Below are 45,628 nucleotides of genomic sequence, written 5' to 3' on the forward strand. Positions count from 1 at the left end.
GCCGCTGCTACGCGGCATTTCGCGATGCCGTTGCCGGCACCGGCGCGCCGCCGGCCACCACCGCGCAGGCGCTGGAACTGATGGCGCTGTTGGAACTGGCCGTCGACGCCGCCGCGCGCGGCCAGGTGCTCCCGCTGGACTGAGCCTCAGTCCGGCTTGCCGGTCGGCGGCGGCGCGGCGTGCAGCGCGTGGCCGCCGAATTCGTTGCGCATCGTGGCCAGCAGCTTGTCGGTGAACGAATCCTTGTCGCGCGAGCGCAGGCGTTCGAGCAGCGAGAGCGTGATGACCGGCGCGGAAACATCCAGGTCGATGGCCTCGGCCACTGTCCAGCGGCCCTCGCCGGAGTCCTCCACGAACGGTGCCACGCTCGCCAGGCGCGCATCGCGCCCCAGCGCATCGGCGGTGAGGTCCAGCAGCCACGAACGCACCACGCTGCCGTCGCGCCAGATCTCGGCGACCTGGTGCAGGTCCAGCGCGAACTCTTCCTTGCGCTCCATCAGCGCGAAGCCTTCGGCGTAGGCCTGCATCATGCCGTACTCGATGCCGTTGTGGACCATCTTGGCGAAGTGGCCGGCGCCGCTCGGGCCCACCCGGCCCCAGCCGCGGTCCGGCGCGGGGGCCAGCGCGGTGAACACCGGCCCGAGGCGCGCCACGGCGGCCTCGTCGCCGCCGATCATCAGGCTGTAGCCCTCCTTCAGGCCCCACACGCCGCCACTGGTGCCGCAGTCGATGTAGGCGATGCCGTGCCCGGCCAGTTCGCGGCTGCGGCGCTGGGAATCCTTGTAGTACGAGTTGCCGCCATCCACGACCAGGTCGCCCGGCGAAAGCAGCGGCAGCAGCTGTGCCAGCGTGTCGTCGACCACCTTGCCGGCCGGCACCATCAACCAGACGGCGCGCGGCACCGGCAGCGCGGCCACCAGTTCGGCGAGCGAGGCGGCCGGCGCGACGCCCTTGGCCTGCGCGGCCTGGCGCGCGGCGGCGCCGGGGTCGAAGCCGATCACGTGGTGGCCGCCGCGGATGATCCGCTCGGCCATGTTGGCGCCCATCCGTCCCAGGCCGACCATTCCCAGTTCCATAGCGCGATCCTCGTGTGCGAAAGAGGGGTGCAGATTGGCATGAACCGGCGCGGTCGGCATCGCCCGGCCGGTCAACGATATGTTGCGCCGGCGCACTGCCGCAGGCGCTCATCGATCCAGCGCCGGTACAGCGTGGTGTGCAGGTTGTGCAGCGCCAGGTCGATCGTGTAAGGCGTGCGCGGGTTGCGGTCGAGCAGGCGCGCGATGTGGTAGCCGATCGGCTGCACCCCGCGCGGATGCACGTAGACCACGAAGCCGCGGTAGAACGGGTCGTCGAGGATGGCGTCCATGCGCGCGACCACCTGGCGCTCGTACGGATCGAGCCGCGCGCGCAGCGCCGAGTCGCGCTCGTGGAGCAGGCGTTCGAATCCGCGGCGGCCCAGCCCGTCCACTTGCTGCGACAGCTGCCACAGCTGGCGGTTGAGCCCGTCGTAGTACGCCAAGCCGCCGTGCGCGGCCAGCGCCTGCGCCGCTTGCTCGCTGACATCGACGACGATGAAGTTCTCAGCCTGGTTGCTGATGTCGTCGAGGAAGCGCTTGGAGAACGCGTGCTCGATGAAGCCCGGCACGCCCATGAACGCCTGGCGCCCCATCGCGCTGGTGCGCACCGCCTTGCCGTCGGCGAGGAATTCGCCGGCATGCGCGCCGAGCAGGATGCTGTCGGTATCGTGCAGGGTGACGAACGTGCCGATGGACAGCTCGCCCGGCGTGAAGGCGGCATCGAAGGCGGCATCGCCATAGAGTTCGCGCTGCGTGGCCAGCTGGGCGACCTGCCGGCCGACGCCGCATTCGGTACGCACGTGCCCACGGTAGAAGGCCTCCAGCGCGGTGCTGTTCGCGGCGGCCGGCGCGTAGCCGCGGCCGAAGCTGCGGAAGCGCTGCCAGCCTTGGGCCTGCGCGCCCTCCGCGCCGAAACCGATCCAGCCGGTTTGCAGGCCGAAGAAGCGGTAGCCCTCGTTGGCCGCCAGTTGCGCGCTGGCCCGCCGGGCGGCATCGCCCAGGCGGAAGGCGTAGGCGCACACGGTGGCCGGGTCGTCGAACATCGCCTGCAGCGCGGCCTGCGCGCGCGCCGGCGCCTGTGGCAGTACCGCGCGCAGGTCGCCTGCGGCTTGCGCCTGCGCAAGCGAGGCGCGCTGGCAGGGGGTGCCACCGGCGATGCGCGGGGTATCGATGGCGGCATGCTCGATGTGCCAGCCCAGTTCGCGCAGCAGGTCTTCGGCGCATGGGGAGGCGATGGCCGGGCCTGCCAACAGCGCGCCCAGCAGCGCCACGCGACGCGCCAACGAACGCGCACAAGAGAAAGCCCCGGCTCGACCGGGGCTTTGGTGTTGCGCGCGAAGGTGGCTCAGCGAGTGCGTTCGCACACCGTCTGCACCACGCGGTCGCCGTTGTTCTGCTGGTGCTGGCCCTGCACGTAGCGGCCAGTGGCGCCACCGGCCACGGCACCGCCCACGGTGGCCAGCTTCTTGCCGTTGCCGCCGCCGATCTGGTTGCCGAGCAGGCCGCCCACCACGGCGCCGGCCACGGTGCCGGTCACGCGGTTGGGGTCCTTGCTGTTCTTGTGCACTTCCACCTTGTGGCAACGCACCACGCTGCCGTCGTTGAAGCGGCGGCCTTCGTCCTGCGGGCCGTACGTCTGCGCCTGGGCTACGAAGCTCAGGCCCACGAGCGCCAGGCCGGTCAGGTATCCACGAGCATTCATGGCGATTCTCCGGTCAGGGGCGACGACGGGATTGCCATCGCATGGAGCGCACTGTGTCGGCGCGGCGCACAACGCGCCGTGAAATCCACCGACAGCGTTCAGCAGGCAGCCACGCCGATGACGATCATGGCAAGGGCGTGTCCTGCGGCTTGGGCTCGGTCGGCGCCGGCGGCGCGGACGCGGGCGCCGGGGCGGTGGGTTCCGCGGCGGGGACCGGCGGGTCTACCGGTGCGGGTGCAGGTTCCGGCGCGGGAGCGGACGGTGGCGGCGGCGGCGGCGGTGGCGTCGAAGCGGCGGTCGACTTGCCGGTGGGCTTGGGCAGGTACATGCCCAGGCGCTCGAAGAAGCGCTTGTAGAAGTCGGCGTCCTGCACGGTCACGCTGGCCACGCGCACCATCGAGTCGTTGCTGCTACCCACCGGCAGCGACACCGAACCCAGCACGCCCACGCCCACGCTGGCCGAGGTCGCGCTCTTCTTCAGTGCGTAGCGATCCTGCACCGCGCTGACGAATACCCAGGCGTGGTCCTCGCCCTGCGGCACGCAGGAAATACGCAGGTCCAGTTGCTCGTGCGATTCCTCGGTGGGCTGGAAGTTCTTGCTGCCCTCCACGGCCAAGGCATCGGCGCGCGCCACGATGTAGCCCTGGCTCAGCAGCGCGCGGCGCGCGGCCTCGCACGCGGCGGCGGGCGTGACTTCGACGTTGCGCGAGTAGGTGTTGTCGGAATTGAAGGACTCGCGCACCAGCACGTGGTCGGCCTTGCTGCGACCGCAGGCGGTCAACGAGACGGCGATGCCCAGGCAGGCCAGTGCGGGCGCGAGGCGGCGTGAAGGGATCATGAGGAAAGCCCGATGGAATCCGGGCGAAGGATATCCCTGCCGCCGTGAGCGATGGACGAAGGCACGCGGCACGGCGAACCAGGGTTCATGCTCGGAAACGAGACCCCGGCGGCGGACAGGCCGCCGTCCGGATGACAAGCTGCCCCTCCCGTCCGAGGCGTTTGCATGATGTATCTGCGTAACCTGATGTGCCTGTTGTGCCTGTGCCTGCACCTCTCCGCGTCGGCGGCAACCGCGGCCACTTCCTCGACCTTGCGGGTGATGTCCTTCAACGTGCGCACGCCGGCGGACACCGAGCCCGGCCGGCGCTGGGAAGACCGCCGCGACGCGATGGTGTCGGTGATCCGGCAGGCGCAGCCGGCGGTCATCGGCACGCAGGAGTTGACCCCGGTGCAGGCAAGCTACCTCCGCGCGCAACTGCCCGCGTATCGCATGTTCGGGCAGGGCCGCCGCGGCGGCGCGGAAGACGAGCACATGGGCGTGTTCTACGACGCGCGCGTGCTGGCGCTGGTCGAGTCCGGCGACTTCTGGCTCTCGCCCACCCCCGAGGTGCCGGGCAGCATGGGCTGGGGCGATCCGTATCCGCGCATGGTGACCTGGGGCCTGTTCGAGCGCCGCGCCGACGGCCGCCGCTTCTACCTGTTCAACACCCACCTGCCCTATCGCGAGCAGGACGAACCGGCCCGCGTGCGCAGCGCGCAGTTGTTGCTTTCGCGCATCGACGCACTGCCGAAGGAGGTTCCCGTCGTGGTGACCGGCGATTTCAACAGCGAGCCCGGCAGCGATACCTGGCGCACGCTCACCGCCGTGCTGCGCGCCGCGCGCGACACCGCGCCGCAGGTGGATGGCCCCAGGCTCACGTTCCAGGACTTCGGCGGCAGCGACCGGCGCCAGCTGGACTGGATCCTGCTGCGCGGCTTCGAGGCGACGCACTTCAGCACCCTCGATGACCGCCCGGGCGGCCTCTATCCCTCCGACCACTATCCGGTCCTGGCCGAGCTGCGCTTCCCCGCGCCGGTCACGCCGCGCCCGCGCGCGGGGCGCTAGGCTGGCGCTTTCGCGTCGGGAGGAAGGTCATGGCACATCGCAGTCGGCTCGCCGGTTTCATCATCGATTGCCAGGAGCACCCCGCCGACGAAGGCGCGCGCTTCTGGGCCGCCGCGCTGGGGTTGTCGGCGCGCGCCCCCTACCAGGAAGGCGAGGCGGAGTACGCCGAGCTGGACGGCGCGCCCGGCGGCCTGCACGTGGAAGTGCAGCGCGTCGCCCACGCCTCGCGCGTGCACCTGGACATCGAGAGCGACGACATCGATGCCGAGGCCGACCGGCTGGAGAAGCTCGGCGCCAAGCGCATCGGTTTCGTCAAACGCTGGTGGGTGATGGAAGCGCCGACCGGGCACCGCTTCTGCATCGTGCGGATGCGCGATGAAAAGGGCAAGGCGCCGGCGCACACGTGGGAATGACCGGCATGGCCTAGACCGGGCCAAAAAAAAGCCCCGCTTGCGCGGGGCTTTCCTGTCCAGCCGCGGCCAGGCCTCAGTCGGCCCAGCGGCCCGGCGCGCTCGACTGCGGCAGCACCTGCGCCGACAGCGGGCGATCGTGCTCCAGCAGGTTCACCGCATCGGCCAGGATGGCGGCCGACTCGTGCAGCAGCGGGTCCGGACGCTTCTCGGCGGCCTTCTCGCGTGCGGTGTCCTTGGCGATGTCGCGCTCGTTGCCGGTCAGGCCGTCGTCGCTGTCCTCGGCGAGCGGGTCCAGCGGCATGCCGAGCTGCTTGCGGACGGCCTGGCGCTCCTTGCGCTGGTTGTCCTGCTTCTCGCGTTCCGCGCGGCGCTCGCCTTCGTTGAGCGAGACGTACTTCTTCGCCTTCTCCTCGCGGAACTGCTGCACGTCCTGCTCCCACCACTGGAATTCCTTGTCCTGCGCGATGCGCGAGGCATGCAGGCCTTCCAGCTTCGGCAGCAGCGGACCGAAGTTGCCGTACTGGGTGTGCGGCACCGAGGCGATGCGCGTCCACGGCAGCGCGTTGTCGTAGGTGCTCTCGCCAAACTCGGTGGCGTCCACGCTCGCCGGGAAGGCGATGTCCGGCACCACGCCCTTGTGCTGCGTGCTGCTGCCGCTGACGCGGAAGAACTGCGCGATGGTCAGCTTCACCTGGCCGAAGCGCTGTTCCTCGCTGGCGGGCCAGCGGTCGAGGTCGACGATGTTCTGCACCGTGCCCTTGCCGAAGGTGGTCTCGCCGATGACCAGGCCGCGGCCATAGTCCTGGATGGCGCCGGCGAAGATTTCCGACGCAGAGGCCGAGCCACGGTTGATCAGCACGGCCAGCGGGCCGTCCCATGCCACCTTCTCGCTACGATCGCCGTTGACGGTGACGCGCCCGCCGGATTCGCGCACCTGCACCACCGGGCCCTGCTCGATGAACAGGCCGGTCAATTCGACCGCCTCATCCAGCGAACCGCCGCCGTTGTTGCGCAGGTCGAGCACGACGCCGTCGAGCTTGTCGTTCTTGAAGCCGGCCAGCAGCTTGGCGACGTCGCGCGTGGCCGAGGCGTAGTCGGCGGCGTTGCGGCGGCGGCCTTCGAAATCCTGGTAGAAGCCCGGCAGCTTGATGATGCCGATGCGGCGCTGCGGCTCGCCGTCCTTCGCCGGCAGGGTGATGGTTTCGCCCTTGGCGGCCTGTTCGGCCAGGCGCACCTTCTGCCGGGTGAGGGTCACGGTGCGGTGCGTGCCGTCGATGCCGGATTCGGCGGGGATGTACTCGATGCGGACCTGGGTGTCCTTCTTGCCGCGGATCTTGGCCACGACATCGTCGATGCGCCAGCCGATCACGTCCTCCATCGGGCCGGAACGGTCCTGCCCGACGCCGACGATGCGGTCGCCCGGCTTGAGCGTGGCGTCGATGGCGGCCGGGCCGCCGGCGATGATCTCGCGGATCACCACCATGTCGTCCTGCTTCTGCAGCTGCGCGCCGATGCCTTCCAGCGACAGCGACATCTGCTGGTTGAAGTTCTCGGCCGTGCGCGGGGTGAAGTAGTCGGTGTGCGGGTCCACCGCGTTGGTGTAGGCGCTCAGGAACACCTGGAAGATGTCCTCGCCCTTGAGTTCGTTCACCGACTTGGCGAGGTTGGCGTAGCGCTTGTCCAGCGTCTTGCGGATGTCGGCCGGCTGCTTGCCGGCCAGCTTCAGCCGCAGCCAGTCGTTCATCACCTGCTGGCGCCAGAGCTTGTCCAGCTCGGCGTCATTGGCGGCCCACGGCGACTTCTCGCGGTCGTACTCGAATTTCTCGTCGGTGCTGAAATCGAAGTTCTGGTTCAGCAGCTTGCGCGCGTAGCTCACGCGCTGGCCGACGCGCTGCTTGTAGACGGCGAACACGTCGAAGGCCGGGTCGAGCTGGCCGCCGCGGATCGCGTCGCCCACCTTGGCCTGCAGCGGCGCGAAGCCGTCCACGTCGGCCTGGGTGAAGTACATCTTGCTGCCGTCGAGCGACTCCAGGTAGCGCTTGAACACGTCCTTGGACATCGCTTCGTCGAGCACCCGCGGGCGATATGCGTACCGGCTGTCGGAGAGCAGGCCGTAGACCAGCTTGGTGGCGGTGGCCTGGTCGGCCGTGGCGGCCGGCGGCAGCGCGGTATCGGCGCGCGCCATCAGCGCCAGCGGCGCGGTCAGCGCCAGGGCCAGCAGGCCGGCGGAGATCTTCGCGGGGGCTTTGAATTTCATGGGCTTACTCTCGGCGCGATGGCCGTCATGGGGCTGCAGAGAATCATCGGACAGCACGACAGTGCCCAAAGTTGCAGCGCTTGTCATCTGTGCGCCCAGCCTAAGCGGCTATCCGGGGGCAAGCCGTGAACGACGCCTGAGGGCGTCGTCGCGGAGGCAGGCGGTTCAGCAGGCAGCGCGGGCTCAGGCGTGCACGCCAGCGCCGGCGGCCTGGCGGTCAGCATGGTAGGAGGAACGCACCATCGGGCCGGAGGCGACGTGGGCGAAGCCCAGGGCGTAGCCGTAGTCTTCCAGCGCCTTGTATTCCTCCGGCGTCCAGTAGCGCATCACCGGGTGGTGGTGCGGGGTCGGCTGCAGGTACTGGCCGATGGTCACCATGTCCACGTCGTGGGCGCGCAGGTCGCGCAAGGTGGCGTGCACCTGCTCCAGGGTCTCGCCCAGGCCCAGCATGATGCCGGACTTGGTGCTGACCTCCGGGTGCTGGGCCTTGAACTTCTGCAGCAGCGTCAGCGACCACTGGTAGTCGGCGCCGGGGCGGACGTTGGGGTACAGGTCCGGCACGGTCTCGATGTTGTGGTTGAACACGTCCGGCGGGTTGGCGGCCAGGATCTCCAGCGCGCGGTCCATGCGGCCCTTGCCGCGGAAATCCGGGGTGAGGATCTCGATGCGGGTCTTGGGCGCATGCGTGCGGATGGCGGCGATGCAGTCGACGAAGTGCTGGGCACCGCCGTCGCGCAGGTCGTCGCGGTCCACGCTGGTCACCACCACGTACTTCAGGCCCATGTCGGCCACGGTGGTGGCCAGGCTGAGCGGTTCGTTCGGGTCCGGCGGCTTGGGCCGGCCATGGGCGACGTCGCAGAACGAGCAGCGGCGCGTGCAGACCTCGCCGAGGATCATGAAGGTCGCCGTGCCGTGGCCGAAGCACTCGTGGATGTTCGGGCAGCTGGCCTCTTCGCACACCGTGACCAGGCGGTTCTCGCGCAGCTTCGCCTTGAGGTTCTGCACCGCGTTGCCGGACGGGATGCGCACGCGGATCCACGAGGGCTTGCGCAGCACCGGGGCATCGAGGAACTGCACCGGCGAGCGGTTGATCTTGTCGCCGCCCAGCTGCTTGGCGCCGGCCTGCAAGGGCGCGGCCGGGGTGCTGTCGGTCGCGACGACCTCCAGGGGAATGGTGCGGGCGGTTGGCTGGGTCATGGCAAGGCGATGCGCGGTCAGGCCGCGGAGGAAAGGTCGGGCAGGACGGGGTCGGTGCGCAGCGACAGGCCGAACTGGCGGGCCAGTTCGTCGAGCAGCACGCGCTGCACCGCTTCCATGCCGGAAGGACCGCCCAAGTCTAGCACCGAGGTCACCTGCAGGCCCTGGTAGCCGCAGGGATTGATGCGCTGGAACGGTTCCAGGTTCATGTCCACGTTGAAGGCCAGGCCGTGGAAAGTGCAGCCGCGGCGGACGCGGATGCCGAGCGCGGCGATCTTGGCATCGCCCACGTACACGCCGGGCGCGCCTTCGCGGCGCACGGCCACGATGTTCCACTCCAGCAACGTGTCGATGATGGCCTGCTCGATGCGGCACACGTATTCGCGCACGCCGATGCCGATCCGGCGCAGGTCCAGCAGCGGGTACACCACGATCTGGCCGGGGCCGTGATAGGTCACCTGGCCGCCGCGGTCGACATGGATCACCGGGATGTCGCCCGGCGCCAGCACGTGCTCGTCCTTGCCGGCCTGGCCGAGGGTGAACACCGGGTCGTGCTCGACCACCCACAGCTCGTCGGCGGTGGCTTCGGTGCGCGCATCGGTGAAGCGCTGCATCGCATGCCAGACCGGCTCGTAGGGCTGGCGGCCGAGCAGGCGCACCACCGCCGGCTGCGGGGTGCTCGCCACGGCCGGGGCCGCGGCGGCGTCGCAGGCGCTTACAGCGTCCACTTCACTTCCGGATGATCGCGCAGGGCGGCGTGCGCGGCGTCGTACTGCTCGCGGCTCTCGGCGCGGAAGCCGATGCGCACGGACACGTACTTGCCGTTGCTCGAGTGGCGCCAGCTGATGCGCTCTTCCAGCACTTCCACGCCGCTGTCGGCGAGCAGGCGCGGCAGCTCGGTCTCCAGGCCCTTGTCGGCGGTACCCATCGCGCTGAGCTCGAAGGTGCCGGGGAACTGGAAGCCGTGATCGGGGTTGTCGGACTTGATTTCCATGGGCGCCATTATTGGGCCCCGCGCGGGCAAACCCAACCCCGGGGCCGGGATGCAGCGTCGCGCATGGCGGCCGGCGCGCCGCATGGCAGCGCGCCGGCCCAGGTCCCGCCCGGCGGGCCGGGCGGGACGGGCGGACTTACTTGGACAGCTCCAGCAGGGTCGAGGAGACCCAGCCCTTGTTGCCCATCTCGTCCTCGACTTCCCACATCGTCCCCTCCTTGTTGCCGGTGGGGTACAGCATCATGCCCACTTCCAGGGTGCGCACGGCCGCACCGGTGCCCTTGGCGTTGGCGAGCAGGCGCGCCGGCTTGGTCACGGTGACCGCCTGCTGCGCATTGCTGGCGGCAGCGTTGCCGGACAGCCCGCCCAGCTGGCTGACCATGTCGGTATAGGCCTGCAGGTAGGCCAACGTGATGACCTGGCCGATCTCGGTGTTGGCGTAGCCGCTGGCGCCCGCGGCGCCGTAGTCGTAGCCGCTGAAGAGGCGGCCGCTGCCGCCCCAGCCCAGGTCGGTCTTGCTGGCATTGCCCTCGGACATGGCGACCTGCTCGGTGGAGCGGGTGTCGGTCAGGGTCAGCACCACGTCGGCGGTCTTCTTCTTCATGTTGAGGCCGCCGATCACCTGGCCGGCATTGCCGCCCACCAGCCCGCCGAGCAGGCCGCTGATGGCGTTGCCACCGGCATTGCTGTTCTGCGAGACCAGGTCGGGCACCAGCACGTAGTCGGCCGCCTTCATCTGGCCCTTGCCCACGTTGGAGCGATTGCGCAGCTCGCCGCTGGAGGCGAGGTCACGCTCGGCCTTGGCGGCATTCAGGCCGGCGCCACGGTCCACCAGGGTGAAGCAGCGCGAGCGGTTGACGAACACCTTGATCAGCTTGGAAGGCGCGGGCAGCTGCTGGCCGCTCCACCAGTTGGTCGCATCCTCCGGCTCCAGCACGGAGACGGTGCCCAGCGGCTTGGCGCACACCGGAATGTCGGCCTCGCCCTGCTTGCGCTGGTCCTGCGCGTTGCCCTTGAAGGCATCCTTGAAACCCGCCGAGGCGGGCTGGCTGGTCGCGGCCAGACACAGGCCGAGCATTCCGGCGGCCACGGCGGCCGGGACAGACAAGTTCTTCATGCTTCACTTCCCTCTGCATGCGTCCATCGCCAGGACGCGGTCCAAACAGTGGGAGTCCCCGGAGGGGACATCCCGTTCCCCGGGAATGCAGGCATCCCCGCCGCCATCATACGCCGCGCGCGCGCAGCCCCAGTGACGGCCGCCCCCCGCAGCGGACTGCAACGCTGAGATGCGCCGGGAGTACTGGCGGGGCGGTGGCGGGAAGCGTCTAATCTTCACACGACGTTTCCTCCCCATTCACGTTGCTTACCAGACGTGCTGGATAGCGTCGCCCCACAATCCCCCACGGCCCCCTGCATGCCCCCACTTCGTCCGCTGTCCCTCCTGTTGGCCGCGGCGCTGTCCACCGCCGGCCTTTCCGCCACCGCCCAAGCCGCCGAACAGTGCCAACAGAGCACGATGGACCAGACGCCCCCGGCGGTGAACATCCGTGTCGACAACGACCTGTTCGGCGGCGCCGACCAGGACCAGGGCTACACCAACGGCGCGGTCATCACCCTGGTCTCGCCGAACCTGGTGGACTACACCGACGACCCCTGCCTGCCGCGCCTGGCGCGCTGGGTGAACAGCCATCTGGAACGGCTGCACCCGGGCGAATACCAGCAGCAGAACATGGTCTTCTCCTTCGGCCAGGCCATCTACACGCCCACCGACTACACGCGCACGGACGTCATTCCCGACGACCGCCCGTACGCCGGCATCCTGCTCACCAGCTTCGGCTACAACGCCCGCAACGACGACCACCTGCGCACCACGCAGCTGCAGCTGGGCCTGGTGGGCCCGTGGGCGCTGGGCAAGCAGGTGCAGGACGCGGTGCATGACGTGCTGGGCGACGAGAAATTCAAGGGCTGGGACCACCAGCTGCACAACGAGCCGCTGATCGGCATCGTGCACGAGCGCATGCGCCGCTGGCCGGGCGATGCCACGGTCAATGCCGGCGGCTGGGGCTGGGATGCGATCACCCATTGGGGCGGCACGCTCGGCAACCGCGCGACCTATGCCAACCTGGGCGCGGAAGTGCGCTTCGGCTGGAAGCTGCCGGACGATTTCGGCAGCACGCCCACGCGCCCGGCCGGCGAGAACACCGCGCCGAGCCTGCACGGCCGCCCAACGGGCTGGTCGGGCCACCTGTTCGTGACCACCGACGCGCGCTGGGTGCTGCGCGACATCACCCTGGACGGCAACACCTTCCGTGACAGCCACAGCGTGGACAAGCGCCCGCTGGTGGCCGACATCGGCTACGGCCTGGCGATCATGCGCGGACGCTGGAAGTTCGCGCTGGCGCGCTACCACCGCACGCGCGAGTTCGATACGCAGAAGGAACTGCCGGTGTACGGCAGCTTCACCATCAGCCGCATGCTCTGAGCACGCCAGGCACCGCAAAGAAAAAGCCGGCTTTCGCCGGCTTTTTCGTCATGGCTTATTCCGATTCCCACCACAGCCAGAAGGCGTCCCACAGGCGCTTGAAGAAGTTGCCCTCTTCCACCGCGCTGATCGCCACCAGCGGCGCCTCGGCGACCACCTTGCCGTCCAGCTGCACCTTTACCTTGCCCACGGCCTGGCCCTGCTGGATCGGGGCGGTCAGGTTCTTGGCCACCTCGATGCTCGGCTTGAGGTCGTTGTAGCGCCCGCGCGGGGCCATCACCAGCAGCGGCTGCGCCACGCCCAGCTGCACCTGGTCCTGCTTGCCCTTCCACACCTTCTGCTGGGCCACGACCTTGCCCGGCTCGTAGAGGCGGTGCGTCTCGAAGAAGCGGAAGCCCCAGTTGAGCAGCGCCAGGCTGTCGTCGGCGCGCTGCTTCTCGGAGCTGTCGCCCATCACCACCGCGATCAGGCGCTGGTCGCCGCGCTTGGCCGAGCTCATCAGGCAGTAGCCGGCCTCGGAGGTGTGGCCGGTCTTGATGCCATCCACGCTCGGGTCGCGCCACAACAGCAGGTTGCGGTTCGGCTGGGTGATGTTGTTGACCGTGAATTCCTTGATCTTGTTGTATGCGTAGGTCTCCGGGTAGTCGCGCACCATCGCGCGGCCCAGCAGCGCCAAGTCGTACGCGGTGGTGTGGTGGCCCTCGGCGCTCAGGCCGTGCGCGTTGACGAAGTGCGAGTTCTTCATGCCGATCTTGGCGGCGTAGCTGTTCATCAGCGAGGCGAAGGCTTCCTCGCTGCCGGCGGTGTGCTCGGCCAGGGCAATGGCGGCGTCGTTGCCCGACTGGATCGCCATGCCCTTTTCCATGTCCTCCAGGCGCGCGGTCTGGTTGACGGGGAAGCCGCTGTAGCTGCCGTCCGTGCCCGCGCCGCCCTCGCGCCACGCGCGCTCGCTCATCATCACCTGGTCGTCCCGGGTGATCTTGCCGTTCTTCAGTTCCGCGGCGACCACGTAGGAGGTCATCACCTTGGTGATGCTCGCCGGCGCCAGCTCGGTGTGGATGTTCTCGCCCGCCAGCACCTGGCCGGTGGCGTAATCCATCAGCACCCAGGCCTTGGAGACCGCCGGTGCGGGGGCCGGCGGCGTCGGCACCGCGGTCGGCGCGGCGGCGGCGGCCGGGGCGGGCTGCGGCGTGGGGGTCTGGGCGGATACCAGGCCGACGGCCAGCGTGGCCGCGACGGCAACGGCGAAGCGGAATTTCATTGAACAACGACTCCTGCAACCCCGGGCGCGGGGCGATGAGGGCCCAAGGGCCGGTGGGGCCCTGCGGGCCGGGAAAAAAGCATTGTAGGCCGATCGGCGCCCGCCGCCGCCAATGCGGCGCGGGCGCGGCCCGCGCGGGCTCAGTTGGCGACGACCTGCGGGCGACCGAATCCCAGACCGGCAATGCGCGCGGCAAGTTCCGACGCGCTGGCGTGGTCGGGCGCATTCACCCGCAGGCGCCACAGCGTGCGGCCACCACTGACGATGTCGCTGATGCTCGCGCCGGGGATGCCGGCGGTGGAGAGCTGGGTCAGCGCGCGGTCGGCATTCTCGCGGCTGGCGAAACTGGCGACCTGCAACAGGATGTTGCCCAGCGCCGCCTGGGCCGGCGTACTCGGGCGCGGCTCGGGCACGCTTTCGGCGACCTTGCGCACCACCGCGCTGCCGACGGCGGCAGGTACGACGGTGGCGGCGGCCACGCCGGGCGTCGCAGCGCCCACGGGGGCGGTGCGCGGCGCGGCGGCGGCCGGCTTGCCGGTGGCCACGCGCACGCCCTTGGCCTTCATCCAGGCGTCGAAGTTGTCCGCGTTGCCCGGCTGCGGCGCATCGGCCACGCGGTAGCGCCAGCGTTCGGAAGGACTGGATTCGGCCGTGGCACGCGCCACCGTGGCCACCGCGGCCGCGGGCGAGGCGGTGGACGGGCGCGGGGCCTCGGGCGCCGGCCCGGTGCCCTGCGGCAGGCGCTTGACCAGCTCGTCGATACGGCTCGGCTCGGCCGGCTTGGCGGCCGCCACCGCGGTCGCCGTCGCCGAGGGCGCCTTGCCGCCATTGCGGCGGGCAAGCAGGCCGGCGTTGTCGGCTTCGGTCAAGCCGCGCACTTCGACGCGGCCGGTGCCGCGCTGGGTGATGCCGAGCTTCACCGCGGCGGCGTAACTGAGGTCGATCACGCGGCCATCGTGGAACGGGCCGCGATCGTTGACGCGCACCACCACCGAGTCGCCGGTATCCAGGTTGGTCACCAGCGCGAAGCTCGGCAGCGGCAGCGTCTTGTGCGCGGCGGTGAAGGCGTACATGTCGTACACCTCCTTGTTGGAGGTCAGCCGGCCATGGAACTTGTTGCCGTAGTACGAGGCCGTGCCGGTTTCGACGTAGCCTTCGGCGTCGTCGCGCACCTTGTAGGTCTTGCCGAGCACCTCATACGGCGAGCGGTTGCCGATCGGCGAATGCGCCTCGTTGGTCACCAGCGGCTCGGGAATGCAGGCCACGTTGGGCACGTAGTCCGGCGTGGTGTCCTTGACGCCGGGCTTGTAGAGGCCGCCGGCGGTGTAGTCGCCGCGGGTGGAGGGATCCTCCTTGGCCGGCGCATAGGGCGAGGTCGCCGGGCAGCCGGTGGCCACGCGCGCCGGCCCCTTGCCTTCGACCTTGACGCCCTTGACCGCCGAGGAAGCGGACGGCGATTTCTTCGGTGCGCTGCTGCAGGCCGCCAGGCCCATCGCCAGCAGCACGGGCAACCACCAGGTGCGGTGCATGTTCATGCCGGGGGCAACTCCTTTCCGGCGATGGCCTCTGACAGCTGGAACACGGCCATCGCATACATTTTCGAGATGTTGTAGCGGGTGATCGCGTAGTAGTTCTGGAAGCCGAGCCAGTACTGCGGGCCGGCATCGGTGTTGAGGGTGATCGGCGTGGCGAGCGTGCCGGCGGTGACCGGGGCCGAGGCGTGGTAGCCGCGGCGCGCCAGATCGGCCAGCGGATAGGTGGGCGTCCAGTCGTCCGGGTTGAACTCGGCATGGCCCGGCGCGAGCGTCGCCGGCACCGCCACCTGCCCGCCGCGCACCCAGCCGCCCTTGCCGACGAAGTAGTTGGCGATGGAGGCGAACACGTCGTCGTAGCTGTTGAACAAGTCGCGCCGGCCGTCGCCGTTGCCGTCCACCGCGAACTGCCGGTAGCTGGAGGGCATGAACTGGCCCATCCCCATCGCGCCGGCATAGCTGCCGATCAGCGTGGTGACGTCCAGGTGCTCTTCCTTGCCTAGCGCGAACAGCTGGCCGAGTTCGTCGCGGAAGAACAGCTCACGGCGCACTTCGCGCTCGAGCTTGGCCGGATCGCCGCTGCGCGGATAGCGGAATGCCAGCGTGTACAGCGCGTCGAGCACGCGGTACTTGCCGGTATTGGCGCCGTAACTGGTTTCCACGCCGATGATCGCCACGATCACCTGCGCCGGCACGCCCGTGGCGGCTTCCACGCGCGCCAGTTCGGCGCGGTGCTGCTCCAGGAACGCGCGGCCGCCGTCGATGCGGGCCTGGGTGATGAACATCGGCCGGTATTCGTTCCACGGCTTGACCCGTTCGGCCGGGCGCGACATCGCCGCGATGATCGGGTCGCGGAACTGCGCCTGCGCGAGGGTCGATTCGATCTGCTGCGGATCGATGCCGTACTTGGCCGCGGTATCGCGCACGAAGTTCGCGCGTGCGGTTTCGAACGGCACCGGGGTGAGATCGACCGGCGGCAGCGCGACGGCTTCCGGCTTGGCCTCGCTGGGGGTGACGGGCTGGGCCGGCACCGGCGCGGTCGCCGCGCGCGGCGGTTGGGCCTGGGTGGCACAGGCCCCCAGGCAGGCAAGCGTCAGACACACCAGTGCGCTACGGATCATCGGCACATCGAAAGTTTCGAGATGAATTACTCCCAATAAGACCATGAAACAAAAGAACTTTGCCACCCGTCAAGTGCAGCCGGCGTGGCGCGTATTCAGAGTCGGGTCGAAATCGGGGGCGCGAAGGTGACGCGCGCCCGCCTGGAAACGGCGGCGTTGGCAAAGCTTCGTGCGCCAAGGGCCTGCCTTGAGGACAGGCGGCGGGCAGGCAGGAAGCCGGGAAACACGCCGCCCGCGCTGCAAACATCGCCCGGCTGCGCCCGGGGCCGCGGCCAGGCGGGCCGCGGCTACGCCCCGCCGTGCACCGGCCGGTGGGCCTTCACCGCCATCACCACGCCCAGGCCCGCGAGCAGCGACACCGCCGAGGTGCCGCCATAGCTCATCAGCGGCATCGGCACGCCAACCACCGGCAGCACGCCGGAAATCATCCCGCCGTTGACGATGACGTAGACGAAGAACGCCAGGCCGGTGGCACCGGCCAGCAGCCGGGAATAGGTGTCGCGCGACTGCGAGGCGATCCACAGGCAGCGGCCGATCACCACCAGGTACAGCGCCAGCACGGTGGCCACGCCGATCCAGCCGAACTCCTCGCTCAGCACGGAGAACGCGAAATCGGTGGTCTGCTCGGGAATGAAGTTCAGGTGCGACTGCGAGCCCAGCCCCCAGCCCTTGCCGGCCAGGCCGCCGGAGCCGATCGCGATCTTGGACTGGATGATGTTCCAGCCTGCGCCCAGCGCATCACTCTCGGGGTTGAGGAACATCATGATGCGGTCCTTCTGGTAGGGCCGCAGCAGCCAGAACCAGGCCACCGGCGCGGCCGCCGCCACGCCGCCCACGCCCACGGCCACCCACCACCACGGCAGGCCGGCCAGCAGCAGCACGAACACGCCGCTGGCGGCGATCAGCACGCCGGTGCCGAAGTCCGGCTGCAGCATGATCAGCGCGGTCGGCACGCCGATGATCACCGCGCTCACCAGCACCGTGGGAATACGCGGCGGCAGCGGCATGCGGTGCAGGTACCAGGCCACCATCATCGGCAGGCTGATCTTCAGCAACTCGGCCGGCTGCAGGTAGAACAGCTTCAGGTCCAGCCACTGGCGGCCGTATTTGCCGGTACCCAGCACGAACACCGCCAGCAGGGGCAGCATAGACAGCGCGTAGATCACCGGCGTCCACGCGCGCAGCCGCAGCACCGAGATTCGCGAGATGCCCCACATCGCGCCCATGCCGATCACGAAGCGGATGCCCTGCGCTATCACCAGGTGGTCGCCGTTGGCGGCGCCGCCCGCGCTCTTGAGCACCGCCAGGCCGATCACCATCAGGCTGGCCAGCGCCAGGCAGAGGATCCAGTCCAGCGTGCGGGTGAAGCGCACGCCCAGGTCGAACAGCCAGCGCAGGAAATCGCTCACTGGTCGTCCTCCGGCACTTCGTCCGGCAACGCGGGCGCATCGCTCGGCGGTGGCGGCAGGTGCGCCGGGTCGATCGCCAGCGCGGTGCCGGCCAGGCTGATCGACGGCGCCCCCTGCAGCGCCAGCGCGGCCTCGTCGCCCAGGCGGCGCGGCTCGGTGGACTCGGCGTCGAAATGGGTCATGCCGATCGCCGTGCTGCCGCGCTCCACGTCCAGCGGCAGCAGGCCCTCGGGCATCTTGCCGAGCATCCAGGCGTCGAAGATCTTGCGCGCGATGGGGCCGGCGGTGCTGGCGCCGTAGCCGCCGCCTTCCACCGCGATGGCGACCACGAAGGTCGGGTTGTCGGCCGGCGCGAAGCCCACGAACAGTGAGCGGTGGCGCAGGTGCATTGGCAGCGAGCGCGGGTCCACCGCGGCCACGCCCTTGCGGCTGGCAACCTGCGCGGTGCCGGTCTTGCCGCCAATCTGGTACGGCGCGCTGGCGAACAGCGAATAGCCGGTACCGCCAGGGCGCATCGTGTCCCGCATGCCCTGCCGCACCACTTCCACGTTCTGCGGCGAGGGGCTGATCGGCTTGGGCGGTGGCTGCGCGGTGCCCTGCCAGTCGCCATCGAAGCCGCTGCGCTCGGCCACCACCAGGTGCGGCTGGCGCAGCTGGCCGCTGGCCAGGCCGGAGATGCCGCGCACCAGCTGCAGCGGGGTGACCTTCCAGTCGCCCTGGCCGATGGAGATGTTCACCGTGTCGCCGGGATACCAGCGCTCCTTGCGCGACTTCATCTTGTACGCCGGCGAAGGCAGGATGCCGCCGATCTCGCCAGCCAGGTCGATGCCCGTCGGCTCGCCCAGGCCGTAGCTGGCCATGTAGTGGTCGAAGCGCTCGATGCCCAGGTCCAGCGCGAGCTTGTAGTAGTACGTGTTGACCGACTGGGCGATGGACTTGCGCAGGTCCGTCCAGCCATGGCCGCCGCGGTGCGAGTCGCCCCAGCCGCGGCTGGTGCCGGGCAGGTAGAACATGCCGGTGGAAAGCACCTTGTCCTCGGGCCGGCGCACGCCGCTGTCCAGGCCGGCCAGCGCGATCAGCGGCTTGATCGTCGAACCCGGCGCCACGCCGCCCAGCACCAGGCGGTTGAACTGCGGCCGCGAAGGATTGCTGTTGAGCGCGTCGAAGTCGGCATGCGAGATGCCGTTGACGAACAGGTTGGGGTCGTAGCTCGGCAGGCTGACCATGCCGAGGATCTCGCCGGTGCGCGGGTCCATCGCGATCGCCGAGCCTTCGTACTGGCCGAAGGCGGCGACCATCGCGCGCTGCAGGTCCGCGTCGATGGACAGGCGCAGGTCGGCGCCTGACTGCGCCGGCACGCGGCCGACGGTGCGGATCGCGCGGCCCTGCACGTTGGTCTCGACCTGCTCGTAGCCGACCTTGCCGCGCAGCGCCTGTTCGTAATAGCGCTCCAGCCCGGACTTGCCGATATGGGTCAGCGCGGCGTTGCCCTCGCCCAGCGCCTCCAGGTCCTTCTCGTCCACCCGGCCGACGTAGCCGATGACATGCGCGAACAGGTCGCCATAGGGATAGCGCCGGGTCAGGTAGGGCTCCAGCTCCACGCCCGGGAAGCGCCAGCGCTCGACGGCGAAGCGGGCCATCTCCTCCTCGCTCATGCGCAGGCGCAAGGTCACCGGCAGGAAGCTGCGGCGCGACTTGCGCTCGCGGTTGAAGCGCTCCAGGTCCTCGGGCGAGATCGTGATGACCTTGCCCAGCTCGGCCAGCATCGCGTCCATGTCCGCGACCTTGTCCGGCGTCACGTCCAGCCGGAAGGCCGGCACGTTCTCGGCGAGCAGGCGGCCGTTGCGGTCGTAGATCATGCCCCGCCCCGGCACCACCGGGCGCGGCTTGATGCGGTTGGCCTCCGAGCGCGTGGCGTAGATCTCGTGGTCCACCACCTGCAGCTTGAAGTACCACGCGCCCAGGCCACCCAGGCACAGCACGACGACGAGGAAGCCCAGCACCGCGCGCCGGCGGAACTGCTCGGCCTCGGCGTGCGGGTTCTTGGCCTGGCGGCGCGGGTACATCGCTCAGCGCCGCTTGCCCAGGCGCACCGCATCGAGCAGCACGAACAGCAACGGCCACAGCAGCATGCCCAGCAGCGGCGCCCACCAGTAGCTCCACGGCAACGTCGCTTCGCCCAGCGCCAGGTGCAGCGCGGCGGTGACGATGCGGTCGTTGAGCAGCAGGCCGCCGATGGCCAGCGCCTGCTGCGAGACGGGGAAGAAGCGCAGCCGCGCGCGGAAGCGCTGCAGGATGAAGGTCATGATGACCAGCCGCAGCGGCTGCTCGCCGAGCAGGCTGCCGTAGAGCAGGTCGGCAACGACGCCCGCGACGAAGACGAAGCCCAGGCCGACGCGGTCCGGCTCCTCGATGACCCAGTAGGCCAGCACCAGCGCCAGCCAGTAGGGGCGCAGCGGCTGGATCATCGGGGGCAGCGGCAGCAGGCCGAGCAGCAGGGCGACGACGACGCTGGCCGGCAGCACCCATTGGTTGCGGCGGATCATCGGCGCGTCTCCGTCGGGGCCGACGCCGGGGTGGCGGGCGAGGCGGTGGCGGGCGAAGTGGCGGCCGGCGGGCGGCGGGCGCCTGGCGCGTCGGCCGGCGGCGGCGAGCGCCGCTGGGCTTGCGGCGGCGCGGTCGTCGTCGCGGCGGGCGCGGCGGCACCCGCCCCACTTGCCGGCGGGGTCGCCGGCGTCCCGGGCGCCGGACGCGTCCGCTCGCGCGAATCCGGCTCGCCGTCGCCGGGGGCCGGCGTTTCACCGGCCGGCGGCGGCATGACCCGCCAGGGCCGGCTCTTGAGCAGGAGCACGTCGCGCCCACGGTCGAGCTGTGCGGCCGGCTTGAGCTGGCCGACCAGGAAGGCGTGGCTGTCGTCCGGGTGCAGCTCGGCCACTGTGCCGACCGGGAAGCCCGCCGGGAAACGCCCGCCCAGGCCGGAGGTGACGATTTCATCGCCCACCACCAGGCCCGCGCTCAGCGGCACGTCGCGCAGTTCCAGCCGGTCGCCGCGGCCGTAGGCGATCAGGCGCACGCCGTTGCGCGCCACGTTCACCGGCACGGCATGGTCGGGATCGGTGAGCAGCAGCACGGTGGAATGCGCCGGCGTGGTCGAGATGACCTGGCCCATCAGGCCACCGGCGTCGATGACCGCCTGGCCGACATGCACGTCGTCGTCGCTGCCGGCGTCGAGCACCACGCGCTGGCGCGTCGGGTCCAGGTCGATGTCCAGGATCGGCGCCAGCTGCACGTCCAGCCCGTTGCGCTCGGCGGCGTTGAGCAGCTCGCGCAGCTGCGCGTTGTCCAGCGCGGCGGTCTGCAGGCGGGTCAGGCGCGCGTTGGCGATGAGCAGGTCGTTGCGCAGCTGGCGGTTCTCGGCCACCAGCTGGGCGTGGGTGGCGGCGTTGTCCTTGACCTGCAGGCCGATGCGGCCGGGCAGGCCGGCGAGCGCCCACACCGGCTGCACCAGCACGTTGGTGCGCTCGCGCAGCTGGGAGAGCCAGCCGCCGCGGCTGTCGAGCACGATCAGCACCGCCGCCAGCGCGAGATACGCCAGCAGCCGCAGGGTACTGGCGGCATCACCGGGGCGGGAAGCGATCGGAGGTCCGGCGTAGGGCGGCACGAGAGGTCAGCCGGGATTCGGAAGGTCAGTCTGCGAAAGGGTCGGGGGCGAGGCGTCGCCCCGCCCCCGGTGTCGGTGGATCATCGGGCGGGCGCACGCACCGCCGATCCCCGCGCGCCTCATTCCGGCGCGAAGAACTCGTTGCCGTGCATGTCCACCAGCTCCAGCGCGCGGCCGCCGCCGCGGGCCACGCAGGTCAGCGGATCGTCGGCCACCTGCACGTGCAGGCCGGTTTCCTCGGAGATCAGGCGGTCCAGGTCGCGCAACAGCGCGCCGCCGCCGGTCAGCACGATGCCGCGCTCGGCCACGTCGGCGCACAGCTCCGGCGGGGTCTGCTCCAGCGCCAGCTTCACCGCCGAGACGATGCCCGACAGCGGCTCGTGCAGCGCTTCGAGCACTTCGTTGGAGTTGATCTTGATCATCTTCGGCACGCCCTCGGCGAGGTTGCGGCCGGAGATCTCCATCTCCTGCACCTCGGCCTGCGGGTAGGCGCAGCCGATCTCCAGCTTGATGCGCTCGGCCGTCGCTTCGCCGATCAGCATGCCGTGGTTGCGGCGCACGTAGTTGGTGATGGACTCGTCGAAGCGGTCGCCGCCCACGCGCACGGACTGCGAGTAGACGATGCCGTTCAGCGAGATCACCGCCACCTCGGTGGTGCCGCCGCCGATGTCGATGACCATCGAGCCGCGCGCCTCGGTCACCGGCATGCCGGCGCCGATCGCCGCGGCCATCGGCTCCTCGATCAGGTAGACATCGCGCGCGCCGGCCTCCTCGGCCGATTCCTTGATCGCGCGGCGCTCGACCTGGGTCGAACCGGCCGGCACGCACACCAGTACGCGCGGGCTCGGGCGCAGCACGCGCGACTTGTGCACCTTCTTGATGAAGTGCTTCAGCATCGCCTCGGTATAGGTGAAGTCGGCGATGACGCCGTCCTTCATCGGGCGGATGGTGGTGATGTGGCCCGGGGTACGGCCGAGCATCTGCTTGGCCTCGGCGCCGACCGCGGCGACCGACCGGGTGCCGCCGATGGCGCGGTCCTGGCGAACCGCCACGACCGACGGCTCGTTGAGCACGATGCCCTGGCCGCGGACGTAGATCAGCGTGTTGGCCGTGCCCAGGTCGATGGACAGGTCGTTGGAGAACATGCCGCGGAGTTTCTTGAACATCGGGGGAGTCGGTCCTGAGGGTCGTGCCCGGGGCGCCGCTTTGGCGAAAAAATGGGCAGAAAACGAAGTCGGCTAGCCTAGCAATCCCCCCGGATGCGGGCAAGGAGAAAAGCCGGTTCCCCGGCGCTTTTTTCACCGCGCCGGGTGCGCTGCGCGCGCGGGGTTCTGGCCCTGAACGGCCGCAGCCGTTAACCTTTGCGCCGCGGCGCGCCTGCCGCCCCCCAGGCCCGTCCGGCGGCTGGCGGGTTTTTCCCCATGCAAAGGCCTCTATCCTGATGTCCGCCCTGATCTGTGGTTCCCTTGCCTACGACACCATCATGGTGTTCCCGGACCAGTTCAAGAACCACATCCTGCCGGACAAGGTGCACATCCTGAACGTCTCGTTCCTGGTGCCGCGCATGCGCCGCGAGTTCGGCGGCTGCGCCGGCAACATCGCCTACAACCTGCACCTGCTCGGCGGCTCGCCGATCCCGATGGGCACGGTCGGGCAGGACTTCGGTCCGTACCGGGAATACTTCGAGGGGCTGGGCATCGACCTGTCGCGCGTCAAGGTGATCGAGGACCTGTTCACCCCGCAGGCCTTCATCACCACCGACCACGACAATAATCAGATCACCGCCTTCCACCCGGGCGCGATGATGCGCAGCTACGAGAACCACGTGCGGGACGTGCCGGGCGTGACGCTGGGCCTGGTCGGCCCGGACGGGCGCGAAGGCATGATCCAGAACGCCAACGAGTTCCAGGAGATGGGCGTGCCGTTCATCTTCGACCCGGGCCAGGCGATGCCGCTGTTCAACGGCCCGGAGCTGCGCACGTTCATCGAGCAGGCCGACTACGTGGTCGTCAACGACTACGAGTCCAACCTGCTGCAGGAGCGCACCGGCTGGGACGAGAAGCAGATCGTCGCCAAGGTGAAGGCCTACATCACCACCCGCGGCCCGAAGGGCGCGGTGATCCATACCCCGGAGCAGAGCTACGACATCCCGCCGGCGCACGAGCGCCGCGTGGTCGATCCCACCGGCTGTGGCGACGCCTTCCGCGCCGGGCTGATCTACGGCATCCAGGGCGGCTACGACTGGCTGACCATCGGCCGCATGGGCAACCTGATGGGCGCGCTGAAGGTCGAGCACCCGGGCACGCAGAACCAGCGTTTCGATTTCGCCGAGTTCAACGACCAGTTCAAGCAGCAGTTCGGCTACTCGCTCTGAACCCGGCGGGCGGCGGGTCCACCGCCGCCGCCTCGCCCGCCACGCCGGCGCCCCCTCGCGAATATTTCTGCCCCGGAACGCGCGCAGCGACGGGCCATGCGGGCGCGGCCGACGTGCCCAGTCGCAACGCCGGCCTGCGGCAGGAAGACCCGGCGCCTCGGCAGTGGCCGGCCGCCTGAGCCGAACGTTTCAGCCCGCCAGCGCCGCCAGTACCCCGCGGCAGTCGGGGTGCGCGTGATCGCTCAACTCGGGCCACGCGTTGTCCGCGCCGACGAATACCGTCATCGCGCCTGCCGAGCGCCCCGCCTCCAGGTCGTAGCCGTGATCGCCGACCATCACCAGCTCGGCGGGCGGCACCGCCCAGCGGGCGGCGTGCAGCAACAGGCCGGCCGGATGCGGCTTGGGCGCGGCCTCGTCGCGGCCCACGATGGCATCGGCCGGGAACAGGTCGTCCAGGCCGATCTCGGCCAAGGTCAGCTGCGCGAGCGCGTGGTCATTGCGGGTGAGGATGCCCAGCGCGCAACCGCGCGCATGGAGCGTGCGCAGCAGGTCCACCGCGCCCGGCGCGGCGATGGAGGCGCTCGCCAGCTCGCGCTCGTGGGCGATCAGCCAGGCGCGCTTGGCCGCCGCGTCGGCGGCGGGCAACGCGGCCAGATGGCCCAGGATGTCCTGCCCGGCGGGAATCGCCAGCTCGCGGCGGATCAGCGCGAAGTCGTGCACGGCCAGGGTCAGCGTGCCGTCGAGATCGAAGACCCAATGGCGGCGTTCGCCCAGTGCGCGCGAACCCACCGTCTCAATCCCAGCCCGGCATCTGCTTGCCATCGAGCCCGCCAGTCTCGAACACCGCGGTGCGCGTACCGCCGGCCTTCACCGGGAACTCGATGGCGAGCGTGGCCTTGGCCTGCCTGGCCAGCTTCCACAGCGCGTTCTGGTCGTCGATGAACATGGCGATCGCCTCGTCGGTGTCGGGACGGTGCGCGGCCATCGCCTTCGGCTTGCCGCCGTCCACGCTCACCTGCACCTTGCAGCCGCCGTAGCACTTGAAGTCGCCCGCCTGCAGCACGAGGTAGGCGTGCCGCTTCCATTGCGGGTGGTCGCGGAACACCAGCTGCACGCTCTTCGCGCCGCTGCCGTCCACATCCACGCGCTCCTTGGCGTCGATCATCGCCGAGCGCTGCGTGCCGCCCTTCACCGCGGTCTGGTTGTATTGCCACAGCGCCTGCAGGCGGCGCTGGTTGCGCGCCTCCTCGCCCTTGGCCTTGGTCTGCGCATAGCCGGGCGCGACGCGCTGCGCGGCGGCGCTTTGCGGATAGGTCTGCAGCAGGTCGGCACCATAGGCGCGCGCCATGTCCCAGTTGCTGGACTGCACGGCCTGCTCGTAGCGCTTCTCCAGCTCGGACGCCTTCTGCTCGTTGGCCTGGGCCTGCGCGGCGGCCTGCGCCTGGCGTTCGGCCTCGCGGTCGGTGCAGGCGGTGAGCGCGATCGCGCACAGGGCGATCCAGGGCAGTGACTTCATGGGGCGGCTCCGCGGTAACAGGACGCCCAAGATAGCAGCGCAAAAGAAAACGGCGGGCCATGATGGCCCGCCGTGACGTTCTGCGCGGGCGACCGGTGTATTACCGGCCGCCGCATGGCCGCCGTTACTTCGCCGCTTCCGCCTTGGTCAGCATGTCGGCCACCGACACCGTGGTGATCGGGTGGTAGCCCGGCTTGGCCTTGGCGAAGGCCTCCTTGGCGAAGGCCAGCCCTTCCGGCGTCTTCACCAGTTCGGCGTAGATCGGCAGGATCAGCTTGCGGCGGCCCACGCGCTCGATGAACTCACCGGCTGCCGGCCACGCTTCCTTGTAGCCGCTGCGGATCGCCAGCGGATACCAGCGCATGGCGATCTCGCCGTTGGCGGTGCCGGTGAAGTGGTACGTGTCGTCGAGCTGCTTGAGCTGCTCGGGCTTCAGCGTGTCGCCCATGCCGGCCAGGAAGTGCGTCCACGCCTGGGTGTTCCAGTCCGAGGTCACCTGGTTGGTCGGCAGCTTGCCGCTGCCCAGCCAGGCGATGCGCGCGGTATCGACGATGCTGAAGCTGCGCGAGCGCGCCTTCTGCGCGAACGCCGGGATGCCCGGCTGGTTCAGCCACGCATCCAGCTCGGCGGCGGTGACGGCGTTCGGGTTCTTGGTCAGCAGGTGCTTCTTGAGGTAATCGACGAACTGGTCGGTCGTCGCGCTCTGGAAGGCGTGGTCATCGAACCAGCCGCGCAGGAACGGGTCGAAGGTCTCGCGGCCGAAGCGCTGTTCCAGGAACTGCAGGAACCACGAGCCCTTGACGTAGGCCACCTGGCTCAGCGCATCGTCCGGATCGCGCTCGGTCAGCGGCGGCAGCGCCAGCGCCTGGTCGGCCGGGCTCATGTCCTTGATCTCGTTGAGCAGGTCGGTCTGGTCGATCTCGCGCTCTTCCTCGGCCAGCTCGGCGCCGTACAGCGCCTCGGTGATGCGGCCCTGCACGTAGGTGGTGAAGCCCTCGTTGAGCCAGATGTCCTTCCACGAGGCGTTGGTCACCAGGTTGCCCGACCAGCTGTGCGCCAGCTCATGGGCCACCAGCGAGACCAGCGACTTGTCGCCCACGATCACGGTCGGCGTGGCGAAGGTCAGGCGCGGGTTCTCCATGCCGCCGAACGGGAACGACGGCGGCAGCACCAGCATGTCGTAGCGGCCCCAGCGGTACGGGCCGTACAGGTGCTCGGCGGCGCCGATCATCTTCTCGGTGTCCTCGAACTCCTTGGCGGCCTTGTCCACCATCGCCGGCTCGGCCCACACGCCCGAGCGCTCGGAGATCGGCTTGAACACCAGGTCGCCGGCGGCGATGGCGAGCAGGTAGGACGGGATCGGCTCGGGCATCTTGAAGCTGTAGTCGCCGTCGCGCGCCGCCTTCGGGTCGTTGTCGGCGCTCATCAGCACCATCACGTCCGGGCGCGAGGTCACGTGCGCGCTATAGGTGAAGCGCACGCTCGGGGTGTCCTGCAGCGGCACCCACGAACGCGCGTGGATGGCCTGCGACTGGCTGAACATGAAGGGCAACTGCTTGCCCTCGGTCATCGACGGCTCCAGCCACTGCAGCCCCGAGGCGGTCGGCGCGGTGTGGTAGTCGATGCGGATCTTCGCCGGCTGGTCCGGGGTCTGGATCGTCAGCTTGCTGCCGAAGGTCTTGTCATTGGCGGCCAGCTCGAACGGCAGCGCCGTCAGCGCGCCATCGGCCCCGACCGCCTGCACCTTCTCGATGGTCAGCTCGCGGGTGTCCAGCACCAGCTGCTTGGCGGCCTTGTCCTTCCACTCCAGCGTGTAGACCGCATTGCCGCCGATCTGCTTGGCGTCGAAATCGACCTTCAGGTCCAGCGCCAGGTCCTTGATGACGACCTTGTCCGGTTCTGCGTAGGAGCTTTCGTCATGGCTGCGGGCGGCGGGCTTCACGGCGGCGGTGGCGGGCTTGTCGGCGGGCGCCTGCGGCGCGGGGGTGGACTGGGGCGAGCAACCGGCGGCCAGGACCGCGGCCAGGGACAGGGTCAGGAGCGAGGAACGCATGTACGAAAACCGGATCGGGGAAACCGCCGATTCTAGCGCCGCCGGGCCAGGCGCGGCGGCGCGGGTGTTCAGGCCGGCAGCGGCGCCTGCGTGTCCGGGTCCTCGAAGCCATCGCGCACCAGGCGCCGGCCCCCGGAGAACTTGGCCCGGTACATGGCCGCATCGGCGCGGCGGTACAGGCTCGCGGCGTCCTCGCCCGGCCGGTGGGCGGCGCTGCCCGCGCTGGCGTAGACCGGCGCCTGCTGCTCGTCGGGGGTCTCCAGCATCGACAGCCACTGGTTGAGCTTGAGGGTGGCCTCGTCCTCGGGCGCGTGCACGCCGATCAGGAACTCGTCGCCGCCCCAGCGGCCGATCCAGTCCTGCGGGCCCAGCCAACCGTAGGCGGTCTCCACCAGCCGCACCAGCACCGCGTCGCCGGCGGCGTGCCCGTGGCGGTCGTTGATCGGCTTGAGGTTGTCCATGTCGAGCACGAACAGGGTGAAGGGCCAGCCCTCGTGGCCGGCGGCGATCACCGAATTGCCCAGCGCCTGCTCGCAGCCGCGGCGATTGAGCGATTCGGTCAGCGGATCGAGCAGCGCATGCCGGCGGGCGTCGCGCAGGCCGGCATCGATGCCGCGCAGGCTGCGGTTGATGCCGCGCAGCAGGCGGCCGAGTTCGTCCTCGCCCTGCTCGGGCAGCAGCGGCAGGCGCTGTTCGGCGTAATAGACATCCAGCGCGTCGGCTGCCGCGCGTAGCGGGCCGAGCATGCGGAACATCACCGCCAGCGTGCCGGCGGTGCCCAGCAGCGTGGCGCACAGCACCACGGCGAACACCGTCCAGCGTTCATGCGGATCGAGCTCGGCCAGCCCCACCAGCCACACGATCAGCAGCAGCAACGGGACATGGATGCCGACGAAGGCCACGGCCAGCAGCTTGGCGCTGAAGGAACGCGGGAACAGGCGCGACAGGAGACTTTGCAGGTGCATGCGGTGCAACAGTGGGCAACTGGTCTCAGTTTCGCCCAAGCCGCGGCGCGGCCGCCCTGACGGGCGTCGCAAAAGCGGCCGGGGCCTGCGCCCCGGTGCGGACCTTCAGATCTTGTAACCGGAGTGGATCGCCACGATGCCGCCGGTCAGGTTCTTGTAGTGGCAGCGCGCGAAGCCGGCCTCGGTCATCATCGCCTTGAGCGCTTCCTGCGGCGGATGCTTGCGGATGCTTTCGGCCAGGTACTGGTAGCTGTCCGCATCGCGGGCGAACAGCTGGCCCAGCTTGGGCAGCACCTTGAAGGAGTGGAAGTCGTAGATCGGCTTGAACCAGTCCGCCGTGACTTCGGAGAACTCCAGCACGCGCGCCTGGCCGCCCACCTTCAGCACGCGGTACATCTCGCGCAGCGCGGCGTCCTTGTCGGTCACGTTGCGCAGGCCGAAGGCGATGGTCACCAGCTCGAAGCTCTGGTCCGGGAACGGCAGCGCCTCGGCATTGCACTGCACGTAATCCAGGCCGGCCACCAGGCCGCGGTCGGTCAGGCGGTCGCGGCCCACCGAGAGCATGCCGGCGTTGATGTCGCCCAGCACGATGGTGCCCTCCGCGCCGACGCGGTCGCGCAGCAGCGCGGCGATGTCGCCGGTGCCGCCGGCCAGGTCGAGCACGCGGTCGCCGGGCTTCACCTGCGCGGTGGCGGTGAAGTAGCGCTTCCACACCCGGTGGATGCCCAGGCTCATCAGGTCGTTCATCAGGTCGTAGCTGCGCGCGACCGAGGTGAAGACTTCGCCGACCAGCTTCTGCTTGTCCTTGGCAGCGACGTCGCGGAAGCCGAAGTGGGTGGTGCCGGTCTTGTAGGGGGATTCGCTCATGCCCGCGATTATCGCACCGCCGACGCCGCCGTGACGTGCCCGTGCCACAATCGGCCGCAGTCCATCCCGGGCCCGTGCGCCGATCCGTGAGCGACCAGTACGCCCCGCGCCAGTGGCAGCCGCACGAGCGCCCGACCCTGCCGGGATCGGCCTCCACGCCACTGCATTCCCTTCCGCGCCGGATCGCCTTCGCCCTCGTGGGCACCGTCGTCGCCCTGACCGGCGGCCTCAGCAACGCACTGGTCACCGCCAACCTGCCCTACCTGCAGGGCACGCTGGGCGCCTATGCGGCGGAGATGGCGTGGCTGCCGGCGGCCTACGTGATGACCAACATGTCGGCCAACCTGGTGCTGGTGAAGTTCCGCCAGCAGTTCGGCCTGCGGCTGTTCACCGAAATCTTCCTGGCCCTGTACGCGCTGATCGCCTTCGCGCACCTGTTCGTGCACAGCCTGGGGTCGGCGATCAGCGTGCGCGCCGCCCATGGCCTGGTGGGCGCGGCGCTGAGCTCGCTGGGCCTGTACTACATGATCCAGGCGTTCCCGGCCCGGCACCGGCTCAAGGCGGTGGTGACCGGCCTGGGCCTGACCCAGCTGGCGCTGCCGCTGGCGCGGGTGTTCTCCACCGAACTGTTGCAGTTCGGCGAATGGCGCGGCCTGTACCTGTTCGAACTGGGCCTGGCGCTGTTCGCGCTGGCCTGCGTGCTGATGCTCAAGCTGCCGCCGGGGGACCGCTACCGCGTGTTCGAGAAGCTCGACGCGGCCACCTTCGTGCTGTTCGCCGGTGGCAGCGCCGGGCTGGCCGCGGTGCTGTCGCTGGGGCGCGTGCTGTGGTGGACCAGCACGCCATGGCTGGGCGTGGTGCTGGCGATATCGATCGTGATGTTGTGCGCGGCGGTGGCCATCGAGCACCACCGCCGCCATCCGATGCTCAACACGCGCTGGCTGGCGAGCGGGGACATCCTGCGCCTGGTGCTGGCGGTGCTGCTGATCCGCCTGGTGCTCTCCGAGCAGGCGACCGGCGCGGTGGGCTTCTTCCAGAACATCGGCCTGGACAACACGCAGATGCACACGCTGTTCTGGCTGATGCTGCTCGGCGCGGCGTGCGGGGTGGCGGCCAGCGCGCTGCTGATCGATCCGCTGCACGTCACCGAGCATCTCATCGTGGCCGTGGCGGCCATCGCGGTCGGCTGCTTCCTGGATGCGCGCGCCACCAGCCTCACCCGGCCAGAGCAGATGTACGCCAGCCAGTTCCTGCTCGCCTTCGGCAGCACCTTCTTCGTCGCCCCGGCCATGGTGGCCGGCATCGGCCGGGTGATCACCCAGCCCGGCAACCTGATCAGCTTCGTGGTGATGTTCGGCATGGCGCAGAACATGGGCGGCCTGCTCGGCAGCGCGTTCCTGGGCACGCTGCAGGTGGTGCGCGAGAAGTTCCATGCCAGCCAGTTGATGGACCACCTCGTGCTGACCGATCCGCAGGTGGCCGCGCGCCTGCAGGCCTATGCCTCGGCCTACGCGCGCGCGTTGCCCGACCCCGCCGCGCGGCAGGCGCAGGCCATGCGCACGCTCTCGGGCATCGTCACGCGCGAAGCCAACGTGCTGGCCTACAACGATGTCTTCGTGACTATCGGGCTGATCGCCATCGCCATCCTGCTGTGGTTCCTGATGTTCCTGATGCGGCGCAACCGCCTGCGCCGCCAGGACGCCCTGCCCGCTTCCCTGCCCGCCAGCGCCCGCGCATGAGCACACCCGCACCGCCCGCCCCACCCGCCGCTGCCCCGCCCGCCGACGCACGCGCCCTGTCCGCGCGCAGGCGCCGGCGCTACCTGAGCCTGGCCGGGTTCGCGCTGATCGCGCTGGCCGGCGTGCTGGTGGTGCTCTACGCGTGGCGGCTGTGGCCGTTCACCAGCGCGGTGCAGACCACCGAGAACGCGATGGTGCGGGGCCAGCTGACGATCATCTCCCCGCAGGTCAGCGGCTACGTCACCCAGGTGCCGGTGGTGGATTTCCAGCACGTGGACGCCGGCCAGCTGCTAGTGCGCATCGACGACCGCATCTACCACCAGCAGTTGGCCCAGGCGCAGTCGCAGTTGCAGAGCGCACAGGCCAACCTGGCCAACTGGGAACAGAGCAAGCGCAGCGCGGCGGCGGTGATCGCCGAGAACCGGGCCGGCGTGGCCTCCAGCGTGGCCCAGCGCGACCGGGCCAGCGCGGCCCTGCAACGCGCCGACCAGCTCGCGGGCCAACAGTTGCTCTCCACGCAGGACCGCGACACCGCGTTCGCCGCCAACGCGCAGGCGCGCGCGGCCGTGCAGCAGTCGCAGGCGGCGCTGGAAGCGGCGCAGCAGAGCGCGCGCAGCGTGGAGGTCAACCGCGCCGCGCTGGAAGCGGCGGTCGCCAATGCGCGCGCGGCGGTGGAACTGGCGCAAATCAACTTCGACAACACCCGCATCCGCGCGCCCCGTGCCGGGCAACTCGGGCAGATCGGCGTGCGCCAGGGCGCCTACGTCACCAACGGCACGCAGCTGATGGCGCTGGTGCCCGACACGCTGTGGGTGATTGCCAACTTCAAGGAAACCCAGATGGCCCACGTGCGCGTGGGCCAGCCGGCGACCTTCACCGTGGACGCGCTCGACAACGCGCGCCTGCGCGGCCACGTGCTGGAGATTTCCCCGGCTGCCGGCTCGGAGTTCGCCATCCTGCCCGCGGACAACGCCACCGGCAATTTCGTCAAGATCGCCCAGCGCATTCCGGTGAAGATCGGCATCGACGCTGGCCAGCCGCTGGCCGCGCGGCTGCGCCCGGGCATGTCGGTGGTGGTGGCGCTGGATACCGCCGCGCCGGGTAGTGCGACACCGGCGCCGCGCTGAGCGGGTTGCCAGCGCCCCGGCCACTGGCCGAGACTGGCCCGCCCGCTCCGGATGTCTTCCATGATCGCCACGCCCGATTACCGCGCCCTGCTCGACACCGCCATCGCCGAGGCGCGGCAAGGCCTGGCCGAGGGCGGCATCCCGATCGGCGCGGCGCTCTACCACCGCGACGGGCAGTTGCTCGGCTGCGGCCACAACCGCCGCGTGCAGGAAGGCGACCCCTCGGTGCACGGCGAAACCGATGCGTTCCGCAAGGCCGGCCGGCAACGCCGCTACCGCGACACCATCATGGTCACCACGCTGGCGCCGTGCTGGTACTGCAGCGGGCTGGTGCGCCAGTTCAACATCGGCACGGTGGTGGTGGGCGAGTCGGTCACCTTCAAAGGCGGCATCGACTGGCTGCGCGAGAACGGCGTGGAGGTCATCGACCTGCACAGCCAGGAATGCATCGACCTGCTCGGCGGCTACATCGCCGCCCATCCGGACGTGTGGAACGAGGACATCGGCGAGGATTGACGGCGTTGACGCCGCGCAACGCCGCGCGCGGACATACTGCCCTCCCACGACCGATCCCCGGGGCCGCATGACGCCACGTCGATCCGCCGCCGATGCCTTCGCCCGTCCGCGCCCTGGGGAGCGCTGCGGATGAGCGACGTGCAAGCGCTCACGCTGGAGGTCGTCAGCCTGGCCGGACCGATCTGGTCGGGCGAGATCCGTGAAGTCGACCTGCCGGGCAGCGCCGGCCGCTTCGGCGTGCTGGCCCGCCACACGCCGCTGCTCACCACGCTGCGCGAAGGCATGCTGCGCGTGGCGCCGCTGCAGGGCGAGCCGATGGAGATCTACGTCTCCGGCGGCTTCGTCGAGGTGCAGCCGGACAAGGTGACCGTGATGGCCGACCTGGCCGTGCGCGACGCCGACTGGGAGCATGCCCAGGCCGAGGCGGCCCGCGAGCGCGCCGCCGCCGGCATGGCACAGGCCTTCACCGACGAGGACTACATGGCGCTGCACCTGGAGCTGATCCACCGCTATTCGCTGCAGCTGCGCGGCCGCCCGCCACGCTGAAACGCCCGCGCCGCCTGGCTTTCATCATTCTTCATCCGGCCATCAGGCACTTCAGGCGCCGGGCCGGCGCAATCGGGGCTCCTTTCCACCCGGAGTTCCCATGCACCGCGTTTCCCGCCTCCTCGCCGCCACCGCGCTCGCCCTGGCCAGCGCGTCCACCCTGGCCGCATCGGCCGATGGCTGGCCGGCCACCGCGCCCGACCCCGCCATCGACCTGGACAAGCTGCGCACCCTGGAAGCCAAGGTCGCCGACGGCACCCTGAAGCAGATCACCAGCGTGATGGTGGTCCACGACGGCCGCCCCGTGTATGAGCACTATTTCGACGGCGATGCCGATACCCTGCGCGACGTACGCTCGGCCACCAAGAGCGTGACCGCGCTGCTGGCCGGCATCGCGATCGACCGCGGCCTGCTGCCCGGCGTGGAGGCCCGGGTCTACGAACGCTTCCCGGAATTCGGCGCCCGCCATCCGGTGGACCCGCGCCTGGCCACGATGCGGCTGTCCGACCTGCTCACCATGAGCACGCTCTGGGAATGCGACGACGAGAACCCGTTCTCCAGCGGCCACGAGGAACGCATGTACGTGACCGAGCGCTGGCTGGACTTCGCCCTCGCGCTCCCGGTGAAGGGCTTCGCGCCCTGGATGACCAAGCCGCAGGACAGCCCGTTCGGGCGCGCCTTCACCTACTGCACCGTCGACAGCTTCGTGGCCGGCGCGATGGTCGAGCGCGCCGCCGGGCAGCCGCTGGCCACATTCGCCGCGCAGGCGCTGGAGCGGCCGCTGGATATCGCCAGCAGCCACTGGAACGTCTCGCCCGAGGGCATCGGCATGGGCGGCGGCGGCACGCGCTACCGCACGCGCGACCTGGCCAAGTTCGGCCAGTTGGTGGTCGACCAGGGGCGCTGGCGCGGGCGGCAGGTGGTTTCCGCCGACTACGTGCGCGCGATGACCACGCCGCAGGCGCAGGCCGCCGACGATGCCGAGTACGGCTACCAGTGGTGGCGCCTGCACTTCGACCTGGACGGGCAGGACGTGGCGGTGTGGGCGATGTCCGGCAACGGGGGCAACTACGTGTTCGTCTGGCCGCAGCGCCGGCTGGTGGCGGTGGTCACCACCAATGCCTACAACCGCGGCTTCGCCCATCCGCAGTCGCGTCAGCTGTTCCGCGACTACGTGCTGGGCGCGTTGCGCTGAGTCAGGGCAGGTCGCGCGGGCGCCAGTCGGCCCGCGCGACCTGTTCGCGCTGTGTGGCCACGTCGCGGTCGATTGGCGCGAGCAAGGCGGCAAAGCCCGGTTCGTGCCGCAACGGCGCGAACAGCGGCGTGACCGACAGCCACGCGCGGTCGCGGAAGCCGGCATTGACGGCGGCGCGCAATGCGGCCAGCGCGGCCTCGGCGTGTCCACGGCGCTGTTCGATCAACGCCGCTTCGATCGCCGCGTCCGGCCATCCCAGCGTGTCGCCACGCAGGCGCCGCAGGCGGGCGTCCAGCCACTCGGGCGATGGCGGGGGCGTGGCGTACAGCGCCGCGAGGGTTGCCGGCATGGACTGGTGGGGACGCAGCTTCTCGCCTTCGGCGAAGGCCGCGCCAGCCGCCGTGGCATCCCCGGCCAATAGCGACAGCTCGCCTTGCAGCCGCCACAGCTCCGGATGCGGGGTGCCGCGTGCCTGCGCCTGCTTCAGCGCGGCGGCGGCTTCGTCCGTGCGCCCCTGCGCGAGCAGAAAGCGCGGCCAGGCGATATTGGCGAAGACGTTGTCGGGAAACAGGTCGAAATTCGCGCGATGGCGCCGTTCGGCGGCGGCGGCGAAGCCCAGCAGCTCCAGCTCGCGCGCCACCTGCACGTCGCGGAAGCGCACGCGGGCGGGATCGCGCAGCGTGAGGTTGCCGCGCAGCGCGTCCACCAGCCGGCCCTGCTCCTGGTAGAGATAGGCCAGCGAAGCACGGCTCTTGTCGTCGTCCGGGTCCAGCCGCACCGCGTGCTCGTAGCCGGCCACCGCGCGGTGCATGTCGCCGAGGCAGTCGTATGCATAGCCCTGCGCCGCCCACCCGGCGGCGTGGTCCGCATCGCCCTGCAACAGGCGCTGCGCCAGCGCGGCGCCTTCCTGCGCCTGGGTGGCGTCGCCGTTGTAGAGGCAGGTGCGCGCACTCAGCGCGCGGCTCAGCCCGGCCAGCGCCTCGTGCGAATCGGGTGCCTGCGCCAATGCCTGGCGATAGAGGACGATCGCGCGCTCGTTGTTGTCGGCCTGGCCGATGCCGGCGTAGTACTGGGCGCGGGTGAGCAGCGGCGAACGTGCGGCCGGCCGCGTGTAGTGCCATGCCAGCGCGGCGGCGAGCGCCACGCCCCCCAGCGCGACGACCAGCAGGACCCCGCTGGCGCGACGCCGCGCCGGCGCGTCCCGGGGGACGGGCTCGGCCACCGCGCAGGGCGCCTCGACCAGTTGATAGCCCTGCCCCCGCACCGAACGCAGGTAACGCGGCTGGCGCGCGTCGTCGCCCAACGCCTGCCGCAGCAGCTTCACCCGTTGGGTCACGGTTTCCTCGTTCACCACCGCCGGCGCCCACACCGCCTGCATCAGCTCGTCGAAGCCCACCACGCGCTGGCCCTGCCCGAGCAGGTAGGCCAGCAGCTGGAAGCTCAAGCCCGATACCTCCAGCCGCTGCCCGCCCCGGCTCACGCGCTGGCGCGGTACGTCGATGTCCAGGTCGAGCAGGCGGTAGTGCGCGGTCATCCGTGGGTGGCGCGGGAAAGGAGAGCCGGATGCTAGCGCACGTCCGCGGCCGCCGGCCCCTGCCAAAAGCAAAGGCCCGCTTTCGCGGGCCCGTGTTGCTTGCCGGTCAGAGGATGTAGCGGCTCAGGTCCGGGTCCTGCACCAGCTCGCCGAGGTGGGCATCGACGTAGGCGCGGTCGATGGCCACGCTCTGGCCGTCGCGGTCGGGCGCTTCGTAGCTCAACGTGTCCAGCAGGCGTTCGAGCACGGTGTGCAGGCGGCGCGCACCGATGTTCTCCTGCCGCTCGTTGACCAGGAAGGCGATCTCGGCGAGGCGGTCGATGGCGTCGTCGGCGAACTGCAGCTTCACGCCCTCCGTTTCCAACAGCGCCACGTATTGCTTGGTCAGCGCGGCCTTGGGCTCGGTGAGGATGCGCACGAAGTCCTGCTTGCTCAGCGCGCCCAGCTCCACGCGGATCGGGAAGCGACCCTGCAGCTCGGGAATCAGGTCGCTGGGCTTGGCCAGGTGGAACGCGCCGGAGGCGATGAACAGGATGTGGTCCGTCTTCACCGTGCCGTACTTGGTGGAGACGTTGGAGCCTTCCACCAGCGGCAGCAGGTCGCGCTGCACGCCCTCGCGGGAGACGTCGCCGCCGCCCACGTTGTCGCCACGCTTGGCGACCTTGTCGATCTCGTCGATGAACACGATGCCGTGCTGCTCGCAGGCCTCGATGGCCGCCGCGCGGATTTCTTCCTCGTTGACCAGCTTGGCCGCTTCTTCCTCGATCAGCAGCGGGCGCGCGGACTTGATCGCCAGCTTGCGGGTCTGCGACTTGGCGCCGCCCAGGTTGGAGAACATCTGCCGCAGCTGCTGGCCCATCTCCTCCATGCCCGGCGGGGTCATGATGTCCATGCTGAGGTTGACCGACACGTCCAGCTCGATCTCGCGCTCGTCCAGCTCGCCGGCGCGCAGCATGCGGCGGAACTTGACGCGGGTGTCGTTGTCCTGCGCGGAGGCTTCGTTGCGCGCGGCTTCCGGGTCGAAGCCGATGCCGCCGGCACGGCGCGGCAGCAGCGCATCGAGGATGCGGTCCTCGGCGCGCTCCTCGGCCTGCGTGCGCACGCGCACCTTGGCCTGCTCGCGATACAGCTTGACGGCGGTGTCCGCCAGGTCGCGCACGATCTGCTCCACGTCCTTGCCGACGTAGCCCACCTCGGTGAAGCGCGTAGCCTCGACCTTGACGAACGGCGCATTGGCGAGCGTGGCCAGGCGGCGCGCGATCTCGGTCTTGCCGACACCGGTGGGGCCGATCATCAGGATGTTCTTGGGCATTACCTCGTTGCGCAGGCCTTCGGGCAGCTGCATGCGGCGCCAGCGGTTGCGCAGGGCGATGGCGACGGCGCGCTTGGCGTCGTGCTGGCCGACGATGTGGCGATCGAGCTCCTGCACGATCTCGCGCGGCGTCATGGTCGAGGAAGTGGGCTGGGTCATGTTCACTCGGGAATCCGGGGGAAGGAGGGTCGGGCTACTGGGGGCGCGGCACGCCGCCTCAGAGCTCTTCGACCACGACGTTGCGGTTGGTATAGATGCAGATGTCGCCGGCGATGTTAATCGCCTCGGTGGCAATGGTCTTGGCGTCCAGTTCGGTGTGCGCGAGCAGCGCGCGCGCGGCCGACAACGCATACGAACCGCCGGAGCCGATGGCGATGATGCCGTCTTCGGGCTCGATGACATCGCCGGTGCCGCTGATGATCAGCGAAGTTTCGCGGTCGGCCACGGCCAGCAGGGCCTCCAGCTTGCCCAGGCGGCGCTCGGTGCGCCAATCCTTGGCCAGCTCCACGGCAGCGCGGGTGAGCTGGCCGTGCTTTTCCAGCTTGGCCTCGAACAGCTCGAACAAGGTGAAGGCGTCAGCGGCCGCACCGGCGAAGCCGGCCAGCACCTGGCCCTCGCGGCCGAGGCGGCGCACCTTGCGCGCGTTGCCCTTCATCACGGTGTGGCCGAGGGTGACCTGGCCATCGCCGGCGACGGCGACATGGCCGTTGCGGCGCACGGAGATGATGGTGGTGGCGTGGAACGTGTTGGGGTTCTGGCTGGGATCCATTGCGGCCTCCGGGGGATTTCTCGGAGGTGGGGACGCCGGCGGGCGGTTCAAGCCGCGCCTGAAGGCGGCCGTTCAGGCCACCCGGTCGGCGCGGCAGGAATAGCACCCATGGCGCGCGTTGTGCAGATGCACGTAGGCGATGTGGCGATCGGCCAGGCGCTCGCGCAGCCAGTCGCCCACGTCATGGCCCTCGAGTACCTCCGCCGCAGCGATGTGGTGGCCGTGGTGGTAGGCGCGCAACGAGATCAGGCGGCGGCTGACATAGGCGGGCACCTCGTCCACCTCCAGGCGCGCGGCCGTGGCGTCGCGGCGGACGAAGATCGGGCCGCAGGCGCGATACGGCGACGCGGCCGGCTGATGCCAGTACGGCAGCAGCAGCAACGATTCGCCGACGGCGGCATCGCGCAGGCTGATGCGGCAGGGGAAGCCGCGGTCGCTGCTGGCCACGCAGCGCACCGCGCCGTGGGCGGCAAGCGCGGCATCGTCGAGCGCGAACAACGGCTGCAACGGGCGGGGATCGATGCCGGAAAGCAGGAAGGAGGCCATGCGCCCTCCAAGGCGGGAAGTGGCGGCCAGCATGGGCAAACGACCGGCGAAGCGCTGGCCGGATTCGGACGCCGCTGCGCCGCGACCGTTTGCCGCATGGCCGATGTTGGCCGGGACGCGCGCTTCGCGCAGGCGGACAATGCACCCCGGATATCGCCATGCACGCCCCTCCCCTCCCCGAACGCCCCGCTGCCTGTTGCACCGAAGCCGAAGTCGAACGCCTCGTGCACGGCTTCTACGCGTCGGTGCGCGCGGACCCGCTGCTCGGGCCGGTCTTCGATGCCCATGTGCACGAATGGCCCACGCACCTTGCGCGGCTGGTCGACTTCTGGTCGTCCCTGCTGCGCGGCACGCAGCGCTACAGCGGTTCGCCGATGAGCCTGCACCTGGGCATGCCCGGCCTGGACGAGGCGCTGTTCCGCCGCTGGCTATTGCTGTTCGGCCAGACCACCGCCACGCTCGGCAACCCGGCGATGCAGCAGCTGGCCAACGCACGCGCCACGCAGATCGCCAATCGCTTCTGGCAGCGCTACCAGGGGGAAGGCCGCGATGGCCACGGCTTGATCCCGCTGCCGGTGTCGGCGCCCGGCTGACCTCAGGCCGGTTCGGCCGGCTTGCGCCGCTTCGCGCGCGGATGCGCGGCGTCGTACACCTTGGCCAGGTGCTGGAAATCCAGGTGGGTGTAGATCTGGGTGGTGGCGATGTCCGAATGCCCCAGCAGTTCCTGCACGCCGCGCAGGTCGCCGGACGATTCGAGGATGTGGCTGGCGAAGCTGTGCCGCAACATGTGCGGGTGCACGTGCTTGAACAACCCTTGCCGCTGCGCGAGCCGCTTGATGCGGATCTGCACCGCGCGCGAGGAGATCTGCGCGCCGTGGCGGCCGGGAAAGACCCACGCGGTAGCATCGGCCGGGCGGCTCTCGCCACGCCACTCCTCCAGCGCGCGGCGCGCGTGCGAACCCACCGGCACGCGCCGTTGCTTGCTGCCCTTGCCCAGTACGGTCACCAGCCCGCCCGGCAGGTCGAGATCGCGCCAGCGCAAGCCACACAGTTCGCTCAAGCGCAGGCCGGAGGAGTAGAACAGTTCGAGCAGCGCGCGGTCGCGCAGGCCCAGCGGTGCGTCGGTCGGCACTTCGACCAGCCGCACGGCCTCGTCGGCGTCCAGCACCTGCGGCAGCTTGCGCGGGGCCTTGGGCGCACGCAGCTTGGCCGCCGGCGAGACCTCGATACGCCCGTGCTTGAGCAGCCAGGCATAGAAACTGCGGCAGGCCGAGAGGCGACGCTGCAGGCTCTTGGGCGACAGCCCACGGCGATGCTCGGCGCTGACGAAGGCCCGCAGTTGCTCGGCATCCAGCGACACCACCCCGGCGCCCTGCGCATCGGCCCAGGCGGACAACGCGGCCAGGTCGCGCCGATAGGCATCGAGCGTATGCGCCGACATGCGGCGCTCCACTTCCAGGTAGGCGAGGAAGGCGTCGATCATGGCCGAAGCCCCGCGCAGTCGCCGCTCAGCGCGCGAAACGCTGCAACGCCACCACCAGCGCCTCGCCCATCATGCGCAAGAACAGCGTGCCCATGCCGGGATAGAAGCGGTTCGGGTCGCGGCTGCCCACCGCCAGCAGGCCCACGCCGGGCAGCGGCAGCAAGGCGGTGGACTGCACGTCCTCCACGTCCTCGCCGTACAGCACGTGCTGCTTCTCGGCCTGCAGGCGGCCGCAGATCGGCTCGCCATCGCGCAGGCAATCGCGGAACGGCGCCAGGCGCGCATCGTCCTCGCCGATGACCTGCAGCCATTCCGCCTCCGGCTGGCCTTCGACCGGCTTGAGCAGCACGATGCGCACGCGGTCGCCGTTGAAATCCTCGGCCAACGAGGCGGCCATCGCCTTGAGCGTGTCGGCCGCGCTGTGCTGGCGCATCAGCGCCAGCGTGAGCTGGTGCGTGCGCACGGCCAGGCGCTCGTTGACCTGCGCATTGCCGGCCAATTCGGCCAGGCGGCGGGACAGTTCGCGGTTCTTGTCGCGCAGCACTTCCAGCTGGTAGCTGGCGAGCGAGGCGGTGGGGCCATCGTCGCGCGGGACGACCAGCGTGAGCGCCAGGTCCGGAAACTGCTTGAGGAACCCCGGATGCCGGCGCAGCCAGGCGGCGACTTCGTGCGCGCCGATCTTTTCCACGGTTTCGTTCATGCGCCCCACTCCCCTTCAAAGACAAACCGGGCCGGCCCGGACATCACCACCTGCGCGTCGGGCGACGGCCAGCGGATGCGCAGGTCGCCACCCGGCAGGGACACCACCACGTCGCGATCGACGCGGCCGCGCTGCATCAGCACGGCGGCGGCGGCGCAGGCGCCGCTGCCACAGGCCAGGGTCTCGCCCACGCCGCGCTCGTACACGCGCAGGCGGACATGGCCGCGGTCGATGACCTGGGCGAAGCCCACGTTCACCGATTCCGGAAACGCCGCGTGTTGCTGCAACAGCGGGCCGATGCGCTCTACCGGCGCGGCGTCGACCAAGCCGACCTCCAGCACCGCATGCGGGTTGCCCATCGACACCGCGCCGAAGCGCACGCTCTCGCCTTGCACCGGCAACAGGTACTCGTCGCGCGCGTGCATGAAGCCGACCAGCGGGATGCGCTCGGGAGTGAATTCGGGCACGCCCATCGCCACGGCGTACTGGCCACCGTCCAGGCGCTGGATGCGGTGCGCGGTGACCGGGCTGTCGATGACGAATTCATCGCCCTGCGCCGTGCCGTCGCGCACCAGCCAGGCGGCCACGCAGCGCGCGCCGTTGCCACATTGCTGCGAGGGCGAGCCGTCGGAATTCCAGATGCGGTAAGCGGCCACCGCCGCTTCGCTGCGCGGCGGCTCGATGGTCAGGATCTGGTCGCAGCCCACGCCGAAGTGGCGGTCCGCCAGGCGCTCGGCCAACGCGGCATCCGGCGGGGCGATGCCGGTGCGCAGGTCCAGCACCACGAAATCATTGCCCGCGCCCTGCATCTTGCTGAAATGCAGCGGCGCGGCAGCGGACTGCGCGTTCATGGGTGGCGATTGTCGTCCGTGGTGGCCGGCGGCGTGCCGTCGATCGGCTGCGCGGCCTCGGTCGGCGTCTGCGTCGGCGGCGGGGTCTCGCCGGACGGCGGCTGCGGCACGGGCTGCGCCTGGACCGGCACCGGCTTCTGCGGCATCACCAACGGGCCCTTGTTGCCACAGGCGGCCAGCAACAACAGGCCCGCGCCGGCGGCGGCGATTCGGAACGAACGGGAAAACTTCATGCTCATGCCCGGAGTATAGCCACAAGGCGGCGAACGTCGCGCCGTGGCGGGCTCACGCGTGCGGGGCGGGCGGCGGCTCCGGGCGCAGCCACAACCAGATCGCGACCACCGCCATGCAGCCAATGGACAGCGCCTGGGCCCAGCGCGAAGGCACGCACCACAGCATGATCGCCGCGCACGCGGCCATGGTGCCGGTGGCCATCCACTTGGCCTTGCGGCTGACCGCGCGGTGGGTCTGCCACTGCACGATGGCCGGGCCGAACCGCGGATGGTTCAACAACCAGTGGTGCAGGCGGTCCGAGCCGCGCGCGGCGGCCCAGGCCGAAATCAGCACGAACACCGTGGTCGGCAAGCCCGGCACGAAGATGCCGACGATGCCCACGCCCAGGCTCGCATAGGCCAGCAGCCACCACGCCCAGCGCAGCCGCACCGGCCGCGCCGGTGTCGGCGCGGCCTGGCGGGATTCGGGCAGCGGCTCGTTCATCGGCGGCCCGGCCGGGCTCAGGGGGCGGCGCTGGGCGTGCCGGTACCGACGCCCAGCTGGTCCAGCACGAACGCGAACGACTCGGCCTGCTCGCGGTAGCGGCGGAAGCGCCCGGATTTGCCGCCATGCCCGGCATCCATGTTGGTGCGGAACACGATGGGGTGGGTGCCGGTGTTTTCCACGCGCAGCCGCGCCACCCACTTCGCCGGTTCCCAGTACTGCACCTGGGAATCCCACAGGCCGGTGCCGACGAACAGCGCCGGATACGCCTGGCGGGTGACGTTGTCGTAGGGCGAGTAGGAGAGCATGTAGTCGTAGTACGGCTTCTGCTCCGGGTTGCCCCACTCGTCGTATTCGTTGGTGGTGAGCGGGATGGTGGGGTCGAGCATGGTGGTGACCACGTCGACGAACGGCACCTGGGCGACCATCACGCGGTAATCCTGCGGCGCCATGTTGGCCACCGCGCCCATCAGCAGGCCACCGGCGCTGCCGCCGGACGCGGCGACGCGGTCCTTGGCGGCATAGCCCTGGGCGACCAGCGCGCGGGTGACGTCGATGAAGTCGTTGAAGGTGTTCTTCTTCTTCAGCAGCTTGCCGTCGTCATACCACTGGCGCCCCATTTCCTGCCCGCCGCGGATGTGGGCGATGGCGTAGACGACGCCGCGATCCAGCAGGCTGACCACCGAGAGGTTGAAGCCCGGGTCCATCGAAGCGCCGTAGCTGCCGTAGCCATACTGGTACAGCGCGGCGGTGCCGTCCTTCTTGAAACCCTTGCGGTACACCAGCGAGACCGGCACCTTCACGCCGTCGCGCGCATCCACCCACACGCGCTCGGTGACGTACTTGGACGGGTCGTAGCCGATCACCGGCTGCTGCTTGAGCTGGCGCCGCTCGCCGGTGCGCACGTTGAGCTCGTAGGTAGTGGCCGGCGTCGTGAGCGAGGTGTAGCTGTAGCGCAGCCATTCGGTGTCCGGCTCGGCATTCACCGACAGGCCCATGGAGTACGCCGGCTCGTCGGCCTTGACGTATTCCTGCTTGCCGTCCGCGCGCAGCAGGCGGATGCGCTCCAGGCCGCCGGAGCGCTCGTCGATGGCGGTGAAGCCGTCGAACGATTCGAAGCCTTCGATGTACACCGACTCGTCGTGCGCCACCCAGTCCTTCCACTGGCTGCGCGAGGTGGCATCGCTCGGCGCGCTGACCAGCTTGAAGTTCCTGGCGCCATCGGCATTCGTGCGGATCAGCCAGCGGCCGTCGAAGTGGTCGGCGTCGTATTCCACGTCGCGCTCGCGCTTGGCCAGCACGGTGAACTTTTCCGGGTTGGCGGCCGGGGCGTAACGCAGTTCGGAAGAGACGGTGCTGTCCACGCCGATGGTGATGTACTTCTCGTCGCGGCTGCGGCCGATGCCCATGTAGAAGCTGTCGTCCTTCTCCTCGTACACCAGCTTGTCGGCGCTGGCCGGGGTGCCGAGGACGTGCTTCTTGACGCGCACGGTGAGCAGGGTTTCCGGGTCGTTCTCGACGTAGAACAGGGTGCGGTTGTCGTCGGCCCACACTAGGTTGGGGGACACGCCGGTGATGCGGTCGGCGTAGACCTCGCCGGTCTCCAGGTTCTTGAAGCGGATCACGTACTGGCGGCGGCCCACGTCGTCCTCGGCCCAGGCCAGCAGGCGGTTGTCGCGGCTGACCTCGGCGTCGCCGACGCTGAAGTAGTCCTTGCCGGCGGCCATCTGGTTGACGTCGAGCAGCACCTGCTCGGTGGCGAAGTCGCCGTTGTTGTTGGCCTGCTGGATGCTGGCCGCGTCCACGCCGGCGCCGTCGCGGCGGCGGGCCTGGATGGGGTAGTCCTTGCCGGCCTCGTAGCGGCTGTAATACCACCAGCCGCGGTCGCGGTACGGCACGCTGGCGTCGTCCTGCTTGATGCGGCCGACGATCTCCTCGTACAGGCGGTCTTCCAGCGGCTTCAGCGGGGCCATCACCTGGTCGGTATAGGCGTTCTCGGCCTTGAGGTAATCGAGCATCGCCTTGTTCTGGCGCTCGTCGTCGCGCAGCCAGTAATAGGCGTCGTCGCGCACGGCGCCGAAGGGCGTCTTGACCGCATGCGGGTGGCGAGGCGCCTGGGGCGGGGTGAGGTCGGCGGCGTGGACGGAGGTCACGGGCAGGGTCATCAGGCAGGCAGCCAGCAGCAGAACAGGCTTCATGGGTGGGGATCCTTCCTCGGGAAGCAAGGGATGGTGTGAAGGCGAGTCTGTGGGGGGCGTGCCGCGACCGCAAGCACCGGGAAGGGTCGGCCAACCCGATGGCCTATCATCGGCCGATGGATGCACGTACCGAACCCGAGGCCGGCTACAGCCGGCGCAGCCGCGAGATCGCGCCCTTCCACGTGATGTCGCTGCTGGCGCGGGCGCAGGCGCTGGAGCGCGAAGGCCACGACGTGATCCACCTGGAGATCGGCGAGCCGGACTTCACCACCGCCGCGCCGGTGGTGGCGGCCGGGCAGGCGGCGCTGGGCCATGGGCATACGCGCTACACGGCCGCGCGCGGGCTGCCGGCGCTGCGCGAGGCGATTGCCGGCTTTTACCGGCAGCGCCACGGGCTGGAGATCGACCCGGAGCGGGTGCTGGTGACGCCGGGCGGCTCGGGCGCGTTGTTGTTGGCGAGCAGCCTGCTGGTGGATCCGGGGAAGCATTGGCTGATGGCCGACCCCGGTTATCCGTGCAACCGGCATTTCCTGCGGCTGGTGGAAGCCGGCGCGCAATTGGTGCCAACGGGTGCGGACACGCATTACCAGCTCACGCCGGCGCACGTGGCCGCGCATTGGAATGCCGATAGCGTGGGCGCGCTGGTGGCTTCGCCCGCCAACCCGACCGGCAGCGTGCTCTCGCGCGAGGAACTGGCGGCGTTGTCGTCGTCGCTGCGTGCGCGTGGGGGGCACCTGGTGGTGGACGAGATCTACCACGGGCTGACCTACGGGCTGGCGGCGCCGAGCGTGCTGGAAGTGGACGACGAGGCGTTCGTGCTCAACAGTTTCTCGAAGTATTTCGGGATGACGGGCTGGCGGCTCGGCTGGCTGGTGGCGCCCAGGCGCGCGGTGCCGGCGCTGGAGAAGCTGGCGCAGAACCTGTACATCAGTGCGCCGAGCATGGCGCAGCATGCGGCGCTGGCGTGCTTCACGCCGGAGGCGATGGCGATCTTCGAGCAACGCCGCGGGGAGTTCCAGGCGCGGCGCGACTACCTGCTGCCGGCATTGCGGGCGCTGGGGTTCCGCATCGAGATCGAACCGCAAGGGGCGTTCTATCTCTACGCCGATATCAGCGTGTTCGGGGTGGATGCGCAGGTGTTCTGCCACCATTTCCTCGAGACCGAGCACGTGGCGTTTACCCCCGGCGTGGACTTCGGCACCTATCGCGCAGGCGAGCATGTGCGGATCGCCTATACGCAGGGCCTGCCGCGGTTGCGTGAGGCGGTGGCTCGGATTGCGCGGGGATTGGGTTCGCTTCCTGGGCGTTGATGTTCGTCGCGATCTGGAGCTGGCTGGTTTCTATCGGCCACGGCTGCCTGGGTGCGTCGCGCGGCGGCTGCCTGAGTGCGTCGCGCGGCGGCTGCCTGGGTGCGTCGCGCGGCGGCTGCCTGGGTGCGTCGCGCGGCGGCTGCCTGGGTGCGTCGCGCGGCGGCTGCCTGGGTGCGTCGCGCGGCGGCTGCCTGGGTGCGTCGCGCGGCGGCTGCCTGGGTGCGTCGCGCGGCGGCTGCCTGGGTGCGTCGCGCGGCGGCTGCCTGGGTGCGTCGCGCGGCGGCTGCCTGGGTGCGTCGCGCGGCGGCTGCCTGGGTGCG

At 70.0% G+C, this 45,628-nt stretch carries 45 protein-coding genes (1 of these 45 cut by a window edge); 13 read left to right on the forward strand and 32 right to left on the reverse strand.

Going from position 1 to position 45,628, the window contains the following annotated elements; translation table 11 throughout:
- Positions 1-143, forward strand: partial view of an oxidoreductase gene (locus P6166_RS11495; RefSeq protein WP_277764597.1) — the 3' portion only. Its footprint begins 895 nt before the window's first position; only the last 143 of its 1,038 coding nucleotides appear in the window; the start codon falls outside the window, past its left edge; the stop codon is at positions 141-143.
- Between the two features lie 3 nt (positions 144-146).
- Here the strand turns inward: P6166_RS11495 and gnd are convergent, their stop codons facing one another.
- The 4 genes from gnd to P6166_RS11515 form a co-directional block, all read right to left on the reverse strand.
- Positions 147-1,076, reverse strand: coding sequence for a phosphogluconate dehydrogenase (NAD(+)-dependent, decarboxylating) (gnd, locus tag P6166_RS11500; RefSeq protein WP_277764598.1), 930 nt, complete (start codon positions 1,074-1,076; stop codon positions 147-149).
- Positions 1,077-1,147: 71 nt separating this feature from the next.
- Positions 1,148-2,359, reverse strand: coding sequence for a hypothetical protein (locus P6166_RS11505; RefSeq protein ID WP_277764599.1), 1,212 nt, complete (start codon positions 2,357-2,359; stop codon positions 1,148-1,150).
- A gap of 62 nt (positions 2,360-2,421) precedes the next feature.
- Positions 2,422-2,778 (reverse strand): glycine zipper 2TM domain-containing protein, encoded by a 357-nt coding sequence (locus P6166_RS11510; RefSeq protein WP_277764600.1) that lies wholly within the window; start codon positions 2,776-2,778, stop codon positions 2,422-2,424.
- A gap of 124 nt (positions 2,779-2,902) precedes the next feature.
- Positions 2,903-3,616, reverse strand: coding sequence for a DUF2242 domain-containing protein (locus P6166_RS11515; protein ID WP_277764601.1), 714 nt, complete (start codon positions 3,614-3,616; stop codon positions 2,903-2,905).
- Positions 3,617-3,781: 165 nt separating this feature from the next.
- On the opposite strand from P6166_RS11515, the gene P6166_RS11520 reads away from it, so the two are divergent.
- Together P6166_RS11520 and P6166_RS11525 are read left to right on the forward strand one after the other, a co-directional pair.
- Complete coding sequence (locus tag P6166_RS11520; RefSeq protein WP_277764602.1) at positions 3,782-4,663, forward strand: endonuclease/exonuclease/phosphatase family protein; 882 nt, start codon at positions 3,782-3,784, stop codon at positions 4,661-4,663.
- Between the two features lie 29 nt (positions 4,664-4,692).
- Positions 4,693-5,076, forward strand: coding sequence for a VOC family protein (locus P6166_RS11525; protein ID WP_277764603.1), 384 nt, complete (start codon positions 4,693-4,695; stop codon positions 5,074-5,076).
- Between the two features lie 73 nt (positions 5,077-5,149).
- Here the strand turns inward: P6166_RS11525 and P6166_RS11530 are convergent, their stop codons facing one another.
- The 5 genes from P6166_RS11530 to P6166_RS11550 form a co-directional block, all read right to left on the reverse strand.
- Positions 5,150-7,333, reverse strand: coding sequence for a carboxy terminal-processing peptidase (locus P6166_RS11530; protein WP_277764604.1), 2,184 nt, complete (start codon positions 7,331-7,333; stop codon positions 5,150-5,152).
- 183 nt (positions 7,334-7,516) lie between these two features.
- On the reverse strand, positions 7,517-8,530 hold the full coding sequence (lipA, locus tag P6166_RS11535) for a lipoyl synthase (protein ID WP_277764605.1): 1,014 nt from the start codon (positions 8,528-8,530) through the stop codon (positions 7,517-7,519).
- Positions 8,531-8,547: 17 nt separating this feature from the next.
- A complete protein-coding gene (gene lipB, locus P6166_RS11540) occupies positions 8,548-9,258 on the reverse strand; it encodes a lipoyl(octanoyl) transferase LipB (RefSeq protein ID WP_277764606.1) in 711 nt (236 codons plus the stop codon).
- Positions 9,246-9,524: a YbeD family protein gene (locus tag P6166_RS11545; protein WP_277764607.1), complete on the reverse strand. Its 279-nt coding sequence runs from the start codon at positions 9,522-9,524 to the stop codon at positions 9,246-9,248. The genes lipB and P6166_RS11545 overlap by 13 nt, the downstream gene beginning before the upstream one ends.
- A gap of 136 nt (positions 9,525-9,660) precedes the next feature.
- Positions 9,661-10,641 (reverse strand): CsgG/HfaB family protein, encoded by a 981-nt coding sequence (locus tag P6166_RS11550; protein WP_277764608.1) that lies wholly within the window; start codon positions 10,639-10,641, stop codon positions 9,661-9,663.
- Positions 10,642-10,938: 297 nt separating this feature from the next.
- Here P6166_RS11550 and P6166_RS11555 point away from each other — a divergent pair, with 297 nt between their 5' ends.
- Positions 10,939-12,006, forward strand: coding sequence for a lipid A deacylase LpxR family protein (locus P6166_RS11555; protein ID WP_277764609.1), 1,068 nt, complete (start codon positions 10,939-10,941; stop codon positions 12,004-12,006).
- 55 nt (positions 12,007-12,061) lie between these two features.
- Here the strand turns inward: P6166_RS11555 and P6166_RS11560 are convergent, their stop codons facing one another.
- The 8 genes from P6166_RS11560 to P6166_RS11595 all read right to left on the reverse strand — a co-directional run bounded on the left by P6166_RS11560 (position 12,062) and on the right by P6166_RS11595 (position 22,156).
- The gene (locus P6166_RS11560; protein WP_277764610.1) at positions 12,062-13,267 is read right to left on the reverse strand and encodes a D-alanyl-D-alanine carboxypeptidase family protein; all 1,206 of its coding nucleotides are present in this window, start codon (positions 13,265-13,267) and stop codon (positions 12,062-12,064) included.
- A gap of 140 nt (positions 13,268-13,407) precedes the next feature.
- Positions 13,408-14,802, reverse strand: coding sequence for a septal ring lytic transglycosylase RlpA family protein (locus P6166_RS11565; RefSeq protein ID WP_277764611.1), 1,395 nt, complete (start codon positions 14,800-14,802; stop codon positions 13,408-13,410).
- Positions 14,799-15,920 (reverse strand): lytic murein transglycosylase B, encoded by a 1,122-nt coding sequence (mltB, locus tag P6166_RS11570; protein ID WP_277764612.1) that lies wholly within the window; start codon positions 15,918-15,920, stop codon positions 14,799-14,801. The genes P6166_RS11565 and mltB overlap by 4 nt, the downstream gene beginning before the upstream one ends.
- A 287-nt stretch (positions 15,921-16,207) precedes the next feature.
- On the reverse strand, positions 16,208-17,329 hold the full coding sequence (gene rodA / locus P6166_RS11575; protein WP_277764613.1) for a rod shape-determining protein RodA: 1,122 nt from the start codon (positions 17,327-17,329) through the stop codon (positions 16,208-16,210).
- The gene (gene mrdA, locus P6166_RS11580; RefSeq protein WP_277764614.1) at positions 17,326-19,395 is read right to left on the reverse strand and encodes a penicillin-binding protein 2; all 2,070 of its coding nucleotides are present in this window, start codon (positions 19,393-19,395) and stop codon (positions 17,326-17,328) included. The genes rodA and mrdA overlap by 4 nt, the downstream gene beginning before the upstream one ends.
- A 3-nt stretch (positions 19,396-19,398) precedes the next feature.
- Positions 19,399-19,875, reverse strand: coding sequence for a rod shape-determining protein MreD (gene mreD / locus P6166_RS11585; RefSeq protein WP_277764615.1), 477 nt, complete (start codon positions 19,873-19,875; stop codon positions 19,399-19,401).
- Entirely contained in the window at positions 19,872-20,990 is a 1,119-nt protein-coding gene (gene mreC, locus P6166_RS11590; RefSeq protein WP_277764616.1) for a rod shape-determining protein MreC, read from the reverse strand. The genes mreD and mreC overlap by 4 nt, the downstream gene beginning before the upstream one ends.
- Positions 20,991-21,109: 119 nt before the next feature.
- Positions 21,110-22,156 carry a rod shape-determining protein gene (locus P6166_RS11595; RefSeq protein WP_057647408.1) on the reverse strand — a complete coding sequence of 349 codons (1,047 nt, stop codon included), beginning with the start codon at positions 22,154-22,156 and terminating at the stop codon, positions 21,110-21,112.
- Between the two features lie 275 nt (positions 22,157-22,431).
- Here P6166_RS11595 and P6166_RS11600 point away from each other — a divergent pair, with 275 nt between their 5' ends.
- Positions 22,432-23,364 (forward strand): carbohydrate kinase family protein, encoded by a 933-nt coding sequence (locus P6166_RS11600; RefSeq protein ID WP_277764617.1) that lies wholly within the window; start codon positions 22,432-22,434, stop codon positions 23,362-23,364.
- A 189-nt stretch (positions 23,365-23,553) separates the two neighbouring features.
- On the opposite strand, the gene P6166_RS11605 is transcribed toward P6166_RS11600, so the two are convergent.
- From P6166_RS11605 to ubiE, 5 genes are all read right to left on the reverse strand, one after another.
- On the reverse strand, positions 23,554-24,186 hold the full coding sequence (locus tag P6166_RS11605) for an HAD family hydrolase (protein WP_277764618.1): 633 nt from the start codon (positions 24,184-24,186) through the stop codon (positions 23,554-23,556).
- Positions 24,158-24,880 (reverse strand): hypothetical protein, encoded by a 723-nt coding sequence (locus P6166_RS11610; RefSeq protein ID WP_277764619.1) that lies wholly within the window; start codon positions 24,878-24,880, stop codon positions 24,158-24,160. Before P6166_RS11610 ends, P6166_RS11605 begins: the two co-directional genes overlap by 29 nt.
- 124 nt (positions 24,881-25,004) lie before the next feature.
- A complete protein-coding gene (locus P6166_RS11615; RefSeq protein WP_277764620.1) occupies positions 25,005-26,933 on the reverse strand; it encodes a M1 family metallopeptidase in 1,929 nt (642 codons plus the stop codon).
- A gap of 68 nt (positions 26,934-27,001) precedes the next feature.
- Positions 27,002-27,898 carry a GGDEF domain-containing protein gene (locus tag P6166_RS11620; RefSeq protein WP_277764621.1) on the reverse strand — a complete coding sequence of 299 codons (897 nt, stop codon included), beginning with the start codon at positions 27,896-27,898 and terminating at the stop codon, positions 27,002-27,004.
- A gap of 105 nt (positions 27,899-28,003) precedes the next feature.
- Positions 28,004-28,765, reverse strand: a complete 762-nt coding sequence (ubiE, locus tag P6166_RS11625; RefSeq protein WP_277764622.1) for a bifunctional demethylmenaquinone methyltransferase/2-methoxy-6-polyprenyl-1,4-benzoquinol methylase UbiE — start codon at positions 28,763-28,765, stop codon at positions 28,004-28,006.
- Between the two features lie 86 nt (positions 28,766-28,851).
- On the opposite strand from ubiE, the gene P6166_RS11630 reads away from it, so the two are divergent.
- From P6166_RS11630 to P6166_RS11650, 5 genes are all read left to right on the forward strand, one after another.
- Positions 28,852-30,504 carry an MFS transporter gene (locus P6166_RS11630; RefSeq protein ID WP_277764623.1) on the forward strand — a complete coding sequence of 551 codons (1,653 nt, stop codon included), beginning with the start codon at positions 28,852-28,854 and terminating at the stop codon, positions 30,502-30,504.
- Positions 30,501-31,631: an HlyD family secretion protein gene (locus tag P6166_RS11635; protein WP_277764624.1), complete on the forward strand. Its 1,131-nt coding sequence runs from the start codon at positions 30,501-30,503 to the stop codon at positions 31,629-31,631. Before P6166_RS11630 ends, P6166_RS11635 begins: the two co-directional genes overlap by 4 nt.
- A gap of 60 nt (positions 31,632-31,691) precedes the next feature.
- Positions 31,692-32,147 (forward strand): nucleoside deaminase, encoded by a 456-nt coding sequence (locus P6166_RS11640; RefSeq protein WP_277764625.1) that lies wholly within the window; start codon positions 31,692-31,694, stop codon positions 32,145-32,147.
- A gap of 129 nt (positions 32,148-32,276) precedes the next feature.
- Positions 32,277-32,693, forward strand: coding sequence for an ATP synthase F1 subunit epsilon (gene atpC / locus P6166_RS11645; RefSeq protein ID WP_277764626.1), 417 nt, complete (start codon positions 32,277-32,279; stop codon positions 32,691-32,693).
- 100 nt (positions 32,694-32,793) lie between these two features.
- Entirely contained in the window at positions 32,794-33,888 is a 1,095-nt protein-coding gene (locus P6166_RS11650; protein ID WP_277764627.1) for a serine hydrolase, read from the forward strand.
- Between the two features lies 1 nt (position 33,889).
- Here the strand turns inward: P6166_RS11650 and P6166_RS11655 are convergent, their stop codons facing one another.
- The 4 genes from P6166_RS11655 to P6166_RS11670 form a co-directional block, all read right to left on the reverse strand.
- Positions 33,890-35,422 (reverse strand): winged helix-turn-helix transcriptional regulator, encoded by a 1,533-nt coding sequence (locus P6166_RS11655; RefSeq protein WP_277764628.1) that lies wholly within the window; start codon positions 35,420-35,422, stop codon positions 33,890-33,892.
- 106 nt (positions 35,423-35,528) lie between these two features.
- Positions 35,529-36,893, reverse strand: a complete 1,365-nt coding sequence (hslU, locus tag P6166_RS11660) for an ATP-dependent protease ATPase subunit HslU (RefSeq protein ID WP_277764629.1) — start codon at positions 36,891-36,893, stop codon at positions 35,529-35,531.
- 58 nt (positions 36,894-36,951) lie between these two features.
- Positions 36,952-37,503 (reverse strand): ATP-dependent protease subunit HslV, encoded by a 552-nt coding sequence (gene hslV, locus P6166_RS11665; RefSeq protein WP_057647439.1) that lies wholly within the window; start codon positions 37,501-37,503, stop codon positions 36,952-36,954.
- A gap of 72 nt (positions 37,504-37,575) precedes the next feature.
- On the reverse strand, positions 37,576-38,049 hold the full coding sequence (locus P6166_RS11670) for a DUF1203 domain-containing protein (RefSeq protein WP_277764630.1): 474 nt from the start codon (positions 38,047-38,049) through the stop codon (positions 37,576-37,578).
- A 158-nt stretch (positions 38,050-38,207) separates the two neighbouring features.
- Here P6166_RS11670 and P6166_RS11675 point away from each other — a divergent pair, with 158 nt between their 5' ends.
- Positions 38,208-38,642: a group III truncated hemoglobin gene (locus P6166_RS11675; protein WP_277764631.1), complete on the forward strand. Its 435-nt coding sequence runs from the start codon at positions 38,208-38,210 to the stop codon at positions 38,640-38,642.
- Between the two features lie 2 nt (positions 38,643-38,644).
- Here the strand turns inward: P6166_RS11675 and xerC are convergent, their stop codons facing one another.
- The 6 genes from xerC to P6166_RS11705 are packed head-to-tail and all read right to left on the reverse strand — an operon-like array spanning position 38,645 to position 43,998.
- Positions 38,645-39,532: a tyrosine recombinase XerC gene (gene xerC, locus P6166_RS11680; protein WP_277764632.1), complete on the reverse strand. Its 888-nt coding sequence runs from the start codon at positions 39,530-39,532 to the stop codon at positions 38,645-38,647.
- Positions 39,533-39,557: 25 nt separating this feature from the next.
- Positions 39,558-40,232, reverse strand: coding sequence for a DUF484 family protein (locus tag P6166_RS11685; protein ID WP_277764633.1), 675 nt, complete (start codon positions 40,230-40,232; stop codon positions 39,558-39,560).
- On the reverse strand, positions 40,229-41,083 hold the full coding sequence (gene dapF / locus P6166_RS11690; protein WP_277764634.1) for a diaminopimelate epimerase: 855 nt from the start codon (positions 41,081-41,083) through the stop codon (positions 40,229-40,231). The genes P6166_RS11685 and dapF overlap by 4 nt, the downstream gene beginning before the upstream one ends.
- On the reverse strand, positions 41,080-41,322 hold the full coding sequence (locus tag P6166_RS11695) for a lipoprotein (RefSeq protein ID WP_277764635.1): 243 nt from the start codon (positions 41,320-41,322) through the stop codon (positions 41,080-41,082). Before P6166_RS11695 ends, dapF begins: the two co-directional genes overlap by 4 nt.
- 46 nt (positions 41,323-41,368) lie before the next feature.
- Positions 41,369-41,800: a YbaN family protein gene (locus P6166_RS11700; protein WP_277764636.1), complete on the reverse strand. Its 432-nt coding sequence runs from the start codon at positions 41,798-41,800 to the stop codon at positions 41,369-41,371.
- 17 nt (positions 41,801-41,817) lie between these two features.
- Entirely contained in the window at positions 41,818-43,998 is a 2,181-nt protein-coding gene (locus P6166_RS11705) for a S9 family peptidase (protein ID WP_277764637.1), read from the reverse strand.
- 116 nt (positions 43,999-44,114) lie between these two features.
- On the opposite strand from P6166_RS11705, the gene P6166_RS11710 reads away from it, so the two are divergent.
- Together P6166_RS11710 and P6166_RS11715 are read left to right on the forward strand one after the other, a co-directional pair.
- On the forward strand, positions 44,115-45,308 hold the full coding sequence (locus P6166_RS11710; protein WP_277764638.1) for a pyridoxal phosphate-dependent aminotransferase: 1,194 nt from the start codon (positions 44,115-44,117) through the stop codon (positions 45,306-45,308).
- A partial coding sequence (locus P6166_RS11715; protein ID WP_277764639.1) for a hypothetical protein occupies positions 45,308-45,628 on the forward strand: 321 nt, incomplete at its 3' end. The genes P6166_RS11710 and P6166_RS11715, both read left to right, overlap by 1 nt.

It is taken from the genome of Stenotrophomonas sp. HITSZ_GD, assembly GCF_029543105.1.
In the GTDB taxonomy this organism is placed as follows: Bacteria; Pseudomonadota; Gammaproteobacteria; order Xanthomonadales; family Xanthomonadaceae; genus Stenotrophomonas_A.

What these genes read in the sequence shown, in the direction of transcription:
- P6166_RS11510 (WP_277764600.1), bottom strand. Translation starts at nt 2,778, where the DNA reads ATGAATGCTCGTGGATACCTGACCGGCCTGGCGCTCGTGGGCCTGAGC.
- mltB (WP_277764612.1), bottom strand. Translation starts at nt 15,920, where the DNA reads ATGATCCGTAGCGCACTGGTGTGTCTGACGCTTGCCTGCCTGGGGGCC.
- P6166_RS11670 (WP_277764630.1), bottom strand. Translation starts at nt 38,049, where the DNA reads ATGGCCTCCTTCCTGCTTTCCGGCATCGATCCCCGCCCGTTGCAGCCG.
- P6166_RS11605 (WP_277764618.1), bottom strand. Translation starts at nt 24,186, where the DNA reads ATGGCAAGCAGATGCCGGGCTGGGATTGAGACGGTGGGTTCGCGCGCA.
- P6166_RS11705 (WP_277764637.1), bottom strand. Translation starts at nt 43,998, where the DNA reads ATGAAGCCTGTTCTGCTGCTGGCTGCCTGCCTGATGACCCTGCCCGTG.
- P6166_RS11610 (WP_277764619.1), bottom strand. Translation starts at nt 24,880, where the DNA reads ATGAAGTCACTGCCCTGGATCGCCCTGTGCGCGATCGCGCTCACCGCC.
- P6166_RS11635 (WP_277764624.1), top strand. Translation starts at nt 30,501, where the DNA reads ATGAGCACACCCGCACCGCCCGCCCCACCCGCCGCTGCCCCGCCCGCC.
- P6166_RS11520 (WP_277764602.1), top strand. Translation starts at nt 3,782, where the DNA reads ATGATGTATCTGCGTAACCTGATGTGCCTGTTGTGCCTGTGCCTGCAC.
- P6166_RS11525 (WP_277764603.1), top strand. Translation starts at nt 4,693, where the DNA reads ATGGCACATCGCAGTCGGCTCGCCGGTTTCATCATCGATTGCCAGGAG.
- P6166_RS11595 (WP_057647408.1), bottom strand. Translation starts at nt 22,156, where the DNA reads ATGTTCAAGAAACTCCGCGGCATGTTCTCCAACGACCTGTCCATCGAC.
- P6166_RS11515 (WP_277764601.1), bottom strand. Translation starts at nt 3,616, where the DNA reads ATGATCCCTTCACGCCGCCTCGCGCCCGCACTGGCCTGCCTGGGCATC.
- P6166_RS11655 (WP_277764628.1), bottom strand. Translation starts at nt 35,422, where the DNA reads ATGACCGCGCACTACCGCCTGCTCGACCTGGACATCGACGTACCGCGC.
- P6166_RS11695 (WP_277764635.1), bottom strand. Translation starts at nt 41,322, where the DNA reads ATGAGCATGAAGTTTTCCCGTTCGTTCCGAATCGCCGCCGCCGGCGCG.
- atpC (WP_277764626.1), top strand. Translation starts at nt 32,277, where the DNA reads ATGAGCGACGTGCAAGCGCTCACGCTGGAGGTCGTCAGCCTGGCCGGA.
- P6166_RS11600 (WP_277764617.1), top strand. Translation starts at nt 22,432, where the DNA reads ATGTCCGCCCTGATCTGTGGTTCCCTTGCCTACGACACCATCATGGTG.
- P6166_RS11685 (WP_277764633.1), bottom strand. Translation starts at nt 40,232, where the DNA reads ATGAACGAAACCGTGGAAAAGATCGGCGCGCACGAAGTCGCCGCCTGG.
- P6166_RS11640 (WP_277764625.1), top strand. Translation starts at nt 31,692, where the DNA reads ATGATCGCCACGCCCGATTACCGCGCCCTGCTCGACACCGCCATCGCC.
- P6166_RS11700 (WP_277764636.1), bottom strand. Translation starts at nt 41,800, where the DNA reads ATGAACGAGCCGCTGCCCGAATCCCGCCAGGCCGCGCCGACACCGGCG.
- gnd (WP_277764598.1), bottom strand. Translation starts at nt 1,076, where the DNA reads ATGGAACTGGGAATGGTCGGCCTGGGACGGATGGGCGCCAACATGGCC.
- P6166_RS11565 (WP_277764611.1), bottom strand. Translation starts at nt 14,802, where the DNA reads ATGAACATGCACCGCACCTGGTGGTTGCCCGTGCTGCTGGCGATGGGC.
- P6166_RS11555 (WP_277764609.1), top strand. Translation starts at nt 10,939, where the DNA reads ATGCCCCCACTTCGTCCGCTGTCCCTCCTGTTGGCCGCGGCGCTGTCC.
- mreD (WP_277764615.1), bottom strand. Translation starts at nt 19,875, where the DNA reads ATGATCCGCCGCAACCAATGGGTGCTGCCGGCCAGCGTCGTCGTCGCC.
- P6166_RS11545 (WP_277764607.1), bottom strand. Translation starts at nt 9,524, where the DNA reads ATGGAAATCAAGTCCGACAACCCCGATCACGGCTTCCAGTTCCCCGGC.
- dapF (WP_277764634.1), bottom strand. Translation starts at nt 41,083, where the DNA reads ATGAACGCGCAGTCCGCTGCCGCGCCGCTGCATTTCAGCAAGATGCAG.
- hslU (WP_277764629.1), bottom strand. Translation starts at nt 36,893, where the DNA reads ATGACCCAGCCCACTTCCTCGACCATGACGCCGCGCGAGATCGTGCAG.
- lipA (WP_277764605.1), bottom strand. Translation starts at nt 8,530, where the DNA reads ATGACCCAGCCAACCGCCCGCACCATTCCCCTGGAGGTCGTCGCGACC.
- P6166_RS11650 (WP_277764627.1), top strand. Translation starts at nt 32,794, where the DNA reads ATGCACCGCGTTTCCCGCCTCCTCGCCGCCACCGCGCTCGCCCTGGCC.
- P6166_RS11560 (WP_277764610.1), bottom strand. Translation starts at nt 13,267, where the DNA reads ATGAAATTCCGCTTCGCCGTTGCCGTCGCGGCCACGCTGGCCGTCGGC.
- P6166_RS11675 (WP_277764631.1), top strand. Translation starts at nt 38,208, where the DNA reads ATGCACGCCCCTCCCCTCCCCGAACGCCCCGCTGCCTGTTGCACCGAA.
- mrdA (WP_277764614.1), bottom strand. Translation starts at nt 19,395, where the DNA reads ATGTACCCGCGCCGCCAGGCCAAGAACCCGCACGCCGAGGCCGAGCAG.
- hslV (WP_057647439.1), bottom strand. Translation starts at nt 37,503, where the DNA reads ATGGATCCCAGCCAGAACCCCAACACGTTCCACGCCACCACCATCATC.
- P6166_RS11615 (WP_277764620.1), bottom strand. Translation starts at nt 26,933, where the DNA reads ATGCGTTCCTCGCTCCTGACCCTGTCCCTGGCCGCGGTCCTGGCCGCC.
- P6166_RS11710 (WP_277764638.1), top strand. Translation starts at nt 44,115, where the DNA reads ATGGATGCACGTACCGAACCCGAGGCCGGCTACAGCCGGCGCAGCCGC.
- P6166_RS11620 (WP_277764621.1), bottom strand. Translation starts at nt 27,898, where the DNA reads ATGCACCTGCAAAGTCTCCTGTCGCGCCTGTTCCCGCGTTCCTTCAGC.
- P6166_RS11530 (WP_277764604.1), bottom strand. Translation starts at nt 7,333, where the DNA reads ATGAAATTCAAAGCCCCCGCGAAGATCTCCGCCGGCCTGCTGGCCCTG.
- P6166_RS11550 (WP_277764608.1), bottom strand. Translation starts at nt 10,641, where the DNA reads ATGAAGAACTTGTCTGTCCCGGCCGCCGTGGCCGCCGGAATGCTCGGC.
- ubiE (WP_277764622.1), bottom strand. Translation starts at nt 28,765, where the DNA reads ATGAGCGAATCCCCCTACAAGACCGGCACCACCCACTTCGGCTTCCGC.
- xerC (WP_277764632.1), bottom strand. Translation starts at nt 39,532, where the DNA reads ATGATCGACGCCTTCCTCGCCTACCTGGAAGTGGAGCGCCGCATGTCG.